Source organism: Streptomyces sp. NPDC102441, from assembly GCF_044765585.1.
Classification (GTDB): domain Bacteria; phylum Actinomycetota; class Actinomycetes; order Streptomycetales; family Streptomycetaceae; genus Streptomyces.
In genome coordinates this window covers 281792-336997 of sequence record NZ_JBIWKH010000003.1, presented here as the reverse complement: position 1 = coordinate 336997, position 55206 = coordinate 281792, and the positions used below count along the sequence as shown (strand labels likewise).

Here is a 55206-nt window from a genome sequence, read left to right as displayed (position 1 = left end):
CGCCGAGTGCAGCGGCGGATGGTCGTGCAGCCGCAGGTCGGACGTGAACAGGACGATCGCCACGGTCATCGCGGACCACCGGCCGCTCCCCGGACCGCCGCACGTGCGATGTTGCGAGCCATCCCGCCGAAGACCAGCGCGTGGAAGGGCGACACGCTCCACCAGTACATGTGGCCGAGCAGCCCGGACGGATGGAAGAGGGCCCGCTGCCGGTAGCGCGACCGGCCGTCCTCGCCCTTCTCCGCGTACATCTCCAGCCAGGCCAGGCCGGGCAGCCGCATCTCCGCGCGCAGTCGGAGCAGCCGGCCCGGTTCGATCTCCTCGACCCGCCAGAAGTCCAGCGAGTCGCCGACCCTCAGCCGCTCGGCGTCCCGTCTGCCGCGGCGCAGGCCCACCCCGCCGACGAGCCGGTCCAGCCATCCCCTGACCGCCCAGGCCGCCGGGAACGAGTACCAGCCGTTCGCGCCGCCGATCCCCTCGACGACCCGCCACAGCGCCTCGGGGGAGGCGTCCACATCGCGCTCCCGCACATCGGTGTAGAGGCTCCCGCCCGCCCAGTCCGGGTCGGTGGGGAGCGGATCACTCGGAATGCCCGGGGTGGACGCGGAGGACCACCGTGTCGTCACCCGCGCCTCGCGGACCCTCTGCAGCGCGAGCGAGAGTGCCGTGGCGAAGGAGAAGGGCTGCCCGGGGCCGTCGGGGACATGGTCCGCGATGTCGTGTTCGTGGCACACGACTTCGTAGCGCAGGGACTCGGCGAGCGGGCGGGCGATCGACGCGGGCACGGGAGTGACCAGCCCGACCCAGTGACTGGACAGGCCCGGAGACAGCATCGGCACCGGCAGGATCAGCCGCCGCGGCAGCTCGGCGACCCGCGCGTACCTCTGCATCATGTCGCGGTACGTCATGACGTCGGGTCCGCCGATGTCGAAGGTGCGGTTCACCTCGGCGGGCATGTGCGCACTGCCCACGAGATAACGCAGTACGTCCCGCACGGCGATCGGCTGGATCCGCGTCGAGACCCAGCTGGGTGTGACCATGACCGGCAGCCGCTCGGTGAGATAGCGCAGCATCTCGAAGGAAGCCGAACCCGAACCGATGATGACCGCGGCGCGCAGCGCGGTCGTCGGTACGCCCGAACCGAGCAGGACGCGTCCGACCTCGGCGCGCGAGCGGAGATGCGGGGACAGCTCCTGCGTGGGGACGTCGGCGGGTGTGAGCCCGCCCAGATAGACGATGCGCCGGACGCCGGCTGCCATCGCCTGCTCGCCGAAGATCCGTGCCGCGTCGCGGTCGGTCCTCTCGAAGCCGGGCCCGGCGGCCAGCGCGTGGACCAGGTAGTACGCGATGTCGATGTCGCGCATCGCCGCGCTCAGGGACCCGGCGTCGGTCACGTCCCCCTTGACCACCTCCGCCTCGCCCGCCCACGGGTAGTCGCGCAGCTTCTCCGGGGTCCGCGCCAGGCAGCGGACCCGGTGGCCGGCCGCCAGCAGCTCGGGCACGAGGCGGCCCCCGATGTAGCCCGTCGCGCCCGTCACCAGACACCGCAGACCGCCGCTGTCGTCGTTGCTCGCCATTACGCCTCGCTCCGGCTCGTGTCTCCTTCGTCCACGGTGTCCCCGTGCGTGGGATTCCGCCCGCCGACGGGGTCCGGACACGCCGAAGCCCACCCCACCGGGTGGCGGAGGGGACAGGACTCAGCGGGGACCGGGCTTCTCGGTGGCCGTGCCCTTGATGACGCGCGGGTCGTGCGCTGCGTCGGCCGGCGGTTCCGCCGGGACGGTGGGGGAGATACCGTCGGTCTTCAGGGCCCGCGCCTCGCTCTTCAGGATCCGGGCCGACTTGCCCAGGGAGCGGGCGAGTTCGGGGAGCTTCCTGGCGCCGAATATCAGGACGGCGATGACGAGGAAGATCGCGATCTCGCTGATTCCGAACATGACGGCTGTCTTCTCCCCTGTGGGTGTGAGGCACTCTCCCGGCGGCCCGCGCTTCCCGGGCCGCAGTGGCGCGCCAAATCTACAACACTGTAGAAGGCTGCGGCAGGGCGTCTTCCGTCCTGGCCCCAGGTGCCCGTCGCCCGGCGGGGCGTGCGCCCTAGTATGGGGCGGTGGACAGAGCAGACGACCCTCGCATCGGATCGGGCGCGGAGACCGCGGGGCTGTCGGAGCTTCAGAACCTCGCCGTGGAACTGCGCCGGATGAACAGCGAGATCAACAGGCTGGTCCACGCCTTCGCGCATGCGCAGGGCCTGCACGCGACGGATGTACAGGCGCTCGGTGCGATCCTCGACGCGGATGCGCCCCTGACGCCCGGACGGCTGCGTGAGCACCTCGGTCTGACGTCCGGTGCGGTCACCGCGTGTCTGGACCGTCTCGAACGGTCGGGTCACATCAGGCGCGCGCGGGAGAGCTCCGACCGTCGTGTCGTGCATCTGTACTACGAGCCCGGGGCCAAGGCGGCCGCGAGATCGTTCTTCATGCCCCTCGCGGAAGCGGCGGCCGGTGCACGCTCCACCTCCGGGCCACAGGAGCTGGAGGCCACGCTGCGCTTCCTCGGCCGGATGAACGGCGAACTCGCGCGGATGCAGGTTCCTCGGCGCTGAACCGCCGTGCCGGTGGGAGAGTAAGCCGTGCGGCAATGTAATCTCAATGATTGAGATACATCATGATTGAGAGATCGCGGCCGACCCAGGAGTGCCATGTCCACCGCATCGAGGCCGGTCCGCCGGCTGATTCTTGTCCCAGTGTTCTTCGTTCTCGCCTGGCTCGTCGTCGGTGGCGCTTTCGGCTCGTACGCCGGGAAGCTCGGGGAAGTAGCCACCAACGACCAGGCCGCGTTCCTTCCGCAGAGCGCCGAGTCCACCCAGGTCGTCGAGGCCCAGAAGGCGTTCAGCCGGCAGGAGGCCGTGCCGGCCATCGTGGTCTGGACGTCGGCCGAGGACGGGAAGAAGCTCGGTCCGGAACAGCAGAAGGCGGCGACGGCCGCCCTCGCCTCGGCCGAGGGCGGGCCGGGAGTGGCCGGCCAGGTGAGTCCCGCACTGCCGTCCGAGGACCGCGAGGCGCTGGAAGGCGTCGTCCAGCTGAGGCCGGACCTGGGGGACGAACTCCCTGACGCCCTGGCCCATCTGCGCACCTCCGCGGAGAAGGTCCCGGGAACCGTGGTCGGGCTCGCGGGCCCCGCGGCCTCCCAGGCCGACCTGTCCGACGCCTTCGCCGGAATCGACGGGCTGCTGCTGGGCGTCGCCCTGGTGACCGTGCTCGTCATCCTGCTCCTGGTCTACCGGAGCGTCCTGCTCCCCCTGATCATCATCATCGGCGCGGTCTTCGCGCTCGGCGTCGCCTGCGCGATCGTCTACGTACTGGCGGACCACGACATCGTCCGGGTCGACGGCCAGGTCCAGGGCATCCTGTCGATCCTGGTCATCGGAGCCGCCACCGACTACGCGCTGCTGCTCACCGCGCGGTTCCGCGAGGAACTCGGGCGCAAGCCCGACAAGTGGACCGCGATGCGTGCCGCGCTCCGTGAGTCCGCCGGGCCCATCACGGCCAGCGCCGCCACCGTGGCCCTCGGGCTGCTCGCCCTCCTGCTCAGCGACCTGACCAACAACCGCGCCCTCGGGCCCGTGGGCGCCATCGGCATCGTGTGCTCGGTCCTGAGCGCCCTCACCTTCCTGCCCGCCGTCCTGGTCCTGCTCGGGAGGGCCGCGTACTGGCCGTCCGGGCCGAAGAAGGGCGAGACCGAGTCCGAGTCCGGGTCGAGGGGAATCTGGTCGAGGATCGCCGGACTGGTCGACCGCTCCCCGCGCAAGGTGTGGGCCGTCACGCTGATCGGCCTCCTGGCCTGTGCGGCCTTCATGCCGACGCTGAACTCCAAGGGAGTGCCCCTCCAGGAGATCTTCGTCAACGACGCGCCGTCCGTCGCCGCTCAGGAGACACTGGGCCGCCACTTCCCCGGCGGATCGGGCAACCCCGCCGTCGTGATCGCCGACGGGGACCGGTCGAAGCAGGTCGTCGCAGCCGCCCGGGAAGTCCCCGGTGTCGCGGGCGTCTCCGTGATGACGGCCTCCGGGCGCCCCGGCGGTGGGGACCCCCTCGTCGTGGACGGACGCGTCCGCATCGATGCCACCCTGGCCGACGCGGCGGACAGCGACGCCGCCAAGGAGGCGGTCACCCGGCTGCGCGACGCGGTGCACGCGGTGCCCGGAGCGCAGGCACTCGTCGGCGGCTACACCGCGCAGCAGTACGACACCCAGAGGACCGCCGAGCACGACCGCAACATCATCGTGCCGGTGGTGCTGGTCATCATTCTCGTCATCCTGATCGGCCTGCTCCGCTCGCTGCTGATGCCCCTGCTCCTCGTGGCCACGGTGGCGCTCAACTTCCTTGCCACCTTGGGTGTCTCGTCGCTGGTCTTCCAGCACGTCTTCGGCTTCAGCGGCACGGACTCCTCCGTGCCGCTGTACGGTTTCGTCTTCCTGGTCGCCCTCGGTGTGGACTACAACATCTTCCTGATGTCCCGGGTCCGCGAGGAGTCCCTGGTCCACGGCACCCGGCAGGGGGTACTGCGTGGGCTGACCACCACGGGTGGGGTCATCACATCGGCGGGGGTCGTCCTGGCGGCCACCTTCGCGGCGCTGGGCGTCATCCCCCTCGCCTTCCTCGTCCAGATCGCGTTCATCGTCGCGTTCGGCGTCCTGCTGGACACCCTGGTCGTGCGCTCGCTCCTGGTGCCCGCCCTGGTCAGGGACATCGGGCCCACCGCCTGGTGGCCGGGTGCGCTGAGCCGCGGCCGGCGGGAGGCGCCCGAGGGGGCGAAGTCCCTGTCGTAATCCGGCCATGTCCCGTCGGGACAGATGTCCCACTGGGACATTTAAAGGTGTACGATGCAGCTATGCATGACACAGGGAACGCCCCGGAACGGCGCAGCCGCAAGGCGCGCAGGACCCGGGACACGCTGGCGCAGAGCGCGTTCGATCTTGTACTCGAACGCGGTCTGCGGGGTGTGACGGTCGAGGAGATCGCGCAGGCGGCCGACGTCGACCGCCGCACCTTCAGCCGGTACTTCCCGAACAAGGAGGCCGCCGTCCTCGACGCAGTGCGGGGCGACGGCGACCGGATCAACCGAGCGCTCCGCGAGCGCCCCCTGGCCGAGCCACCGCTCACCGCCTACCGCCGGGCCGTCCTCGACTGGCTCGACGACACGGAGGCACAGCCCTGGCATCTTCGGCCGCGCATCTTCGACCTGCTGCTCATGGCCGAGGAGGAGCCCACTCTGTACGCGGCGTACCACCACATCCGTGTGGACGCCCAGGAGGAGTCGGTGGCGATTCTCGCGGAGCGCCTCGATGTCGACCCACGACAGGACCTTCGTCCCGCCGTGGCCGTCGCCGCGGGAGCCGGAGCGCTCCTGGCGGCCCAGGCGGCATGGGTACGGGGTGGCCGGCCGGCCGCCCTGCCCGAGTTCGTCGTACACGCCTTCGACGCCCTCTCCACGAACCTGCTGGAATCCCGGCAGGACGGGCCGGCGCCCCACAGCACCACGCAAGGAAGCACATCATGAGCACCAACCTCCCCACCGCCTACGAGGCGGAGTTCGCCGGCAAGGTCGCCCTCGTCACCGGCGGCGCGTCCGGCATCGGCCTCGCCCTCTCCCAGCGGCTCGCCGCGAGCGGCGCGACCGTCGTCGTCGCCGACTACAACGAGCAGAGCGCCCACAAGGCCGTCGACGACCTGAAGGCCACCGGCGCCAGTGCCGCCGCGGTAGCCCTCGACGTCACCGACCCCGCCTCCGTCGAGGCCGGCGTGCGGTTCGCCGTCGACACCTTCGGCGCCCTGCACCTCGCCGTGAACAACGCCGGTATCGGCGGTCCCGCGCAGCCCACCGGCGAGTACGGGATCGACGACTGGAACAGGGTCGTCGCCACCAACCTCAGCGGCGTCTTCTACTCGATGCGTTACGAGCTCCCGGCCATCCTCGCCTCGGGCGGCGGCGCCGTCGTCAACATGTCGTCGATCCTCGGCACCAACGGCTTCGCCGGCTCCCCGGCCTATGTCGCGGCCAAGCACGGCGTCGTCGGCCTCACCAAGACCGCCGCACTCGAATACGCCGCACAGAACGTGCGAATCAACGCGGTCGGCCCCGGCTTCATCGACACCCCGCTGCTCCGTGACACCGACAGTCCGGCACGCGACCACCTGATCTCCCTGCATCCGGCCGGCCGACTCGGCACGTCGGAAGAGGTCGCGGAGCTCACCGCCTTCCTGCTCTCCGACCGCGCCTCCTTCATCCACGGCAGCTACCACCTGGTGGACGGCGGCTACTCCGCTTCCTGATCCCCCGAGTGGCACACCGCCACCACGAGGGTCACAAAGGAAGTACGGAGAACGAAGGAGTGCCATGAAAGCCGTCCAGTACCGCACCGTCGGCGCCGCCCCCGAGGTCGTCGAGATACCCGAACCCGTGGCGGGGCCCGGGCAGATCCTGCTGAAGGTCAGCGCCGCAGGTGTCTGCCACTCGGACATCGCCGTGATGAGCTGGCCCGCCGAGGGATTCCCCTACGAGCTGCCACTCACACTCGGTCACGAGGGTGTCGGAACGGTCGCCGCCCTCGGCGAGGGCGCCGTCGGTGTCTCGGTGGGAGACGCGGTCGCCGTCTACGGCCCGTGGGGCTGCGGCACCTGCGTGAACTGCGCGGAGGGCCGGGAGAACTACTGCCTGCGCGCCGCCGACCTCGGCATCAACCCGCCCGGGCTGGGCAACCCCGGCGCCATGGCCGAGTACATGATCGTCGACGACGCGCGCCATCTGACGCCCATCGGCGACCTGGACCCGGTCAAGACCGTCTCGCTGACCGACGCGGGCCTCACCCCGTACCACGCGATCAAGCGCTCGCTGCCGAAGCTGCGGCCCGGCGCCACCGCCGTGGTCATCGGCACCGGCGGCCTCGGTCACGTCGCCATCCAGCTCCTGCGTGCCATGACCGCCGTACGGGTCATCGCGCTGGACGTCACCGAGGAGAAGCTGGCACTCGCCCGGACCGTGGGAGCCCACGAGGCCGTGCTCTCCGACGAGAACGCCGCCGCCAAGGTCCGTGAACTCACCGGTGGCGTCGGTGCCGAGGTCGTCCTCGACTTCGTCGGCGCCGAGCCGACCGTGAAGACGGCCGGTGCGGTCGCCTCCATCGACAGCGACATCACCATCGTCGGCATCGGCGGCGGACTGCTGCCCGTCGGATTCGGTGTCCTGCCGTTCTCCACGTCGGTCTCCGCGCCGTACTGGGGTACGCGCCGGGAGCTCGCCGAAGTCATCGAGCTCGCCCACGCCGGTTCCGTCGACGTCCACGTCGAGACGTACTCCATCGACGAGGCCCCACTGGCCTACGAGCGGCTGCACGCGGGCAGGATCAACGGCCGCGCGGTCATCCTGCCCAACGGCTGACCGCCGGACGACCCGCCGGGACGCCCGTGGAGGGCGCCCGGCGGGTCGTCCGTGGAGGGCGCCCGGCGGGTCGTCCGTGCTCTCAGGGAGCGGCCGTCACCACCTCGTCCGTCCGGGTGAGCCGCACAGGTTCGGTCCCGGACGAGCTGTGCCGCTCGGCCCAGTTCTCCAGAGCCGTACGACAGGCGTGGTCCAGATGGTGCAGGCCGGAGAGATCCAGCGAGATGGGCCGGTCCTCGGGCAGGGCCTCCAGGCTGTCGAGTATCTTCGGCAGCCGCAGGAAGGTCGCGTTGCCCGACAGCCGGGCCCGGACACCGTCGGCATCACTGCCGACGACCTCCAGCCTGATGTGTGAGGCGTCCCAGGCCGCCTTGGCCACCGACAGGGCCAGACCGGTCAGAACCCCCTCGAACATGTTCACCGTCACGATCGCCACGGCCGTGACGACCAGGATCAGCGCCTCCCCGCGGTGCTCGCGCCACAGCGCCACGAGGGCGCGCAGCGGGATCAGCTTCCAGCCGGCGTGGATGAGGATGCCGGCGAGCGCGGGCAGAGGGATGAGGCCCAGCGTGGACGGGAGGAGCGCCGCGAACAGGAGCAGCCACACACCGTGCAGCACCCGGGAGGCCCGCGTCCGCGCGCCTGCCTGCACGTTGGCCGAACTGCGTACGATGACCGCGGTCATCGGCAGTGCGCCGAGGAGTCCGCACACGGTGTTGCCCGTCCCCTGGGCCATCAGTTCCTTGTCGTACTGCGTGCGCGGGCCGTTGTGCAGCCGGTCCACCGCTGCCGCGCTGAACAGGCTCTCCGCGGAGGCGATCAAGGTGAAGGCGGCCACGGTCCCGAGCAGGCTCATGGTCGCGAGCCCGCCGAACTCGGACAACGCGGGTACCTGGACGGCGTCGAGGAGTCCCTGGACCTGGACCGTCCCGACCGGCAGGTCGAACGCCGGAACGGCGAGGGTGGCCAGTGCGACCGCGGCGAGTGCGCCAGGAACGGCCCGCACCCGCTTCGGCATCCTGTTCCATCCCACCATCAGGGCGATGGTCGCGGCGCCGACCGCGAGTGAGGCGAGAGCCGCGGAACTGGACACGCTGTCGGCCAGCAGGCCCGGAATGCCGGTCATCTTGCCCGTACCGGTGAGCGGTGCCTCGACGCCGGCGGCCGCGTAGAGCTGGCCCGCGATCAGGACGAGGCCGATGCCCGCGAGCATGCCCTCGACGACCGAGATCGAGATGGCCCGGAACCAGCGGCCCAGCCGCAGCGCGCCCATGGCCAGCTGAAGCAGCCCCGCCGTCAGCACGATCACCCCGAGCGCGGGCAGTCCGAAGGACTGGACGGCCTCGAAGACCAGCACGGTGAGACCTGCGGCCGGCCCCGACACCTGGAGACTGCTGCCGCGCATGAAGCCGGTGACGAGACCGCCCACGATGCCCGTGATCAGGCCCAGTTCTGCCGGGACCCCCGACGCGACGGCGACGCCCACGCACAGGGGCAGAGCGACGAGGAAGACAACGAGTGACGCGGCGAAATCCTGCCGCAGGTGAGGAAGCGCGGTGATCCGGCCCATGGCGGCCCTCATCCCGTGCGGAAGGGGGCCGAGCGCACGTCGCCGGGCGGGGGAGCCCAGGCGGCGCTGTCGCTGATGTGTGGGAGTTCTGCCGGGGAGTGTCCGACGAGAGATTGCATACCAGTGGTTCCTCCTGGCGCGCCGCAGGACGGCGCGTCGGCATACGTACGAGAACTGAGGGCCTGGAAGGCAGCGCGACATGGCCCCACGCCGATGGCCCCGCAGGATCGCGGGCAGGGGTGCGGCTCGTCGAGCGCCGGGGTCAGCTCAGCAGCGGAACACCTGGAGCACGGGGGAGGAGTGCGTGGCCGAGGATCTGGAGGCGTGATGCGCGCTGCCCATCGCCGCGACAGCCGCCGGTACGAGCATGCCGCCGATGTCACCGGTCACCGCGGAACGCGACGGTGCCTCAGGGCTGGGAACGGTCGCGGAGCGATGCCGGTCGCGCTGGCGCAGAAGGCCGTTCGACTCTCCCCCGCGCTCGGGCGTTCCGCAGGTGCGGTACTCCCCGGGTGTCTCTCCCGCGGTCGTCATCGGGAGGCCGGCCGCCCGGATTACGGGGGAGACGGTACGGGTATCCGCCGACGGGGTACCGGAGTGCGGGGCCAACAGGAAGCCCATCAGGAACGCGAGTACGAACCGGACCACCACTGCTCGCACCCTTCACCTCCTCCTGGATCACACCCGTCCTTCGGGACGCTAACAGGCCGGAACGCTTATGGAGTTAACCCTTTGTGAAGAGTCCGAAAGTCGATGCCCGACGACACGAACTGCGTGACGGAGGCCCCTGGCCTGGGGATGTACCCCGCGAATAGTTCTCAGCATTTGAGATCATCCGGGTCTGCGTGGCCGTCGTATATGCCGGGCGAGCGTAAATCAGCATATTCGCACAGCGGTTCGCCATATGTCGGTGCCGGGCATTGCGGCCTCTGGGCCACTTCTTGCCGTACGCGGGTGAAATCGAGCCGACACCGGGTCGGCATAATGTGGGCTGCGGGCCCGTCGGCTCCATAACCCTTCGGCCCCCGGGCAGGGTTCTCGGGCAGGGAGATGGCGATGGGCGGTCCGGCTGCTCCAGGCCGGCGCCTTTCCGGGCGGCCGCGGCAAAGATCACCGAGCTGAACACGGCAGGAAAAGCACTCGGGGTGGACGCGAGCGTCGTACAGGCCAGGCTCTGAGCGGCGGGAGACACGCCCTGGACCGGCCGTCGTGTCTGTGGGGAACCACGACGGGCTCCGGCGCCGGTTATGGGCGGCGTCCCCAGGCTGAGACCATCGGGGCCGTCGCCAGGTCGAGTTGTCCCGTGGCGACGTTCGACAGATGGCGGTCGATGTCCTCGTCGGTCGCGATCCCCGCCGCCACGAGACGGCCACGGATCTGCCGGACGGTCGCCGCCTCGAGAACGGTGCAGGCCGGCGACGTGATCGGGAAGTAGGCATCCGCCTGTACGTCGCCCAGGCCTGCTTCGCGCAGCAGCCGCGGCAGGGTCCGGCCGTACGAGAGGTCGGCACCGCGCGAGGCCATGAGCTCACGGAACCCGGACCGCAGACGGTTGGCCAGCCCCTGCTCGGGGCCCGACTCGTCCGGGCACAGCAAGGGCTGCAGCCCCGGATCGGCATCCTCCAGGAGCAGCACACCGCCGGGTCGCAGCGCCTGGACCATGCGGCGCAGCGCCTCGGCACGGTCGACGACGTGCACCAGGACCAGCCGGGCGTGCACCAGGTCGAAACCACCCGGCGGCGGAGGATCGGCCGCGACGTCGTGGCGCAGGACCTCGACGACGTCGGAGGCGGCGTCCCGGGCCCAGGACACGTCGATGTCGGTGCAGACCACCTGTCCCGCCGCGCCGACCCGCTCGGCGAGACCCGCAGGGACCGAGGGGCCGCCCGCTCCGACCTCCCAGCACCGCATGCCCCGGGTGACACCGATCCGGTCGATGTGCCGGAACGTCACCGGATCGAACAGTTCGGCCAGCGCACCGAACCGGATGCCTGCCTCCGACTGCTGGTTGTCCAGCAGATACCCGTGGTCCGTGCCGTGCTCGGCCATGCCCTGTGCCACCGTCGCTCTCCGTCCGCCGGACTCGAAGTCCACCACGGGGCACCCACTCCTCGCCAACCGGTCTCCGGGGCCGGGGTTCACAGGAGCCGCTTGCGGCCCCAGAGGATGACGAAGGTGGCGACGCCGGCGGCGAGGGCGAGCATGATGCCGGCTCCGAGCAACTGCATCGTCTGCATCTGGGACACGGGGAGGTAGTCGATGGACCAGCCGATGACGTGCTTCGACTCCAGGCAGGCGGTGTGCGCCCGGTCGTCCTCGATCTGATCGAGGCAGGTGGTCCAGTCCAGGCGGCCCCCGGAGCTGGTGAGGAAGTAGGTGCCCTGTCCCAGCTGCTCCGCCTCGGTGGGCAGCTCCGGCCGTACGGCGCCGGGGCCGACGCCCTTGTCGGTGCTGACCGACATGACGTGCCCCAGGCTCCTCCAGAGTTCGCTCCAGAGGAATCCGATCGCCACGACGATGCCGAGCGTGACCACCATCGATACCAGCGTGCGGCGCAGGAGCAGGCCGACCGCCACGCCCACGGTGAACGTGAGCAGGGCGTAGGCCACCGGTACGACCCCTGTGACACTGAAGAAGGCGGTCCAGATGAGGCCGCTGGAAAGCCCCTTGACCGGGTGCCACCACCAGGTGAGGACAGCGGTGAGCACGCCGGTCGACAGGGCGAGCATCGCGGCGGGAACGGCGAGCTTCACGATGAGCCACCGCACTCGGCTGACGGACTGCGAGGTGACCAGCTTGGCGGTGCCGGTTTCCAGGTCACCCGCGATGAGCGGAGCCCCGAGGAGGACACCGGCGAGGATGGGGATGTAGCTGAGGTAGCTGCCGATGCTGAACAGGGGGTCGACGTACGTCTCGAACTCGGGCGGCAGGCCGCCGGGCCTCCGCGAGGTCGGGGCCTGGGTGGCCAGGTAGTCCATCATCTGCCCGCGCAGGTAGACCATGACGGCCACGCCGATGAGGGTGACGCCGATGAGCGTCCAGAACGCGGCGCGGTGCTGGCGCCAGACGAGCCAGACCGGACCGCCGAGCCGGGGGATCCAGTGGTTCCGTGCGGGTCCGGCGGGCGCCGGGCGGGCCGGTTCGCGAGTGAGCGTGGTCATGCCGTCACAGCCTTCGTACGGTCGTGGGTGATGATGTCGTGGATGTCGCCGACGCGGGCGCTGGGGGAGATCAGCGCAGGCGCGTCGGGTGACCGCAGGTAGGCGAGCAGGAGCTCCTCCAGAGTGGGAGGTTCGGCCTGCCGGCCGTATTCGACCGGTCCGCCGAGGCGCACCAGGACGCCCGGCCGGCCCTCGTTGTGGGAGTCGATGACCCTGTGCGGCGCGAGTGCGGGGGACGAGCCGCCCCCGGGAACGGCGAGCAGCGCGTGTGCGGCGCGCAGCTCGTCCACCTCGCCCGCGAGGCGCAGACCGCCGTTCGCGATGACGAGGAGGTAGTCGCAGATGTGCTCCAGTTCGGCGAGCATGTGCGAGGAGACCAGCACCGTGGTGCCGTGCTGGGCGGCCTCCGCCGTCAGGGTGGCCATGAGCTCGCGGCGGACAAGCGGGTCCAGATCCGCCATCGGCTCGTCGAGGATGAGCAGGTCGGGGCGCTTCCCGAAAGCCAGGGCGAAGGCGACGCGGGTGCGCTGCCCCCCGGACAGTGTGCCGACCTTCGCCTTCAGCGGTACCTGGCCCGCCCGGACGATGCCCTCGGCGACCTCTTGGTCCCAGTGAGGGTTGAACTCGCGTCCCAGCCGCAGGGTTTCCGCGACGGTGAAGCGCCGGAACAGCGGCTTCTCCTGGGTCAGGAACGCGGTCCGCAGGACGGCCTCCGTCGACCCCGGCGCCGCGCCGAACACCCGCAGCGCGCCGGTCGTCGGCCGGATCATGTTGGTGGCCAGGCCCATCAGGGTGCTCTTGCCGGCTCCGTTCGGGCCGACGAGGCCGCACACCCGTCCGGCAGGCAGCCGGAAGGAGACGTCCCGGAGCGCCCAGCCGCGCCGGTACTGCTTGCCGAGCCCATGGGCCTCGATCGCAGCCGGGCCGACGGGGCGCCCGAGCCCCGGCCCGCTGCCGTGGTGCACCTCTGCGTGGTTCATGTGACTCCTGTGCGTGTGGGAGGGTCGGCTATGACGCGCCGCCCGGGGTGGACACCACTCTTCTCCGCCCTGGCCTGCGGCGGATCGGGCAAAAGACAGATCATGCGCGGCCGACTCCGACTTTCGGCCGGTCGGCGGGAGGACGGTGAGAGAGATGCTGGAGAGGTTGGCCGCATCCACAGCCACACGAGGCAAGGACCATACGCAGCTACTTGTCGCGGTCCGGCTGCTGCTGCTCGTCGGCCTGGCCGGCCTCGTCGTGCTGGACTGGGTGGGCGGCGATTTCTACCGGATCGGGGACGGCTCCGCGCTGGGCCCCGCCAAGCTGGGTGGCGCCCTGCTGGCCGTCGCTCTCGTCGTCGCTTCGTCCCGGCTCGGCAGCCGGGCGCTGCCGGCAGCCGGCTGCACGCTGGCGGTCGTGTCGCTGTGTCTCTCGGTGGTGCTGCACATGGAGATGTCGGTCGGCGCGCAGGCACTGGGATACGCCGAACCAGCGGCTCTGGTGTGGCTCCTCCTGGTCGTCGCCCGGCGGGGGAAGCCGTCGTGGGCGGCGGTGGCTGTTCCCCTGCTGTACCTGGCGATCGTGCTGCGACCGGTGTCGGTCCAGGTCAAGCAGTCCACGACCATCTTCGCGTTGATCTTCGCCCTGGCAGCGCTCACGGTGCTGAGCATCGGCCTCGGGATGCGTCTGCTCCTGGTGGACCGGCGGCGCCAGGCGGCGGCTCTCAAACTGGAGCAGCGGACGGAGTTCGCCAGGGATCTGCACGACTTCGTCGCCCACCACGTGACCGGCATCGTCGTACAGGCGCAGGGAGCCCACGCGATCGCGGACCGGCGGCCCGAACTGGTGCCGCCCGCGCTGCGGCGGATCGAGCAGGCGGGCTCGGAGGCGCTCACCTCCATGCGGCACATGGTGGGGATGCTCCGCGACGCCGACGGGGAAGTGGCCCTGACGCCGCTGTCGGGCATCGGCGAAGTGCGTTCCCTCGTGGAGGAGTTCTCGGCCGTCGGAGGCGCCCGGGCCCGGCTCGATCTGGAAGGAACCTTCGACGACCTGCCGGTGGAGGTGACCACCACCGCACACCGGGTGGTGATGGAGGCCCTCACCAACGTACGCAAGCACGCCCACGGTTGCACCGAGGTGCGGGTGCGCGTGGACCGTTCGGGAGACCGGCTCACCGTACGGGTCAGCGACGACGGGCGGCCGCGCCATGTCTCCCACAGCGGCTTCGGGCTGAAGGGCCTGGCCGAGCGGGTGGCCCTGATCGGTGGGAGCGTCCAGGCGGGCCCCGTGACGGCCGGCGGCTGGGGCGTCGAGGCGACGCTCCCCGTGTCCACGGCAGGGGTGGCGGTCCGATGACGATCCGAGTGCTGATCGCCGACGACCAGGCGATGGTCCGAGCCGGGTTCGCGATGATCCTCGCCGCGGAGGACGACATCGACGTCGTGGGGGAGGCCACGGACGGTGTGCACGCCGTGGAACTCGCCGAGCGCCACAGGCCCGACGTGGTGCTGATGGACATCCGTATGCCCCGCATGGACGGCCTGGAGGCACTGCGCAGACTGACCCGCCCCGGCACGGTGAACCCGCCGAAGGTCGTCGTGGTCACGACGTTCGACGACGACGAGTACGTCCAGCGCGCCCTGGGCGAAGGCGCCTCCGGCTTCCTGATCAAGGACTCCGGCCCTGCGCTGCTCGTCGAGGCCATCAGGGCGGCCGCCTCCGGCGAGGCACTGGTCAGTCCTGCCATCACCGTACGGTTGCTGCGGCGTCTCAACAGCGCCGTGCCCGCCGCCCGGGAACCGCACACCGCGCTCTCCGCACGGGAGATGGACCTGGTGCGTCTGGTGGCCAGAGGGCTGACCAACGCAGAGATCGCCACCGAGCTCTCCATCTCGGTGGGCACGGTCAAGACTCATCTCGCCAATGTCCAGATCAAGCTGTCCGCGCGTAACCGTGTGGAGATCGCCGCCTGGGCCTGGGAATCCGGCCTGGTCGACGGGCGGGGCTAGGAACCAGGGGCAGCGCACCGGCGGCTCCCGGGCGAGGGCAGACGGGAAACCGCTGGAAGCGCGGACCTTGCCGTGCTTGCATGAGCTTCATGGTGTCCACCGACCGTTTGCTCGCCTTCGCCGCCATGTCGTTCCTGCTGATCATCATCCCCGGGCCCAGCGTCCTGTTCGTGATCGGGCGGGCGCTGGCGCAGGGGCGCCGCGCCGCGCTGACCACGGTGCTGGGAAACACGCTCGGCGCCTACGTGCTCATCGTGGCCGTGGCGTTGGGCATCGGGTCCGTCGTGGAACGCTCCGTGCTCGTCTTCACCGTGCTCAAGCTGGTGGGCGCCGCCTACCTGGTGTATCTCGGCGTCAAGGCCTGGCGGGAACGCGGTTCGCTGCAGGCCTCGTTCGCCGGCGGGGCGGCTGGGCAGGGCGGCCTGCGCACGTTCTGGGAGGGGTTCGCGGTCGGTGTGTCGAACCCCAAGACCATCGTGTTCTTCGCGGCCGTCCTGCCGCAGTTCGTCGACCGCGGTCAGGGGCATGTCGCGGTTCAGATGCTCGTGCTCGGCCTGGTCTTCAACGCCATCGCGGTCGCCTCTGACTGCGCGTGGGGACTGGTCGCGTCCACCGCCCGGGACTGGTTCGCTCGCTCGCCCCAGCGGCTCTCCCTGGTCGGCGGAGTCGGTGGGCTCGCGATGATCGGCCTCGGCGTCACCGTGGCCGCGACCGGGCGCAAGGAATGAATGCCACCGCCTTCCAGAAGATCTGCGCCCGGACCACCGTCTCTTCAGTCCAGGTCGGACATGTCGAGCACGAAGCGGTAGCGGACGTCGTTCCGCCGGAGGCGGGCGAGTGCCGTGTCCACCTGTGACGACGGGAGTACTTCGACGTCGGCGGCGATGCTGTTGTCGGCGCAGAACTGGAGCATCTCGGCTGTCGCCACGCGGCCTCCGCTGCCCGCGGAACTGAGTTTCTTGCGGCCGATGAGCAGGTCCATGGCCTCGACGGTGACGGGGCCCAGGTAGCCGAGGAGGCTGAGGGTGCCGTCCATCGCCACCAGCTTCAGATACGGGGCGAGGTCGTGAGGGGCGGAGATGGTGTCGATGACGACGTCGAAGGTGTCGCGTGCCGTGGCCATCTGCTGGGTGTCGGTGGACGCGATGAGGTCGTGAGCGCCGAGCTTGCGGGCGTCGTCGCGCTTGTCCTGGGTGCGGCTGATGACGGTCGTGGTGGCGCCGAGTGCCACGGCCATCTTGACCGCGAGGTGGCCCAGGCCGCCGAGGCCGGCCACGGCGACGCGAGTGCCGGGGCCCACGCCGAGGGAGCGCAGGGGTTCCCAGACGGTGACGCCGGCGCACATCAGCGGGGCGGCCGCGGCCGGGTCGAGGCCGGAGGGGAGCGGGTAGGCGAAGGTGTCGCGCACGACGTACTCGCGGGAGTAGCCGCCCAGGGTGGTCGACCCGTCCTGCCGGTCGGTGCCGCCGTAGGTCAGGGTCGGGAAGGAGTGGCAGAAATTCTCCTGTCCCGCTTCACACATGGCGCACACGCCGCAGGAGTCGACGATGTTGCCCACCGCGACGTGGTCGCCGGCCGAGAAGGCGGTCACCTCGGCCCCGGTCCCGGTCACCACGCCGGTGAATTCGTGGCCGGGTGTCAGGGGCGCTTCCGTGCGCGGGTCGTGGGCATGCAGGGCGTGCAGGTCGGTGTGGCACACGCCGCAGTAGTCGACCCGCACCGCGATGTCGTCCGGGCGCAGGTCACGGCGCTCCAGCGAGGTACGCCGCAGCGCCGTCGGGCCTACGGCCTGCCATCCGGTGGTGGTTCGCATAACCGACTCCTTAAACAGACTGTTCTGTCTGTTGCAGCGTAAAGGCGTTCGCACCCCAAGGCAAACCAACTGTTCTGTTTGGTAGGATGCGGGCATGCCGGAACAGCCCCAGACCTCGCGAGGCGCCGCGACCTACCAGCGCATCCTGGACGCCGCGACCGAAGAGTTCGCCCAGCACGGCATCGCCGGGGCGCGCATCGAACGCATCGTGACGGCAGCGCGCACCAACAAGGCGCAGCTCTACGCCTACTTCGGCGACAAGGAGCGACTCTTCGACGCGATCTTCCTCAGCTCGCTGGAACGCATCACCGACGTCGTGCCCATCGACGCCGAGGATCTCGCGGAGTGGGCCGTTCGTCTCTACGACGAATACCTGCGCCGCCCCGACCTCATCCGGCTGGCGACCTGGACACGACTGGAGCGCCGGCCTGCCGGGCACCTCGTCGAGACGCACCAGCACTACGACGACCGCAAGCTCACGGCCATCGCCGAGGCCCAGGCCGCCGGGCGGGTCCGCGCAGGTGATCCGTTCGACATCATGGCCGTGGTCATCGCCATGTCCATGGCCTGGTCGCCGGTCAGCAACGTATACGCGGCCAGCAGCCGAGAACCCGATGACGTACATGACCAGCGCCGCGCCCTGCTCCGCGAGTGCGTCCGAAGCGCCACCGCGGCCGGCCCGGACGACGTATCCCCCTCATGACTGCCGGCCGCACCCCCGGTGACACCCACGCACGTCGACCGGGCTCCGGTCGGGACCGGAGCCCGGATCTCACGCCGGAACCACAGGGCCTACTTCGGGTCGCGGCCGAACTGCGCCTTGGACCAGCTGAAGCCGAGGGCGGTGAGCGCCAGGCACCATGCGAGCGCGAGCCACCCGTCGTGGCCGATCTCAGTACCGAGGAGCAGCCCGCGCAGGGTCTCGATCACGGGCGTGAACGGCTGGTACTCGGCGATGGGCTGGAACCACCCCGGCATGGCGTCGACCGGGACGAAGGTGCTGGAGATGAGCGGCAGGAAGATGAGCGGCATCGCGTTGTTGCTGGCCGCCTCGGCATTCGGGCTGACCAGGCCCATGCCGACCGCGATCCAGGTGAGCGCAAGGGCGAACAGCGCGAGCAGCCCGAACGCGGCGATCCATTCGAGGACCGTGGCATCCGTGGACCGGAACCCGATGGCCACGCCGATGGTCCCGACGAGGACCACGCTCATCACGCACTGCAGCACACTGCCGACGACGTGCCCGATGAGGACCGACTGGCGGTGGATCGCCATCGTGCGGAAGCGGGCGATGATGCCCTCGGTCATATCCGTGGAGACGGACACCGCGGTGCCGATCGTGGTGCCGCCGATGGTCATGATGAGGATGCCGGGGACGAGATACGCGATGTACCCGGACCGGCCTTCCCCGCCGTCCCCGATGCCGGCGCTCATGACATCGCCGAAGATGTAGACGAAGAGAAGCAGCAGCATGACCGGCGTGAGCAGCAGATTGAGTGTCATGGACGGGTAGCGCCGGGCGTGCAGCAGATTCCGCCGCAGCATCGTGGACGAGTCGCGCACGGTGAGGGAGAAGGCGCTCATCGGACGGTCTCCTTGGGCTGGTCGGGGATGTCGGTACCGCCGGTCAGGGCGAAGAAGACGTCGTCGAGGTCGGGGGTGTGCACGGTGAGCTCGTCCGCCTCGATGCCGGCCGAGTCCAGCCAGTCGAGGATGGAGCGCAACTCGCGCTGGCTGCCGTCGCTGGGGATCTGCAGCGCGAGTGCCTCGTCGATGGGGGTGCCCCCTGTTCGAGCGAAGCCGAGAGCCTGCGGGATGGTGGCCTCGCGTAGGAGAGCGGCGGCGGACCGGTACGTGGCCGGGTCGGAGAAGCGGAGTTTGACGTGTCCGCCGGGGACGATCCGTTTGAGTTCCTCGGCGGTCCCGTGAGCGGCGATCCTGCCGTCGTGGAGTACGGCGATGCGGTCGGCGAGTTCGTCGGCCTCGTCCAGGTACTGGGTGGTGAGGAAGACGGTGACGCCGCTGGTGACGAGTTCGCGGATGATGCCCCACATGGTGTGGCGGCTGCGCGGGTCGAGGCCGGTGGTGGGCTCGTCGAGGAAGATGATCCGCGGGTTGCCGACCAGGGTCATGGCGATGTCCAGACGGCGCTTCATGCCGCCGGAGTACGTGGAAGCGGGCTTCGTCGCGGCATCGGTGAGGCCGAAGCGCTCCAGCAGTCCGGCGGTGACCTGGCGTCCCTCGCTCCTGGGGAGGTGGTGCAGGTCCGCCATGAGGAGCATGTTCTCCTCGCCGGTGATCAGGCCGTCGACGGCGGAGAACTGGCCGGTGACACCGATCGCGGCCCGCACCCCGTGCGGTGACGTGGCGAGGTCGTGGCCCGCTACATGGGTCTGCCCGCCGTCTGCGGTGATGAGCGTGGAAAGGATCTTCACCGCAGTGGTCTTGCCGGCGCCGTTCGGGCCGAGCAGGGCGAAGACGGATCCGGCCGGGACATGCAGATCGATGCCGTCGAGGACGGTCCTGTCGCCGTAGGACTTGCGTAGACCGACGGCGGAGATGGCGGCGTGAGGCTGTGGACCGGCCCCCTGTTTAGGCGTGGGCATGACAGATGAAGGCATGGAGCCCTCCCTTTCGAAGGCTGAGGTGACAGTGAAGTGACGGGGGAAGCAGGTGATCGGCGGGGCGGCGTTCAGGCCTTGGCGCGGCGGATGTCGATGTTTCCGTGCCGGGTGCGGGCGCGGATCTTGACGGTGTCCTCGGCCCCGTCCGGGGCTTCGGACGCGGTCAGTGAGTTGCGCACCTGACCGGAGCCCGAGTTGACGTCGAGCCAGGCGGCCGTGCCCTCACGGACGCCCACATCGATGGCGCCGTAGCTGGTCTCCAGCTGGGCGTTGCCGCGCGCTACTTCGCCGACCCGCAGAGTGCCGTGGGCGGTGGTGGCGGTGACCGAGTCCTCGGCGTGCCGGATCTCGATGTCGCCGTTGGCGCCGCTCACCCGCAGTTCGCCGGTCGCGGTGTCGACGGTCGTGGTGCCGTGCGAGTTCTTCAGGACGGCGGGGCCGTCGACGAGGCCGACGCGCAGGCTGCCGGAGCTGGTGGTGATCTCGGCAGAGCCCTCGACGCGGTCCACGCTGATGGAGCCGTGGGAGGCCTTGAGCCACAGCGGGCCGGTCGTGTCGAGGCGGACGTCTCCGGACGAGGTCTTCACCCGGACCTCGCCGAGCCGGCCCTCGCCGAGCACCTGCGCCCACGCGCCGGTCATGTCGATGTGCGAGCCCGTGGGCAGTTCGACCGTCACGTCCACGGTGCCGGTGCGGCCGAGCAGATTGGACTTGGGTGTCCTGACCGTCAGCGAGCCGCTCGCGTACGTGATCTCGGTCTGCTCCGCCGTCCGCGCGTCCAGGTCCTTCTTCGGGTCACGGGGCCCCACCGCGACGACCGTTTCGTGGCGGTCGCCCGCGGTGAACTGGATGGAACCGGCCTCCACGTGCGCGGTGACCGAGATCGGTTCGGGAGTGTCGAAAGAAGGCATGGCTGTCCCGTCCTCTTGGGTCTTCAGGGCGTCCCCGCTGGTGGGACGTGGTGTGGGTGAAGTGGTGCGGGCCGGGTGCGCTCAGCGCACCCAGCCCGTGAAGCTCTGTCCGACGGTCCGGGTCTTCTCCGTCGTGCGCGGCCGGGTGTCGCTGTCGGCCGCGGCCGACACGGCGCGGACCACCCACGCGTTGACCGACAGGCCCTCGCGGGCCGCGGCCTCCTCGGCGCGGGTCTTGAGGTGGGCCGGCAGGCGGAGATTGACGCGGGCGGTGCCGCCCTCGTCGCTGTCGGCCGGGCTGCCGGGAGATTCGACGGGCGCGGCCGGCCCCGTGTGGGCGCCGCCGTCGGCGGGCGGCGGTGTCACCACGAAATCGGGGTCGAGTCCGCGCAGCCGTACGTCGACCGAGCCGGGGGCGAGTTCGCGGGTGATCTCGTCCATCGCGGCGGAGAGCACGTTGAGCATGGTCAGCCGGGTCGCCGACTCCAGGGGAGCGGTGAGCCTCTCTGCCAGCTCGCGGGCTTCGTCGCCGCCGGCTTCGGCGGCCACCGCCAGTTCGCGGCGGATGGTGTCGACGTACGGGGTGAGGTCCATTGCGCCATCATGGCACCACGATGGCGCCAAGTGCAAGAGTGTGGCGCCACCTCAGGGTCGGGTCGCCACGGGTACCCCGCTTGACCTGGTGAAATGCCCTGGCATTCATCGAGGCGTCTATGGCGCCAAGAGGGCGAGTGTGCTTCTGGTGGCGCGGAATGGCGCCAGGTGGCGCCGCATGGTGCCAAGCCGAACGGCAGCGCGGCGGTGCCTCCGTGTCCGTAGAGGCATCACCGCGCTGCCGTGTGTCGCCTGCACCCGGGCCGCAGGCCCGGCGGGTCCCCGTCAGCCGAGGGGTTCGAACGGGCCGGGGGTCTCGCCCGTCCAGCGGTGCAGACGGATCTCGCCCTCCTGCCCGACGACGCCGTCCTCCTCGACGGCCCGGCCCTCCGCCACGTAATAGCGTCCGTCGCCCAGCGCGTCGAACCCGTAACTGCCGTGGAACTCCCAGCCGCGGATGCCTGTCGCGTCGTCGCGCAGACCGGCCTCGCGAAGGGTGAGGAGACTGCCGGTCTCCGGCGCGGGCTGCCCCTCGATCTCGCCGCGTACCGGCTCGGCGGAGCCGTCGACGGTGAAGAAGGAGTAGTTGGGGAAGCCCTCCTTGCTGCCCTTGTAGACCGCCATGATCCAGTTCCTGGTGTACGGGTCGTACTGGAGGTTCTGCACGCCGTAGGTGGTGTTGCCCGTGCGGACGAAGAACTTGCCGTCGTGGTGCTCGGGGCCGCTGTGGTGCGGTGCGTCCTGGGAGAGCGGTCGCGCGTACCTGTCCCAGGTGCTGATGTCGTACTCAAGGATCACCTGGTGGTCGTTGTCGGTCCGGCCGGTGTGGGAGTAGACGCCGTACGCGACCTTCAGCGTCTGCCTGCCACCCCGCTCGCCGAACTCGGGGCCGAACGACACGCCGTCGATACCGCTGCATCCGTAGCGGTGATCGGCGGTGTCGGCGGTGTCGCCGTCGAAGACGCCGTCGCCGTCCATGTCGGCGGTGAAGTCCTCGGCCACCTCGTCGAGATGGACCGCGGTCATGACGCCGTCCCGCTCGGCGTTCATCCCCACCCGGTCGATCGCGCGGGCGTCGAAGACCGCGATGTAGAACGACTCCGCCGACTTGTACTCGAGCGATCCGTACACCCTGCCGTCCCGGTCGTCGACGTCGATGTCACCGAGGTGTCCGGTGAGGCCCTCGACGGTCCCGATGACCTTCCCGCCGAGATCGGTCTTGACCAGCTGCTGGGTGAACGACCAGTAGACGAACCCGCGTCTGCGGTCCACGGTCACCCCCTGCAGATGGCTGGTCGGCCAGGCGCCGCCGTACACATAGGAAGGCAGTTCGTGCTGCCGGCCGCCACGGTCGCCGTCGGCTGCGAGGCCGGGGGCGGCGGCGGCGAGGAGGAGGGCCGGGACACTGATCCCGGCGACGAGAACGGATCGGAACGTCCGGAGCTTGCAGCGCACGCGGTTTCCCTTCCACGAGATCGTGAGCCGTTCGGTGAGGGCCCGAACGGGAGGCCCTAGGTCCGCAGCACCTCCGGGTTCGCGCAGTGGGCCGGGGCGCCGCCGGCCAGGAACCGGGCGACCTCACCGGCCACGAGGGCGGACGCGTTGTGCGCGGTCTGCTTGCTGGCGCCGGCCAGATGCGGGGTCATGACGACGTTGGGGGTACGCCGCAGCCGGGAGGCGGCCGGGACCGGCTCCTCGGGAAAGACGTCGAAGGCGGCACCGAAGAGCCGGCCCTCGTCCAGGGCGTCGCAGACGGCGTCGTAGTCGAGCAGAGAGCCACGCGCGCAGTTGACGACCACCCCGCCCGGAGGCATGAGCCCGATCAGCTCGCGGGAGAGCAGCCCCTCGGTCTCCGGGGTGGCCCGGGCGTGCACGGTGACGAAGGAGGAGCGGCGCATCAGTTCGGGAAGCTCCACCCGGTCCGCCGGGCCCAGGGCGGCCTCGTCCGCGTACGGGTCGGCGACCAGGACGCGGGCGCCGAATCCATGGACGATGCGGGCCACCCGGGAGCCGACGGCGCCGTATCCCACGATGCCGACCGTGCTGCCCTCCAGCTCCGGGCCGACGCTGTCGTAACGGTAGTAGTCGCCCCGCCAGACACCCGCGGTGAGGTCCTGGTGGGTGGCGGGCACACGGCGGGTGGCCGCCAGCATCAGGGCGACCGTGTGCTCGGCGGTGGCGGTGGCGTTGCGGCCGGGAGCGAAGGTGACCGCGACACCGTGCCGGGTGGCCGCCGCCAGATTGGCGTTGACCGGGCCGCCCCGGCCGACGCAGAACAGGCGGAGCCCCGGACTCGCGTCCAGGACCCGCTCCGTGAGCGGTGCCATCTGGGTGACGCAGATGTCCACACCGTCCAGCGCCTCGATGAGCTGGTCCTCGGTACCCGACGCCTCATGGACCTCCGCCACCGTGCCGAACGGCTCGACGGGCCAGGGCAGGGTGAGTTCGCGGAAGGTGGCCCCGGGTGCGACCGGCCGGAGGTGGTCGGTGAACAGGGAGTTGCGGACGAAGTGGTCGCCGGCCACGAGGATCGTGGTCACTCGGGTGCTCCTGGGGTCACGTGCTGGTTCAGCGCCAGCAGCGAGGATGTGCCGTCTCGGAGGATCAGTTCGTTCAACGCGCAGTTGGCCAGGTGGGGGAAGACACGGCGGTAGTCCCGCAGCGGGACACCGAGCAGTCGGCACAGTGTGAGCCGGATCGCGGTGGAGTGGGCCACGACGAGCACCCGCCCGTCCTGATGTCCGGCCCGCAGGCCGGACAGGACGTCGGCGTAGCGTTCACCGACGGCGGAGGGATCCTCCCCCTCCGGGAAGTGGCTGCCGACCGGGTCGGCCTCGAAGGCCTTGAGCGCGCCGGGCAGCCGCTCCCGCATCTCGGCCCGGGTCATCCCCTCGGCGACACCGAAGTCGACTTCGCGCAGCCGTGGTTCCAGGACCAGCGGCAGACCGGCGCTGGCCGCACTCCCCTCCGCGGTCTGCCGGCAGCGTCGCATCGGGGAGGACCACACCGCCGTGAGCTCCGCCCGCCCCGCCCAGGAGGCGAGTTGGGCGGCCTGGGCACGGCCGCGCTCGGAGAGATCGATGTCGGAGACCCCGGCGTAGCGGTTCTCGGCATGCCAGACGCTCTCCCCATGGCGGACGAGCATGACATGGAGGCTCATCGTGAGATCCCTTCTCGTGCGTGGGCCGCGACGGTCCCGGGCAGCCAGCCACGCCCGGCCAGCAGATCGAGCAGCCGTGCGTACCCCTCGTCATGGGCGGACCGGTGCGAGGCCCGCGGCTCCAGCACCCGGTCCGGCCGCACCATCGCGGCGGCGGCACGGTCCAGACCGCCCGGATCCCCGCAGGCGGAGGCGGCGAGTACGGCCATGCCCAGCGCGGGCTGGGCATGCCGGGGCAGGGAGACGGGCCGGCCAAGCACATCGGCGCGCAGCTGGTTCCACACCGGGTTACGGGTCGCGCCGCCGGTGAGGACGACGGGCCCGTCGGTGGGGGCGCCGAGCAGGGCGACGTAGTCGAAGCAGAGGCGTTCGACGTACGCGACGCCCTGCATCAGCGCGGCGAAGTCCTCGGCAGGGCCCGCCGGTTCCCGGCTGCCGAACGCGACGGCCTCGGGGGCGACGAAAGGGAACCGCTCCCCGGGCGAGACCAGCGGATAGCGCAGCAGCCCGGTGGGCAGCAGGGGCGCCGCCTCGGCGGTCAGCCGGTCCAGGCCGGCGTCGGCGAACTCCCGCGTGACCAGGCCGGCACCGACACTGGAGGCACCGCCGGGAAGCCAGTGACCGGAGGGAGAGCGGTGGGAGTAGACGACACCGTCCGGGTCGTGCAGAAGGTCCTCCGTGACTCCCTTGAGGACGAGCGTGGTGCCCAGGACCGAGTTCCAGCTGCCGACCGAGGTCGCCCCGGAGCCCAGTTGGGCCGCGCAGCCGTCGGTCATCCCGGCGACCACGGGAATGCCGGGGACGAGCCCGCACTCCGCCGCGGCGCCGGCACAGACCTCGCCGATGACGGTGCCGGGCCTCACCAGGCCGGGCAGGACCCCGGCGGGGATCCCCAGCGCGGCGAAGACCTGTTCGGGCCAGGTCACCGTCGCGGCGTCGGCCCCCGACTTGAGGGCGTTGCTGGTGTCGGTGGGCACCTCGTGTCCGACGAGCCTGCGGTTGATGACGTCGTTCTGATGGGCGAGGCGCCAGCCGTCCGCCACCGTGTGCGGGTACCGGCCGAGCAGCCAGCGGAGCTTGGGAAGCCCCCAGGAGCGCTGCATCCGCCGGTAGCCGGCCCTGGCCCACTGCTGTTCGCCGAGCGCGTTGACCTGTTCCGCCTCCACGGTGGCGCGCCCGTCGTCGTACATGAGGCCGGGGACGACGCATCTGCCGTGCCGGTCGGTCAGGGTGAGGGTCCCGGAGGTCGCGTCGACGGCCAGGGCCCGGATGCGACGCGGGTCCGCGCCCGTGGCACAGACCTGTCCGACGGCCGAGCAGACCGCACGCCACCACTGTGCCGGGTCCTGTTCATGGCGTTCGGCCCGCCGGTTACTGGTCAGCGGCGACGACCCCGTGCCGAGCAGACGGCCGTCCGAGGTCACGGCGACCGCACGGACCCCCTGAGTGCCGAGGTCGATGCCCAGCCACAGGTCCGGGCCGGCGCCGGTCATACGCCGGCTCCGCCCGTGAGGCCCGCGCCGTCGCGGCCGAGTGCCCAGATCGGCCGGTGCAGCTCCCGCAGCCGCAGGAACTCCGTATAGCGGTCGCCCACGGCCCGGCCCTTCGCGGGGTCCGGCTCATAGGTGCCGGAGATCCGGACGTGCCGTGCCACCGCGGTGGGGAAGTCCGGCTCGCGGCCGGTCGCGACCATGCCGGTCAGCCAGGCGCCGCGTGCCCCGGTCTCCGTGTCGGCGGGGATCGCCACCGGCAGCCCGACGACATCCGCGATCAGCCGCGTCCAGTACGCGCTCCGGGAACCGCCGCCGCTGAGGGTCAGCAGCTCGGGGGTGGCCGCGGAGGCGGCGAGGCAGTCGCGGATGGCCATGGTGACGCCCTCCACCACGGCGCGCGCCACGTCCTCCCGGCCGCTGTCCAGGGACAGACCCGACAGTGAGCCGCGGGCCCCCGGGTCGAAGAACGGCGCCCGTTCCCCGGACGAGGAGACATAGGGCAGGAACCGCACCCCGGCCGTGTTCTCGGCGCCCCGCTCTGCCAGGGCCATCAGGTCGGCGACCGAGGCGAGCCCGAGAAGCCGTGCGCCCCAGTGCAGCATGTCTCCGCCGCTCATGGTGGGGAAGGCGCGCAGGTAGTGACCGGGGACGCCCAGCGTGACGGTGATGCCCACGGGGTCGTCGGTGAGCACCGAGCCGGGTGAGTCGGTGACGGTCTCGGTGGACAGCGTGGTGCCGAGTACGGTGCATGCCCGGCCGGTGCTGACCGCGCCGGAGCCGATGGCGGTGGAGCAGATGTCGTAGGGCGCCAGCACCACCGGGATGCCCGCGGGCAGTCCTGTCCCGGCGGCCGCGGTGGCGCTGAGCGCGGTCACACGGTGGTCGTCGTCCCGGAGCTCGGGCAGCAGGCCTCGGGCCCACTCCAGTCCGTACAGCTCGAACAGCCGGTCGGACCAGGTGCGTCGCGCGATGTCCAGGAACGGGGCCGACGCCTCGGACTCGTCCACGGCAGCCTCTCCGGTGAGCTGCAGGAAGAGCCAGCCGCCGCAGGTCAGCAGGTGGCGGGAACGGTGCGTCCGGTCCGGGTCGTGCTCCCGCATCCAGGCGAGTACGGCGTTGGGCATGCCGGTGGACAGCCGGGAGCCGCAGATCCTGAAGGCCTGCTCCAGGGTGCCGTCGCGCTCCCACCGGCTGACCAGGCCGGCCGCCCGGCCGTCGTTCCAGAGCACGGCGGGTCCGGTGGGGTGGCCCCGCTCGTCGACGAGCCATGCCCCGTCGCCCTGCCCGGTGACGGCTACCAGCTCGGGCGGCTCGGGCAGCGCGGCCACGACCTCGCGGGTGGCTGAGGCGACCGCCTCCCAGACCTCGCCCATGTCCTGCTCCGCCAGGCCCGGCCGGGGCCGCAGCACCCGGGTCGGCCGGTGGCCGGCCGTCAGTTCCGTGCCGTCGGATCCGTATCCGACGACCTTGACCGTGGTGGTGCCGGCGTCGATGGCCAGCGACGTCATGCCCTCAGCCCCTTCCGTGTGCCTGGCGTGAACGGCGGGCGGCGGAGTCCAGGGCCACGGCGACCAGCAGCACGCAGCCCGTGATGATGAAGCGGTACGAGGAGTCGAGACTGAGCAGGGTGAGCCCGCTGGAGATCGACTGGATGACGAGGACGCCGAGCAGGGCGGCGAAGGCGGAACCCCGGCCGCCGAAGAGGCTGGTCCCGCCGATCACGGCGGCGGCGATGGCGTTGAGGTTCACGTCCGCGGTGCCGGTGCTCTGATTCGCGGCCGCGAGCCGGGCGGCGGCCAGGACCCCGCCGGTGGCGGCGAGTGTGGAGCACATGACGAACGCGGCGGTGTACACGGCGCGTACGTTGATTCCGGCCCTGCGGGCAGCCTCCGGGTTGCCGCCCACCGCGTACAGGGACCGGCCGAATCCGGTCCGGGTGAGGACGTAGTGCAGGATCAGCACCAGGCAGACGAAGAGCATGAACATCCACGGCACACCGCGGGTGCGGTTCAGGTAGTACGCCGCGAACAGCAGGGCCGCCGCCAGCACGGCCGACCGCACCACCAGCCAGCGCGGCGACAGGGACGACAGTCCGGCACGGCGGCGACTGCGTGCACGGGCCCAGCCGACGGCGAGGAAGCCACCGGCCGCCAGGACCATCAGGGCGTAGGAGAGCGCCTCGGGGACGAACCACACCTGGGCGAACTTCACGAGGGAGGAGTCGTACGGCAGGTTGATGGCGTTCTGGCCGCGCAGGATCCACAACTGGGTTCCGAGGAAGGCCAGGAGACCGCCCAGGGTCGCGACGAAGCTGGGCACGCCGAAGCGGTTGAGCGCCTGCCCGTAGAGCCAGCCGATCAGGGCGCCCACACCGGCCGCCACCAGGATCGCGAGCCACATCGACTGCTCGTGGCGGACCATCACCACGCCCGTCGTCGCGGCGGCGACACCGCTCACGGAACCCACCGACAGATCGATCTGGCCGACCAGCAGCACGCACACGATGCCCAGCGCGATCACACCGAGGGACACCATGTCGAAGGCGAGGTTCACCAGGTTGGTGCTGGACAGGAACGTCGGATTCAGCGACTGGAAGATCGTCCAGGTCACCACGACACCGGCGACGACAGGCAGCATTCCCAGGTCGCCGTCCCGGGCCCGGCGGACCGTGACGCGGACGCTGTCGCGGAAGCCGTGCTGTGCCCCCGGAAGCTCGTCCTGCCGGTCGGTGGCCGCAGCCACCGAAGAACCGAGAGAGGTCACGGCTGTCCCTCCTCTTCCCGAGAGAGGGCCGCGCGGCGCGCGGCCCGCTGCGAAACGGCGTTGTCCGTGGCCCCTGTGATCGCGGCGACCACCTCTTCGGACGAGACCTGCCGGGCGTCGAACACGCCGTTGTTGCGGCCGAGCCGGAGCACCGCCACCCGGTCGGCGACGGCCCGGACGTCCTCCATGTTGTGGCTGATCATGACGACGCCGAGCCTGTTGCCCTTCAGCCGCTCGATGAGGTTGAGCACCTCGGCGGTCTGCGCGACACCGAGGGCGGCCGTCGGCTCGTCGAGCAGGACGATCTCCGGCCGGCCGAGCAGGGCCCGGGCGATCGCCACCGTCTGCCGCTGGCCGCCCGAGAGAGCGGCCACCGGGACGTCGAGGGTGGGGATCCGGGCAGACAGCTCGCGCAGCAGCTCCCAGGACCGCTTCTCCATGGCGACGTCGTCCAGCATCCAGGGCCGGATCTCCTGGCCCAGAAAGAGGTTCGCCTTGACGTCGAGGTTCTCGCACAGTGCCAGGTCCTGGTAGACGGTCGCGATACCCAGCGCGTGTGCCGCGCCCGGGGAGTCGAACGAGACCTCCCGGCCGTGGAAGGAGACCGTTCCCTCGTCGGGCGCGTACACCCCTGAAAGGATCTTCACGAGGGTGGACTTGCCGGCGCCGTTGTCCCCGACCACGGCGACCACCTCACCGGCCGCGACATCGAGGTCGATCCCGGTGAGCGCGGCGACCGCGCCGAACCGCTTGCTCACGCCCCTCAGCGACAGCACAGCGGTCCCGTCGATTCCGGGGTCCGCTCCTGCGGCCGGTCCGGGGATCGCGGAGCTTGTCATGGGCACCCTCCCTAAGGCCTCTCGCTCTGGCGGCACCGCTAGCCGATGCCCAGCCGCCGGCAGTCGTCGGCGTACACGCGGGTGCAGACCTCCTCGGTCTTGAACACCCCGTCGGGGCCGAAGACGACCTCCTCGAAGTTCTCCTGCGTCACCACCGTCGGTTCGAACAGCTGTGAGGGTGTGTCGAAGAGCGTCGACCCGGCCTTGGGCTTCTCGCCCTCCATCAGCTGGTGGGCGGCCTCCGCGGCCGCCTCCGCGACGGTCTTGATGGGCTTGGAGACGGTGTTGTACTGGTCGCCCGAGACGACGCGCTGGACCGCCGCCAGCTCGGCGTCGTTGCCGGTGACCGGCGGGACCTTCAGCTCGGCGCCCTTGAAGGCCGCGATCGCTCCGCCCCCGGTGCCGTCGTTGGCGGCCACCACGCCGGCGATGCGGCCGGGGTACTGCGCGATCTGCCCGCTCGTCCACTGCTGGGCCTTCTCCGGTGACCAGTCCGGGGTGTCGTACTCGGCGAGCAGCTCGAACCCGCTGTCGTCGATCGCCGTGTGGATGCCCTTCTTGATCAGCCCGGCGGCGGCGTCGGTCGGAGAGCCGTTGACCTGGAGCAGGCCGCCCTTCGCTCCCGACTTCTCAAGACGGCCGACCAGCGACCGGCCGATGGATTCGCCGATCGCCTCGTTGTCGAACGAGACATAGAAATCCGCGGGGTTCTTGGAAACCGGGCGGTCGTAGGCGATCACCTTGACGCCCTGGGAATGCGCCGTCTGCACGATGGTGGACGCCGAGTCGGAGTCGACCGGGTCCAGCACGATGACCTTCGCGCCCTGCGCCATCGCGGAGTTGGCCTGCTGCTGTTGCAACGACGCGTCGCTGTCGGCGTTCTGGTAGATGACCTTGCATTCCTCGCAGAGCGCACCCATGCGCTTCTTGAAGAGTGGGGCGTCGTACTGCTCGTACCTCGTGGAGGCGAGGTCAGGCATCAGGAAGGCGACCGCGCCACTGCCGCCGCCGGAACCGCTGGTGGCCGGTTCCTCCGCGCACGATACGAGCGCGCCCATGGCGAGGATGCCGGTGAGAACAAGACGTGCCGGTCTTCTCATGTTCCACTCCCTGCTCATGGACAGTGAAGGCAACGTTCAGGAAACTCAGATGTTTCATTTGTGTCAACGGACCGCAGTAATTGAACAATTGCTGTACTGCTTCCCCGGTCTTCGATGTTCGTTCGGCGTACGGAGACGCACAGGCCGTCCGCCGGAAGGAGTGGACGAACGAGGCGAACGGGGTCAGGTCCGAGGATGTTCACTTCACAGAAAATGAACAGGAGCACTTATGGGACCGGAGGACCGGCAGCCTGCCGACATGAGCGGCAGGAATCCCCGCGAACGCAGGGAGCGGATCAGGGGACGCGTCGTCGACAGGGGGTTCGTCCGGATCGAGCAGCTGGCCGACGAGCTCGGCGTGACCGCCATGACCATCCGCCGGGACCTCGACCACCTGCAGGACCGGGGCTGGCTGCGAAAGGTACGCGGCGGCGCGACCGCTCAGCCGTCGACCGCCTTCCACGGCGACGTCCGCCACCGCGCCCGCGCCATGACGGCGGCGAAGGACGCCATCGCCCGCGCCGCCCTGCCTCTGGTCAGGCCCGGGCAAGCGGTCGTCATCGACGACAGCACGACGGCTCTGGCACTGACGCGTCTCCTGGGCCGGCGCGCCCCGCTGACCGTCATCACCAACTTCGGCCCCGTCACCCAGACGCTGGCCGGCAGCCCGGGCATCGAGCTCATCTCCCTGGGCGGCACCTACTACCCCGCCTACGACGCCTTCCTCGGCCTGCGCACCGTGGACGCCGTGACCAGTCTCAGCGCCGACACGCTCTTCGCCTCCACGACCGCCATCACCCGTGGCCACTGCTACCACCAGTCGCAGGAGACGGTGGCGGTGAAACGGGCCCTCATGGATGCCTGTGCGCGCAAGATCCTTCTGGTCGACCATACGAAGTTCCGCCGCCGCGGCCTCTACCAGCTGGCCCCCGTGACCGCCTTCGACCTCGTCATCGTCGACTCCGGTATCCCTGCCTTCGACCTCGACGCCCTTCAGGCGGAGGGGGCCGAGGTCCTCGTGGCCCGCCCGGAGCAGCCATGGCCGTAGCCGTAGCCGTAGCCGTCGCCGGACGGCGGGCTAACATCAGCCCGGGCCCGCCGACGACGTCTCTCCGTACGCGAGTTCGCTCGCCAGCAGTGCGGCGCCCACGACTCCGGCGCGAGGGCCGAGTTCGGACATGACGATGGGCAGATTGCCGGTGGCGAGGGGGAGCGAGCGTTTGTACACGACGCTGCGGATCTCCGCGAGGAGGGGATAGCCGAGCCCGGCCAGGCCGCCACCGATCACGATCATCGACGGGTTCATGAAGCTGACGAGAGTGGCGAGGACCTGCCCGACCCGGTGGCCGCCCGCACGGACCAGGCCGACGCTCGTGCTGTCCCCGCCGTCCGCACACTCCGCGACGTCCAACGCGGTCAACTCACCCCGCGCCAGTCGTTCGGCAAGAGCGGGCGACCGGCCGGACCTCGCGGCCTCGGTCGCGTCCCTGGCCAGTGCCACCCCTCCGAAGTACGCCTCCAGACAGCCGGTGTTCCCGCATGAGCAGACCGGACCGCCCGCCTCGGCGTCGACCTGGACATGACCGATGTCGCCGGCGCAGCCCTCCGCGCCCCGGTAGATCCGGCCGTGGTGCTGCATGCCGGAGCCGATACCGCTGCCGATCTTCACGAACAGCAGATGGTCGACGGTCCTCGCGACCCCGCTGTGCTGTTCCCCGAGGGACATGACGTTGACGTCGTTGTCGACCACGACGGGGCAGCCGTGCGCGCGGGCGAGTGTGTCGCGTACGGGGAAGCGGTTCCAGCCCACCATGATCGGCGGCGAGACGGGCACGCCCTCCCGGAAACTGACCGGCCCCGGAAGCCCGATGCCGATCGCGTCGAGCTGTGTGTAATGCCCCGGCCCGGCCATCGTGCGCAGAAGTTCGCTGACGCGCCCGAGCACGACGGCGGGCCCGGACCGGATGTCCGCCGGTTCGGAGCAGGAGGCCACCGGTGCGAGCGAACCGTCGGTGATCTCGATGTCGATGGAGCTGGCGCCCAGATCGACGGCGGCGAACCGCACACCGGGGTCGAGCTGGACGAGGGTCGAGCGCCGCCCGCCGCGCGACGCGGCGGGGCCTGCCTCACGGACCCGCCCGGCGTCGAGCATGCGGTCGAGTTCGCCCAGCAGCCGCGGGCGCGGAACCTCCAGCCGGTCCGCGAGCTGAGCGCGCGAGAGCGGGCCGTTGTCACGCAGCAGACTCAACACGCGGTACTGGATGTTCACGGACTCACTTCCTCTGGACGCCCACTGACAGTCCTCAGGAGCTGTCGAGAGGGCGGTTTCCGTCAACTTTGCACAGACCTCCGGAAGTTGTCGCCTCGTTCACGAAACTTCCCCCGGAGCCGCAGTCCGGGTACGGAGCTGCCCCGCCGGTGACAGCGGGGCAGCTCGTACGTCTCGGCGTCAGCCGGTGGAGCCTCCCTTCAGCGCCCGCGCACTCCGTGCCAGCGCCGCGCCCGCCGCACTGTCCGGCACCAGAGCGGTGTCGGATGTGTAGCCGGCGAACGACTCCAGTACGGCCGTGGCCTGGCCGGTGCGGCCCGCGTCGGCGTGCGCCTCGGCCTGGGCGAGCCGGACGGTCAGCCGCTGTTCTCCCCGGGCCGTGATCAGGTCGTCGGCCCGCAGCTGGGTGATCAGCGCCCGGATGTCCGCGTAGGAGGTACGGGTGGTGAAGGCCACCGTTCTCGTGGTGGTGTTGCCGGCCTTGTCCCGGGCCCTGACCGTGAGCTCATGGTTCCCGAGCGGCAGCCGCCACAGCTCCAGCACCTGACCGGAGGTGACGGCCTCGCCGTCCAGTGCGGCCGTCGCGGTCGCCCCGCCGGACACCGCGTCCTGAGCCGAGAAGACCGGCGTCGGACGCTCGGAGTCCCCGTACTCACCGTCGGCGTCGACACCGTTCACCGCCACCGTGGGACCTGTGCGGTCGATCCGGACGGTGAGCGAACCCACCTCGGAGACGTTGCCCCCGTTGTCGGTCGCCCGGTACCGGACGGTCGTGGCACCCTCAGCGGACAGGGTGACGGCCGCGTCGGCCGACCGCCACGTCGTTCCGCCGTCGACCGAGTACTGACGGCCGGCGACCGTCCCGTTGTCGGTCGCCGAGACAGCGAGCGACACGTTGCGGGTGTACCAGCCGTCGTCACCGTCGGGCCGGGGCGGGTCGAGCGTGGCGGTGACCTTGGGCGCGGTCTTGTCCGCGACGCCCGCGCCCTGGAAGGTCAGCGAGTCCAGCTCGACACCGCCGGAGCTGGTGACGAAGACCTCACCGCTCCCCGGAGGGGCGTCGGCGAGCGCGGTGGTGACGGTCTGCCAGCCCTCGCCGGCGGGAACCTGCACCGTGGCGAACGGCTCCGCGTCGGCCGCGCCCCAGCGCAGCGCCAGGGTGCCGGCACCACTGGCACGGGTCTGCACCCCGGTGATCCCGGCGAACGACACCGGGTCGTACGCGATCCAGTCGCCCGCGTCGAACGAGGTCAGCTTGCGCTGTCCGGAAGCCGTCGTGTCGTCCGTGATCGTGACACCCTCCGCGGAGTCGTGGTGTTCGGCCTGCATGAGCGCCGGATTGAGCACCACCTGGGCGTCGCCGGTCGCCGCCGGGACCCCGCCCGCGCCCTTGTCGGTGTAGGTGATCCCGAGGACACCGAAGACGTTCTCGGTGTCGCCGTGACCCGCGTCGGCAGGGGTCGCGACGCCACCCGTGCAGCCGGTGCCGCTGTTGACTGGGTGCCCGTGCTCGTTGTGCCCCAGACCGAAGGTCCAGGCGGCCTTGGCGCAGTCCGGCGTGGCGCCGTCCTCAGGGTCCTCGACGGCTATGCCGTACGGCACGGCGTCGCCCCAGTTGAAGAACCCGCCGTCGGGTGGCGAGGTGATGCGTACGGTCGGGGCCGTGTTCCCCACGGTGATCTGGCGGCTCGACAGACCGGACTTGCCCTGCGGGTCGGAGACCTTCAGACGGGCCTGGAACTGCCCGTTCTCCGGATACGTACGGGTGGCCGTGGGCCCGGTGGCGTCGAAGGTGCCGTCGCCGTCGAGGTCCCACTGGTAGGTGAGTCCGGCGTTCTCCGGGTCACTGGAGCCGGTGGCGTCGAACGAGACCTCCAGAGGCGCCTGGCCGGACGTCCGGTCGGCCTTGATCACGGCAGTGGGTGCCTTGTTGCCCTCGGCGTAGTCGATCCGGTACAGGCCCGCGTCGGGATTCTGCCGGAAGAAGCCGTCGCCGTAGTCGAGGACGTAGAGCGCGCCGTCGGGTCCGAACTCCAGGTCCATCGGGTTGTCCCACGCCGGGATGCCGTTCTGCGAGCGCTCGCTGTTGGGCAGGAGGTTCTCCAGCTTGCTCACGGGTCCGTCAGGCCCGTCGAGGGTGAGCGCGGCGACGTAGTCCTGGGAGAACTCGCCGAAGAACGCCTTGCCGTCCCAGTACTCGGGGAACTTGCCCGGTGACGTGTTGTCCGCGTCGTAGTGGTAGACCGGACCGCCCATCGGGGCCTGGCCACCGGGCCCGCCGGGGCCACGGAACGCGGTCAGCTCGGGCCAGGGCTGGTCGGTGTCCCGGTCGCCGTACCAGAGGGTGGCCGGTACGGACGGGGGCAGCTCGGTCAGGCCGGTGTTCCAGCGGGAGTCGTTGACCGGCGCCGCGCAGTCGAAGGCGGCGCCGGGTGTGAGGGTGGCGAAGTCGAAGTCCCGGTAGGGCTTGCTGTTGTCACCCGTGCAGTACGGCCAGCCGCTGTTCATGGCCTTGGTCGTGGTCTGCCACTCGACGTATCCCATCGGACCGCGGTTCGGGTCGGCGGTGCCGGCGTCCGGGCCGTAGTCGCCCCACATCACGGCGTCGGTCTCCGGGTCCACCGCAAGCCGGAAGGGGTTGCGCAGGCCCATCACGAAGATCTCGGGACGGGTCCGGTCCGTCCCGGGCTCGAAGAGGTTCCCCTCCGGGATGGTGTAACTCCCGTCCTCCTGGACATCGATCCGGAGGATCTTGCCCCGGAGGTCGTTGGTGTTGCCGGAGCCGCGGCGCTCGTCGAGCCCCGGGTTGGAGCCGGCCGCGTCGTTGATCGGGGTGTAGCCGTTGACATTCGGGCCCGACGCCGGGGTGTTGCCCCCCGTCGCGAGGTAGAGGTTCCCCTCCCCGTCGAAGTCCACGTCACCGGCGACGTGACAGCACTGACCGCGGTTGGTGTCGACCCGGATGATCTCCTGCCCGGTGGCGAGGTCGAGCTTGTCGCCGGTCCACTTGAAGCGGGTCAGGGTGTCGTACCCCTCCCACTGCTTCCAGTACGAGTCGTCCTGCCCGGCGGGCAGCCGCTCCGGCGCCGACCCGGCCGGGGTGTTCAGCGGCGGCGAGTAGTACAGGTACACCCAGTTGTTGGTGGCGAAGTCCGGGTCGAGCGTGACCGTCTGCAACCCCATCTCGGAGTTCTGGTACACGTCGACGTGGTTGATGACCCTGGTGACCCCGGTGCCTGGGTCGGTGAGCCGTACGTCGCCGTTGCGGGCCGTGTGAAGGACACGGCTGTCGGGCAGCACGGCGAGGTCGATCGGCTCGCCGGTGTCCTTCGTCAGGGTGACCTTCTCGTAGTTGGACCAGTCCAGGGCGTGTTCATGGCCCGGGTGCGCCTGGGCGGCGGGCGCGAGGGCCACACCGCCCAGCGCGGGCAGTGCCATGAGCAGGACCCCCGTTATCAGGCGTCTCAGGGTGCGGTGCACGGTGATATGTCTCCTCGGTCGCTGGCGGTAAGGAGCGGACATGCGGCGCTCGCGCGGGGGCGCCTGCCGGTTCTGTGGCTCCTTCAGGCGAGGAGTCCCTCGAGCGCCGTGAAGCTGCGCTCGGCCGCGCCGAGCGAACCCGGCGGGTCGGGCTGGGTGTTGGGTGCGGTGTCCTGCTCCCAGATGCCGAGGTGCGAGGCGCGCGGCCCGATGTCGCGGACGAACCTCTCGTACGGAAGGTCACCGGCGCCGAACTCGACGATGTCGAAGCCGTTGGCGCTCGCCGCGTTGGCGTCGCCGTCCTTCATGTGGAACAGCGGATAGCGGTAGGGCTGGTTCCGCACGTACGCGGCGGGGTCGAATCCGGGCCAGCGGTACTGGCCCACGTACGCCCAGTAGATGTCCAGTTCCAGATAGACATGGCGCGGGTCGGTGTTCTTGAGGAACACGTCGTACAGCCGGACCGACGGCTGGTCGGTGGCGAAGGCGAACTCGCCCGCGTGGTTGTGCTGGTAGAGCTTCAGGCCACGGGCGGTCGCCGCCGCACCCCAGACGTTGAACTCGTCGGCGGCGGCGCGGTAGCCCGCGACCGTGTTGACGTTCGAGGGTGCGTTGGCGGTGCCCACGTGCGGCATCCCGAGGATCTGCGCGGCGTCCAGCTCGGCCTGGAGACCGGTGCGCAGGTTGCCTATGCCGACGTGGCTCCCGACGGCGCGCAGACCGTGGTCGTCGAGCAGTTCGCGGATCTCCGGGAGAGTGATCTGCCGGCCCAGGATGGAGGTGGACTGGGTGTACCCGGCGAACTCGATCTCCTTGTAGCCGATCCGGGCCAGCTCGGGTAGGACGACGGCGAAGCCCAGCGAGCTGACCTTGTCGCGGATGCTGTAGAGCTGGATACCGATGCGGTCCTTGGGGATGGACAGACTGCTCGGTGTGGCGACCGCGGAGGTCGCGGCGGCCCCGGTGACGGAGGCTGCGGCGAGGGCCACGGTGGTGCCGATGGTGGCGCGCAGGAAGTCTCTGCGGTCGAAGGACTTGTGAATGTGGCTCACGGTCACTCCTGGAGAATGGGAGAGAGAGGGTTCGGATCGGAGCGCGCGCTGCCGGGGCTGCTGCCCGGCGGCGCACGCCGCTGCCTGTGCCTGTGGCCCTTGTCTGTGCCCGCTGCCTGTGCCGCCCGGTGTCAGAGGCGGGACGTGCCGGCGCTGTGGGCGTCGGCACGCGCCTCGGCGGCGCGGGCGGCGGCCTTCTCGGCGAGGCCGGCACCACGGTCCTGGGGCGCCGCCCTGTTCGCCGAGCGCGAGGACGACGCGGCGGCGGTCTCTCCCGTGACGGCGCCACGGATTCGCGCCAGCTCGCCCACGACCAGGACGGGGTCGTTGCCGGTCGCGGTGAGCCCGCCGCGCACGATCGCGTTGTCCAGCACGGCCTTCGCGGTGTTGTCGGTGACCGTCAGACTGCCGCCGAAGTACGAGGCGCCCGCGCAGGATCCGAGCGGGCCCTCGCCGCCGATCTGAAGGGTGTCTGCGTTGCCCGCGTACGTCGCGGCCCCGTACACCTCGCCGGCGCAGAACACGCCGCCGAGGGTGTTCCCGCTGACGTCGAGCGCGCCCTTGACCGTGCTGTCGTACACGTCGCTGTACTGGTTGCCGCTCCCCGTCAGCGAGCCGCTGAGCGTGCTGCCGGAGACGTACAGCTCGCCGCTCTCCGTGCTGACGTCGCCGCCGAGGGTCGAGTCGACCGCGTAGACGAATCCCCCGGTGGCCTCGACGCCCTTGAGCTTGCTCTTCTCCAGGTGCGCACCGAACGCGGAATTGCTGCTCAGCGCGCCTTTGACGGTGGTGTCGGTGAGGTCGAGATAGGCGTTCTCCTCGACGGTGACCGCGCCGTTGAACGTGGCACCCGACGCCACGAGGTCGGCTCCGGCCTCGACCGTCACCGTGCCCTTGACTCTCGTGCCGGTGAGGGTGCAGGACTTCCCGGCCGGTACGACCAGGTCGTTGCTGACGGTAACGGCCCCGCCGTCACCGACACAGGTGGTGTAGAGCGCGGCCTGGGCGGAGCCGGAGAAGGCCACCAGGCTCCCGGATGCCACCAGTGAGGCCGTGGCGATGAACGTACGGATCTTCATGTCGCTTCCCTTCCGCTGCGGTCACGGCGGGGTCGGTGACCCGGCCGGGTTCCCCGTCTCTCGACGGGGTGCTGAACGGTGCGTGAGCGACGACCGCCGCAGGGCGGTCGCGCACTGCCTCGTGTCGGGCGACGGCCCGGCCGTGGGGGGAGAGACCTGGAAAGACTCGTGAGGTGGAGAACGTGCGAGTGAACGCCGATCGGCTGCGGTGCTACCGGGACGAAACGCATGTCTCGATGAGCCGAGAGATTAGGACGCGGGGTGAAGGCTGTCCAGAGGTTCGGTGCGAATCGCCTGAACTTTCTGATGATTCATCAAAAGATATGACCCTGCGGTGAAGACCCGCGGCCGCCCTCCGTCGGCACCTCGACCGGGAGCATTCTGGCCTTTGGGAAGTTGCGGACGGCAGAACTGGGACGAATCCCCCTCTTGCTTGTCCTCGGCCTCCCACTGACTGTGGGGCCGCTACAGTCCGACGGACGAGGTCCGGTCGCCACGACGTACCTGAACGTGATCCCCGACCTGACCTTCGGGTACCTGGCCGCCTGCCACGCGGCCCGAAGCCGTCCACGCCCCGACCGACCGTCGCCGCTCCCGGTGATGAGACACCGGGCATGGTCTTGGGACGCACGCCGGACCACCGGGTGGACATCTACACCGCTGAGTCAGGAACGCCCGGCCATGACGCCTCCTTCGCCTCGGGGCGGGACTCGGGGTCGTACCGGCGCAGGCCCACCAGGACGAGTGAGCAGGCAGCGACCACCATGGCGGCACCGGCATAGAGCTGCGTCGCGGACGCTCCCGCGTCCTTGAGCATGCCGGCGATGGTCGGGGACAGGATGGCGCCGATGCGTCCCATCCCGAGCGCCCAGCCCATGCCGACGCTGCGGACGTTGGCCGGGTAGAGCGGCGGGCCGACGGTGTACGCGCCTGCGATGCAGCCGTTGATCAGGGCACCGACGACGACACCGATGCCGAAACCGAGCCACAGAGTCGAGGTGCTCAGGATGAAGACGATCATCATCGCGGCCGAAAGCAAGGAGAACCCGATCAGCACCACCCGCGGCGTACGTACCCGGGCGGCGACGCCGTAGAGGACCGAGCCGACCGTGCCTCCGATCGAGATCGCCATTCCGGCGGTCACCGCCGCGCTCTCGGAGAGGCCCTCATCGACCAGGAGTGTGGGGGTCCAGCTGTTGACGAAGTAGAAACCGAACATGATCGTGATGAAGGTGAGCCAGAGCAGGATCGTCGGGGTCAGCAGCTGCTTGAGCCATCCCGAGCCGGCCCGCGCGGCCTCCGCCCGGGTGGCGGCCGCCCGGTCGAGGTCGGTGTCGGTGACGGCGTCCATCCGCATCCGGGCCAGCGTCCGGTTGATCCGCTCCAGCGCGCCGCTCGGACGGCGCTGCTCGAGGAATACGACCGACTCGGGGAGGACGACGCCGATCACCACCAGAGCGAGCAGGGTCCCGACGCCGCCGGCGTAGAAGACGGTCCGCCAGTCGCCGCCCAGGGTGGCCTTCGCCACCAGGCTCGCCGCCGTGGCACCGAGCCCGTACCCGGCGGTGTAGATGCCGATGGCGAGACCACGGTTCCTGGCGTTGGAGAACTCGCTGGCGATCACGTTGGTGCTGGCCAGGATTCCGCCGACACCGAGGCCGGTGACGAGGCGGAGGCTGCCCATCACCGTGGCCGACGGCGCCATCGCCGCGCCGAACATGCCGATCGTGCAGAGAGTGAGGCTGATGAGGATCAGCGGGCGTCGGCCGATGACATCGGCGAAGGGCGCGAGCAGCATCGAACCGATCGCCATCCCGATGAGGCCGACCGAGACCAGCAGCCCGAACTGTGAGCCGCTGAGCGCGAACTCCTCGGTGACCGAGGGCCCGGTGAAGGCGACCGCCATGACGTCGAAGCCGTCCAGGCAGTTCATGAAGGTGCAGAGCCCGACGATCAGCCATTGGTAGCCGCTCATCGGTGTCTGCGATATGCGTGCAGCGATGTTCATGGGTGTCCAGGTGGTCAGGGATCCGGCCGTGCGCGACGGTGCACCGGGTCAGGTGAGGTGGAGGGTGAGGACGGCGGGACCGTCCGAGCCGCTGCCGGCTGCCACCGCTCGGGAGACGCAGAGGCACAGTTGGCTCGAGCGTTCCTTCTGGGACTCGCTCAGGAAGACGTCGCGATGGTCGATGGTGCCGGCGGAGCCGACCACCTTCGCCAGACAAAGCCCGCACTCGCCCTTGCGGCAGTCCGAGAGCGTCTCGACACCGGCCGCGTCGAGGGCATCGAGGATCGACGTGTCGGCTGCGACAGGGATCTCCCGGTCGAGCTGGGGAAGACGTACCACGAACTCCTCGGCCGGGTGCCGGCCGCTGGAACCGAAGGTCTCGAAGCGCAGGTTGGTCGCCGGCAGGTCGTGCTCGGCCCAGCTCTGCGAGATGGCGTTCATGAGCCTGATCGGGCCGCACATGTAGAGCTCGGTGCTCGCGGCGGCGGGTGTCCGGGGGATCTCGGCGACGAGGTCGTCGACCGTCAGCGGGGTGCCCTCGTCGGTGACGTGGACACGGACTCGGTCGCCGTGCTCGGCGACCAGATCGTCGAGATACGCCATCACGGCACGGCTGCGGCCCGCGAACACCAGCGTGTAGTCGGCACCGCGTCGGCGTAGCGCGGAGGCCATCGCCACCAGCGCGGTGACGCCGATGCCGCCGGCGACGAGGACGTAGCGGGTGGCGCCGACCGCGAGTGGGAAGTTCCGCAGGGGACCGGTGACGGTCAGCTCGTCCCCGGCCCGCAGTCGGTGCATCGCCGCCGAGCCACCGGACGAGGCGGGGGAGAGCTGCACGCCGAGTGTCAGCCGGCAGCCGCCGTCCTCGGAGTGCGCCACGGAGTAGGAACGCACCCGTCGGGCGCCGTCCCCGATCTCGACGTCGATGTGCGTGCCGGGCGCGGCGTACTCGGGCCGCTCGGGGGCCAGGACGATACGGCGGACGCCGACTGCGGCGTCGGAGACCTCGACGACCCGGGCCCGCTGCCATCGAATCCGGGTCTGCACCGCCATCTCAGGCCCCCTGCCCGGCGGCCGGCACGGAGGAGGGGCGCCCCTCGGCCGCGATCATGCGTTCGAGTATCCGGCGTACCCACATCCCGCCGGCGTCGATGTTGAGGCTGTAGAACTCGTGGTCCGGGTTGGCGTCGATGGCGCGTTGCTGGGCACACAGCATGTCTTCGTCCTCACCGAAGACGCCGTGCACCGCTTGGCGCAGCTGGGTGGTGATGGTCTGACTGTCCAGGCGGTAGTCGCGCATGAACGCCCAGAAGTAGTGGGAGGTGCGGTCGGTCTCCGGAGTGATCGTGTTCATCACGTGTCCGTTGACGCCCTGGCTGCGATCGCCCTCGGGAGCACCGGTACCCGCCTTCGCCACACCGACGTCGATGCGGATCGTGCCGGGCGCCTCGTACGAGATGATCTGCCAGCGGTCGACCTTGCCGGAGAAGCCCGGAAACTTGTCGCGCATGTTCTTCAACCAGAACGGAGGGGCGTCGATGTCGCGCATCCACCGGGTGACGGTGACCGTGTCGCCCTCATGCGTCACGTCGAACTCGGCCTCTGACAGTTCCTCCTGGCCGATGCTCGAGGAGTGCACGAACTCCTCGTGGGTGAGGTCCATGAGGTTGTCGAGCACGAGCTGGTAGTTGCAGTCGGCGTGGATGGTCTGCCCGTCGCCGGCCCAGGCCGGGTCGTCCATCTGATGCATGTCGGGCACGCCGGCCGGATCGGCCAGGTCCGGATCGCCGACCCAGACCCAGACGTACCGGTAGCGTTCGACGACGGCGTAGGAGGGGACCACCGCGCTGGGGTTGATCGTCTCCTGCGCGGGCATCCCGGTGCAGCGGCCGGTCGAGTTGTAGCGCAGACCGTGGTACGGACACCGCAGCTCGTCGCCGAGGATCTTGCCCTTAGACAGCGGCGCGAGCCGGTGCCAGCAGGCGTCCGCGAGGGCGACCGCGCGGCCCTCGGTGTTGCGCCACAACGCCAGCGGTATGCCCGCGATCGTGCGGGCCAGCGGCTGCCGGCCGGTGACCTCGTGGTCCCAGGCAGCGACGTACCAGGCGTTGCGGGGGTAGTTGAAGATCTTCGCCGTTGCGGTGGCCGGTGCCGCGGTCTCCGGCGGGGGAGCGGTGGAGAGAGACATGAAAACTCCCTATGGAGAGAGGTATGTGTTGCGCGGATCACAAACTAGCTATGGATATAGTGAGTGGCAAGGGTGTGCACCTTGATCAATTCGGAAGAGTGGAGGCGCCTTGTCGTTGCGCTACGCGCTGACCGCGCTGCTCACCGGTCGCCCGATGACGGGGTACGACATCTCGAAGAGCTTCAGTCGCTCGGTGGCCCATGTCTGGCACGCCCCGGACTCGCAGATCTATCCCGAGCTCAACCGGATGGAACGCGACGGGCTGCTCACCTCGGTCGAGGTGCCCTGGGGCAGGAAGGGGACGAAGAAGGAGTACCACGTCACCGCCGCCGGCCTCGCCGACTTCCGGGAGTGGATGAGGTCCCCGCTGACGCCTCAGCGACAGCGCGACCCGGCGTTCCTGAAGGCGGCCTACTTCGACTTCGCCGACCCCGCGTCGGTGCGTGAGCAGCTCACGCAACAACAGGTGTACTGGGAGGAGCAGTTGAGCATGCTCGAGGGCACCCGGGCCGCGCTTGTCGACCGCACCCACCCCACGCTGGCCGCCCGCCTGTCCAAGCTGACCGAGCGCGAGGCCGAGCTCGCGGTGCGCTACAAGGTGTACGCCTACGACGGCCTCATCGCCCGCGCGCGCACCGAACTGGCCTGGATCGCGGACGGTTTCGCGCTCGTCGACGAGCTGCACGGCTCGTGAGCTGCTGTGGCTCTCTCCCGCACTGTTTCACCGAGGCTGGTGCGGCTTCCGCAGTGAAGACCCCTGGCCCTGGCGGACCGGTTCGGACGGGCTGCTGCACATGAACTGGATGCCTCTGGTCTCCACACTGGCCGGCGCCGTCATCGGCATCTCGGCCACTCTGATCGCGGACCGTAACCGGTGGCAGCGGGAGCAGACCGGCCCCTCGGGATCGAGTGAGCATTCCCCGGCGGACGGGGTGGTCAGGGCGCGGTGATCCTGGCTCTTCGTACGGGGGCACGTTCGACCACGCCTTGCCGCCGGAGTGAACCGATCTTCCTCACCATCTTCGAGTCCAAGGCGTGCCGGTGTAGAGTGAAGGACGCCCTTGACCTGCAGAAAGCAGGCAGGGAGCCGCCTTATAGGAGTGCTAAATGCTGCGCACCATGCACAAGTCCAAGATCCACCGAGCCACCGTGACCCAGGCCGACCTGCACTATGTGGGCTCCGTGACGGTCGACGCCGACCTCATGGACGCCGCGGACCTGCTGCCCGGCGAGCTCGTGCACATCGTGGACATCGACAACGGCGCCCGCCTCGAGACGTACGTCATCGAAGGGGAGCGCGGCTCCGGTGTCATCGGGATCAACGGCGCCGCCGCCCACCTCGTGCACCCTGGTGACCTGGTCATTCTCATCAGCTACGCCCAGGTCGACGACGCCGAGGCGCGTGCCCTCGTTCCGCGCGTCGTGCATGTCGACGCGGAGAACCGCATCGTCGCCCTGGGATCCGACGCATCGGCCCCCGTACCTGGGACGCGTACCGAGCGCAGCCCGCAGGCGGTCCCCGCCCGGGGCTGATCCAACGGTGTGTACGTGTGGACTCGGCAGGCGAGGGAAGCCGCACGGGGAGACGGTGGAGAGGAGATCCACTCGTCCCGTCCGTCGCACCTGGAGGACCGAGATGACGCACCCCAGTCCCGACCCCGTACCCGTGCCGACGCCCCCGCCCGTGCCGGGGCCGCCGACACCGGTGCCCTCCCCGCCGCCCGCTCCGCCGGGCCCTGTGCCGCCCGGACCCGCGCCCGACCCGATTCCGCAGCCGCCGAGCCCGGACCCCGAACCTGTACCCGAGCCGGAGCCCTCGCCGCAGCCGGCGGGGTGAGCCGGAGTTCCCTACGGCCCCTCGCAAAGCCCCGTCAGGGCGTCGGCGTGGCGCAGCCCGCTCTCCGCCGCCACCGAGTCCAGGGACTGTGCCTCGCGCACCGGGGCGAACTGCAGGCCGCCGGATTCCCCCGCGAAGCCGTAGACGGCCGGCCGGGGCAGGCTGTTGTAGGCCCAGGGGGTGGAGAAGTAGTAGGCCCCCGTGTCGTACAGAGCGACGAAGTCGCCCTCCCGCAGCTCGGGCAGCTCCCGGGCGTGAGCCACGACGTCCCCGGCGAAGCAGCACGGCCCCGCGATGTCCTGGACCATCGGCGGCCCGCTCCGGGGGCGGCCCTCCCCGTCGAACGCGCCGACCCGGAGCGGCCAGGCATCGGGCATGAAGACGGTGCGGGTGGCTATCTGGGCCCCCGCGTGGGTGAGTGCGATGCGGCGCCCGCCCGCGTCCTTCGTGTACTCCACACGTGCCCCGATGAATCCGTTCTTGGCGAGCAGGGACCTGCCGAACTCGGTGACCAGGTCGTAGCGCCCGTCGAAGATGCCCGGAGCCGCCGCCCGGAGCGCGGCCACGTACTCCGCGAAGGCCGGGCGGGTCTCGTCGTCGTCGAAGTTGACCGGCAGTCCGCCGCCGATGTCGATCCCGGTGACCCGGCGTGTGCCCAGCAGCTCGTTGATCTCCTCGGCGAGGTGATACGTCTCGGCGATGCCGGCGGCGATGAGTTCCAGCGAGCAGCCCTGCGAGCCGACGTGGGCGTGCAGCCGGGTCAGCCAGGGACGTTCGGCGAAGGTCCGGACGACCCGCTCGCGGGCGCCTGGGTCACGCAGGGCGACGCCGAACTTGGAGGTGGCCGTCGCCGTGCTCATCGCACCGATGGACCCGCCCCCCACCTGCGGATTCACCCGCAGCCCCAGGACGGACGCCGAGCCGGGCGAGCGGAGCTCCTCGATCCGGCGGATCTCGCCGAAGCTGTCCGCGTTCACGGCGATACCGAGCGCCAGCGCCAGCCGGAGCTCGTCGCGGGTCTTGGCGGGTGAGTCCAGGACGATCTGCGCCGGGGCGAAACCGGCCTCGACCGCGAGCCTCAGCTCGCCCGGGCCGGCCACCTCGCAGCCCATGCCGCAGTCGGCGAGCAGCCGGAGCACCGGGATCAGTGACGCGGCCTTCACGGCGAAGGTGTGCTGCACCCGTACGCCCGGCTCGGCGGCGAAGGCCTCCCGCAGCGCTTCGACGGAGTCACGTATCCCGTCCGCGTCCAGGAAGCCCGCGAGGGGCCGCTCCTCGCCCAGCAGCCCGTCCGCCACCGCGAGGCGCAGCGCCTCGGAGAATCTGGCGGAGCGCGGTGGAGGCGGGGGAAGCCCGGGCGCTGCGGAATCCGGCGTCGGCGTACGGCTGGTGTCGTTGATGGGAGCCTCGCAGGTCGGTGCCTTCATGCGATGAGCGGTACCACTGCCTCGGGTGTCAGCATCCGGAAGGTGAACGCCTGATGGAAGTAGAGCCGGATACTCGTCGCGTCGTGGTCCAGATACCCGATCGACAGGTCCTGACCCAGGCACAGCTCGAAGTCGCCGCCGCGGGTGGACAGCAGGACCCCGCCGGTGACCGCGGGCGCCCACAGAATCGGTTCGTCGAGCTGCCGCGCCAGATGGGTGGCCACCGGGTAGCCGTGGTCCGAGGTCTCGGTGGCCTCCGTGAACGCGTCGGCGCCGAGCAGCAGCCGGTACGGCCCGTCGACACCCGCGAGCCGCAGCCGGGTCAGGGCCTGGCTCACCGCCGTCGGATAGTCCCGCGCGTCCGCGGGCAGCGGCAGCGGGGTGTGCGAGGAACCGTCCCGGAGACCTGTGATGCCGGCCGCCGCGTACCCGTCGATGACCGCCATGTCCTCCGCGAACGCACAGGTGCGGGCCGCGTCCTTGACGGGCTGCCAGTCGCTGTCCTCGGATCCGCGTTCCACGTCGTCGACGGCCGCCCTTGCCACGGTGAACGGCACCCGCCACTCGACGACCGGTGTGGCCGTGCGCGCCCGGGCGATCACATCGGGGGTGGGCGGATCGATGTCACGCAGATGCCCGTCGCCGATCGCCGACAGGCCCGGCCCCTGCGGCTCGCTGACGTCCACGACCCGGCGGCCCGCCACATGACGGCTGAAGGTGCGCTTGGCCTCTTCCTCGATCTGGCCCCAGGCGGAGTCGGTGACCGGGGCGAGTTCACGGTGCAGATTGTTCATCACTGGACGCTTTCTTGCAGGCTGCCGATGTGCAGCGAACCGTCGCGGACCACCGGTGTGGCCGGGGAACGCCGCTCCGAGGGCTGCGGCTCCGGGACGGCTGTGGGTCCGGCGGGGGAGGGCGGCGGCGGAGGAGCGTCGAGGAAGTCGGCGCTGGGGGCGTGGAAGAGGGTGCCGGTGACCGCCGTGGAGAAGTCGAGGATGCGGTCGTGGGTGCCGGGCGGGCTGCCCAGGAACATGTTGCGGAGCATCTGCTCGGTGACCCCGGGATCGGCCGCGTACCCGATGAAGTACGTCCCGAACGCGCCCTGTTCGAAGCTGCCGAAGGGCATGTTGGCGCGCAGGATGTCGCGTTCGGTGCCGTCGTCCTCGGTGATGGTGTTCAGGGCGACATGCGAATCCGCCGGCTTGACGTCGTCGGCGAGCTCCATGTCCGTGAACTTCGTACGGCCGATGACTCGTTCCTGCTCCTCGGTGCTCAGCCCGTTCCAGCCGGCCAGGTCGTGCAGATACTTCTGCACGACGACGTAGCTGCCGCCCTCGAAATCCGGGTCCTCCGGGCCGACGACGGCCGCGGCCCTCGCGTCGTCGCCCACCGGGTTCTCCGTGCCGTCGACGAATCCGAGCAGATCCCGGTGGTCGAAGTAGCGGAAGGCCTGCACCTCGTCGACGACCCTGACCGCGTCGCCGAGCCGTCCCAGGAGCTGGGAGGCCCACTCATAGCAGACGTCCATCTGCTCGGCGCGCACGTGGAACAGAAGATCGCCCGGTGTGGCGGGAGCACGGTGGACGGGGCCGCGCAGCTCCTGGAAGGGGTGGAGGAAGGCCGGCCGGGGGCCGCCGAACAGCCGGTCCCAGGCGTCGGAGCCGAAGCCCGTCACGCACGCGAGTCCGGCACTCGGCACCCGGAAGCCGATCGACCGCGCGAACGCCGCCAGATCGGGCAGCACATCGCGTACGGCGGATTCGCCACCGGGCTCGATCGTCGCGACCAGCACCACCGCGGAGCTGGTCAGCGGTGCCACGACGGGCTGGACCACAACGGGTTCCGGTACGGCGTCGGACATGCGCGCACTCCGTGGATGGTGGACAGGGCTCCCCGCCACTTACCCACACCGTGCTCCCCGTCGCACGCCGGACCGGACCGGCCGGGCGACGGACATATGCTTTGGTTGGTTCATGTCACGTGAGGAATTGCTTTCCGAACGGCTGCGTCAGGCGGGATACGCCGCGAGGCATGTGGAGAGGGGCCGCCGGGGGCTCGTTCCTGTTCATGAAGGCCGGCGGCGACCCACTGCACGAACTCACTCCCCTCATCGACGCCGGGAAAATCGGCCGGCCTGTTCAGAGGCAGATCACGATCTTTCCTCGGGTGCGTCCGCGCTCGGCGTGCGCGTGGGCGTCGGCGATCCGCTCCAGGGAGTAGGCCTGTTCGATACGGGGTGTGTAGCGGCCTTGCCGGCCCAGTTCCGCCGCCGCGGAGAGCAGGGTGGAATCGTTCTCCGCGTTGACCACATGCGTGCCCAGGCGCTGCCCGCCTGCATGGTCGGCGACCGTCGCGACGCGCTTCGGGTCACCTGTGATCGCGACGAGGTCGTCCAGCGATCCGGAGGCCGCGGTGTCGAGCGCTGTGTCGACTCCGCGCGGGGCGAGAGCGGACAGACGCTGCGCGAGGCCGGGGCCGTAGGTGGTGGGAACGGCGCCGAGTGCGGTGAGGAACTCGTGGTTGCGTTCACTGGCTGTCCCGATCACAGTGGCACCTTGCGCTACCGCGATCTCGACCGCCGCGCTGCCCACGCCTCCGGCGGCGCCCTCGACGAGAAGGGTGCGCCCCGCGAGGGAGCCGAGCGCGTTTAGTCCACCCATCGCGGTCACTGACGCGAGACCGGCACCGGCGGCCTGCTCGTCGTTCCACGTGTCTGGGGCGTGCGCCCAGGCCGAGAGGACGACCAGCTCTGCGGTCGCCCCGGTGACGCCGCCCAGTCCGAAGACGCGGTCGCCGATGCCCACCCCCTGCACTCCGTCACCGATCTCGTCGACCACCCCGGCGGCGTCGCGCCCGGGAATGGCGGGTAGCTCCAGGGGGATCAGCTGCTGCAGGGCGCCGGTGCGCAGCTTCCAGTCGATGGGATTGACGCTGGCCGCCGCGACGCGGACACGGATCTCACCAACTCCGGGGTGGGGGGCGGGGGCCTGCTCGATCATCAGGCTCTCCGCTCCGCCGTATTCGTGGAACCGGGCTGCGCGCATAATGGTCTGCCTTACTTCGACGGGCCGGAATGACGTGTTCATCCGACGCTCGTCACTCTAGAACCTGACGTTGACGTGAGGTGCAAGCCGCAACTGTCGGGGGCCTGCGCCACCAGGAGGGATCACGCCGCCCGCCACGGTCGACATGAACGCCCTCGGGTCCGCCATCGGGTCGTGATCAATCTCGGTGCCGGCAAACGGCTCGATCGGCCCCCAGGGCTGCCCCCTGGGCCGGGTATTGCTAATCTGAACCTGACGTCAATGTGAGGTATGAGCGGGAAGGGAGGGGCCGGCGGCATGCGCATCGGACAGCTCGCCAGGCGGTCAGGGGTCAGCGTGCGGGCCCTGCGTTACTACGAGGAACAGCGGCTCCTGGAATCGTCGCGGACAACCGGCGGCCAGCGTGACTATCCCGACGAAGCCCTGGAGCGGGTCCAGCTCATCCAGGACCTCTTCGCGGCCGGCCTCTCCAGCCGTACCGTCGTCGAACTCCTGCCGTGCGTGAGCACCGGCGTCGCGACCCCAGCGATGCTCGACCAGCTCATCATCGAACGCGACCGCATCGCCGCACGCATCCAGGACCTGTCCCGGGCCAAGACCAAACTCGGCCACGTGATCGAGAATGTGACCGCGGCGAACGTGGCGCAGGACTGATCAACCCGTCGCGAAGCGAGGGGTGGGGCCCCGGCCTGTCCGGCATCTACCGGGCAATGGCCGGCCACGGGAAGCCCCAGGCGTTCCGGAGGCCGTCGGCCCCACCGACCTCTTCGGTGTCCCACCGTTAACCGTGAACGAGTTCGTTAGGATCGGGCCATGAGTAGGACCGACCGCGCCAGCCGGGTCATCGCGGCACCACCTGTGGCTGTCTACGGCGCCCTCCTTGACCGGGAGTCGATCGAGGCCTGGCTGCCGCCTGACGGCATGCACGGGCGGGTCGAGCGGTGGGATCCCCGGCCTGGTGGCGGATTCCGGATAGTCCTCACCTATCTCGACCCCACCGACAGCCCCGGCAAGACCTCGGATGCGACGGATGTCGTAGACGTCGGGTTCGCCGACCTCGTGCCACCCGAACGCGTGGTGCAGCGGGCGGTGTTCGAGGCCGACGACCCGTCGTACGCGGGCACCATGACGATGACGTGGTACCTCGCAGCCGCCGGTGACGGGACCGAGGTGACCGTCACCGCCACGGACGTGCCACCCGGCATTGACCAAGCGGTCCATGAGGCCGGGATCGCCTCTTCGCTGGCCAACCTGGCGTCGTATGTCGAAGCGGTCGGCTGACGGGGCCGCCCGGGGCATCGTTGCCCTGGTCTCTTCCCATCGGCCCCCGCCCGGACCATAGTTGGATCATGAACCGTTCACCGGATGCGCCGCCCGTCCCGCTTGAGGGAACGGCACCACAACGTACGCAATCATTCGGATCGCACGAGGTCGCCGCCGCATTGCTCACCGCGACCGTCGCACTCCTCGTCGCTCTCGTCGCCTTCGGCAACATCACGGACTTCGGCACGAACCGGGACTTCGTGCGTCATGTGCTGGCGATGGACACCACGTTCCAGGACGAGGACCTGATGTGGCGGGCGGTCACCTCGCGCGCCCTGCAGGACGCGGCGTACGTCGCGATCATCGCCTGGGAGACCGTGGCCGCCCTCGTCCTGCTCGCCGGCACCTGGCTCTGGGCTCGCCGGAGTCCGCGGGCCCGGCAGATCTCCACCGCCGGCCTGGTGATGGTGCTGCTCCTGTTCGGTATGGGGTTCCTCGCGATCGGCGGCGAGTGGTTCGCGATGTGGCAGTCGGACGACTGGAACGGCCTGGACGCCGCCACGCGCAACGTGGTCCTCAGCGGAGTCGCTCTGCTGGTGGTGCTGGGGGCCGGCCAACGGGACCGTGGCGCCCCCGCTCCGTGACCTCCACCTCCATGGCGGGACCTTCGGGCATTCCGGCGGCGATGACGTTCCTTGCTCCTCGACCGCCCGGGTGGGGCTTCCTCGAAGCCCTCGTACGTTGCGGCGTGCGGCGTCTCCCGCGAACTGGGTGAGGCGGCCCCCGGGAACGTCGCTGTGGGAGACCACGCACGCGCGGCTGGGTCGGCATCACGACATCGCAACCGGGCGGGCGAAGGTGTCCTTCCCTCGGCCGATGGTGCCGGAAAGACGCGCGGTGTCCGCGTCTGCAGAGCCACGCCACTGTGTGCAGACCGGGCCACCCGGTCCCGTGATGCTCGGAGGCTTTGGGGCCGCCGAGCGCCGTCGTCGGGGCAGTTCGGGCAGTCAGACGAGTTCGAGACCGCCGTCGACGGTGAGCACCTGGCCCGTGAGCCAGGCCGCCCGGGCGTCAGCGAGGTGCAGGATCCACTCCGCGACCTCCTCGGGGCGGCCCCGGCGGCCGAGCGGGATGCGCGCGGCTTCCTCGTCCTTGACCTTCCCGATCTGTGCCTCGGAAAGACCTGCCCCTGCCAGTGCCTCGCTCTCGGTGGGTCCAGGTGCGACGGCATTGACCCGGATCCCTTCGGATGCCAGTTCCAGCGCCCAGCTGCGGGTGAGGTGCTCGATCGCGGCTTTCGACGCGCCGTAATGAGAGGCTTGGGCGATGGGGCGATGTCCGTAGGTGCTGCTCACGTTGACGACGGACCCACGTGATGCCCGGAGGTGGGGCATTGCTGCACTTGCCAGCAGGCTGGGCGCGGTGACATTCGTGGCGAACACGCGGCTGATCCCCTCCTCGGTGGCTTCGCCCAGGGGCATCATGGCCAGGATCCCGGCGTTGTTCACCACGACATCGATACGCCCCCACTGACTCACGGCGTGCCGGACGATCTCGGCGGCTGCGCCGTCGGCGCAGATGTCCGCCTCCAGAGTCTCGATGGAAGTGTGCAGTTTCGCGGTGTCGGCGAGGGCTTCCGCACGGCGGCCTACGCCGAGGACCTTGCCTCCGGCGTTCGCGAAGGCCACCGCCGTTGCTCGCCCGATGCCCGAACCCGCTCCGGTCAGGATGGCTACACGGTCGGTGAAGCGGCTGGTCGTATCCGTCATGTTCACTCCGCACTTCGATCGTCAGCATTCTCGGCCTGGGCCGACCGGTCAGAGGTTGGAGAAGCGGCCCGCCTGGGCAAGCAGTTGCTCCGCGTCATCCACCGGGGGGTAGATCCACAGCGTGTTGATGTCCTGCTTGAGGAGCTTGGCCTTCTGGCCCGTCAGCTGCACCGCGCGGTCCCAGCCCTGTGTGGAGACCGCGTCGTCCGGCCCGAGGTCCAGGGTGGTGGTGTAGGGATCCGGCGCGAAGGACAGGCGGTCGGTTCCCAGGAGGTCGGCGGCCACGTTGTGTCCGGCGAACTTCCCCATGGGCAGGGCGTGCTGGCAGCTCTGCAGCGTCGAATGCCCTTCCTCTACGGGTGCGGCAGCCGTGTCGCCGGCCGCGTACACGTCCGGAACTCCGGTCACTCGCAGATACGCGTCCACACTCAGCCGTCCCAGCCGGTCGCGTTCCCCCGGCACCTGCGAGGTCAGAGGGCTGGCGGCCATGCCGGCCGTCCACACGACGGTCGCGGCGGGGATCACTTCGCCGTCCGAGAGCGTGACCGCCTCAGGACTCGTGGAAGCGACAGTGCGCCCCGTACGCCGCTCGATCTGCAACTTCTCGACCGCCGCCTCGATCCGGGCGCGGGGACCTGGCCCGAGCTCGGGCCCCAGAACGTCGGCCCGCTCGACCAGGACGACCCGCACGTCCTCGCCCGCGCCCTGCGCGTCGGCGATCGTGGGCAGTCGGCTCCCGAGGCCGGTGGCGATTTCCAGGCCGGTGAAGCCGGCGCCCACCACGACGGCCGTGTACCGGCCTTCGGAGGGTGAACGCCCGGGCAGTCGCCGCAGGTGGTGATCGAGCGCTGCCGCCGTCGGCATGGTGTCGATGTCGAACACGTTCTGCGCGCCTGGGAAGTCGGGGCGTACGAGTTGGCTGCCGGTGGCCAGCACGAGCTTGTCGTACGACAGGGTCAGTTCTCCGCCCGCCCGTTCGACGGCCCGGACGGTACGGGCCCGGGTGTCGATGCCGGTCACGGTGGCCGTGAGCCGGTGCACGCCGATCGGGCCGAGGATGCGGTCCAGTGATACCCGCATGCTTTCGGGGGTGTCCTCGTAGAGACGGGGACGCACCACCAGGTCGTCGCCGCCGCTGATGAGAGTCACCCGCAGTTCCTCACCGGCGCTCCCGGCTTCACGGGCCGCTCGTACGACTCCGGCTGCGCTCCATACGCCGGCGAAGCCCCCGCCGACCACCACAACGTTCTTCATCGTTTCTCCTCTTTGAGTGCGGGCCGTGGCCTGCTTCATTAATCCTGGACCTTAGACATCCTGGATATGGGATGTCAAGATTTGCAGGCTCCGCCTTCGTCGCATCAAGCGAGGCTGCCGCCGACCGCTTCTCGCTCAAGGGGAGTCCAGGACATATAATGTCCGCATTATGCGAATGAGTAAGGGCGTCGAGTGGGCCATCCACACACTGCTCAACCTGGACGCGGTCGGGGGCGGGCCCGTAGGCAGTGGTCAGCTCGCCGACGCCCACGGCTTGCCCGCCCCGTACCTCAACAAGCAGTTGCAGCAGCTCGCGAAAGCCGGTCTTCTGACCTCCACACCGGGCCCCCGCGGAGGTTTCCGGCTCGCCAGACCGCTCGGCGACGTCACACTTCTCGACGTCGTGGAGGCGATCGAGGGTGATACCGAGCTCTTCCACTGCGCGGAGATCAGGTGCAGTGGAAGAATCGGCGAACTCTCCCCGCCGCCCACGGCGGCGTGCGCCGTCAAGGCGGCCATGCACCGTGCCGACCGGGCCTGGCGGCAAGCACTGGCAGAGCAGAGCCTCTCGGATCTCAGGACCGAGCTCAACCGCACCCCCTTGTTCGGGAACATCGTCCGGGCCGTACTGAACTGAGAGCTGGGCAGGAGGCTCGGCAACGGGACGGTTGCCGGTGGGGCCCGGTGCGGCGGTGAGCTGCTCGTACGCCCGACCTCGTCAGGTCTGGCAGTGCGGGCACCGGACCGTGCGGCGGCCGGCGATACGGTCCGATTCCAGGGGCTGGTCGCAACGAGGGCAGGACGGCTCCGATGCGTCTCTCCGGCCGGTCAGCCATGAGGGCCTGGGTGGTACACGCTCGGCCCGCACGGACGTACGCAGGACGCGTCTCATCGTCCCGTGGATGCGCCGGAGGGCTGCGGCATCCAGATCACGGGCCGGTGTACGCGGGTCGACACGCGCCTGCCAGAGGATTTCGTCGCAGAGAAGGTTTCCGAGGCCCGCGACGACTGACTGGTTCATGAGCGCGTTCTTGAGCGAGGTCCGTCTCCGGGACAGCGCCTCCTCGAGTTCCGTCGGCGTCACGGTCAAGGCGTCCGGACCGAGCGTGTGGAGAAGGCGGTCCAGGGCGGGGTCCCGCATCCATGAGACCCCCTTCAGCTTGCGTTGGTCCCGGTAGCGCAGTTGAGGCCCGTAGTCGAGCGTCAACACCAGACGGTCGTGCCGGTGGATCTGTTCCTGCGGGGAGCAGTACGTCAGTGAGCCCGTCATACCGAAGTGCCAGGCGAGCGTCGAACCGTTGTCCACGGGGGCGAACAGCCACTTTCCGTGGCGCCACGGTGCGCCGAGCTGCACTCCCGTCAATTCCCTGCGGAGTCGTTGCTCGGAGACTCCCTCGAGGACTCCGCTGTCGAGTACATCGACATCGGTGACACGCCGTCGTCCACCGCAGGAAGCCAGTTGCCGGCGGAATCCTTCGACGTCAGGCAGTTCGGGCATGGGCCCTCTCCTCCCGTAGTCCTACCGTGGACGGGCCGCAGGTGTTCGATGAGGGTCTGCTCGATGAACTCGCCGGTCTCGATGAGGGGGCGTTCTGCTGTGGGGCGTTGCGGCAGGCGGCCACCGGCAAGGTGGCGGTCATGCCGGCGGCGACGTCGTGGCCCATGGCGTCGAAAAGCCCGAGACGGACTACGTCATCGGCCACCGCGTAGTCGAAGGCGCCCCCGCCGACCTGATGAGCGGGTTCAAGCGCGGCGCCGCTGGTCATGTGTCCGTTTGTGAAGGCGCGCGGCGGCATGAGATTCCACTGCGGCTCGGCCGCCACGTTCATCAGCTCGGTGCGCACCAGTCGGGCGTGGGAGCCGCTGTGGCGCCTCACTGCAACGATCACGCCGCATCTCGACGAGTTCTTCCAGGCTGTGCCGCATAGGGCGAGAGGTTATGCCGTCATGAGGTTTCCCGGCCGACGCCGCGCGCCTGCGCAGGGCCGATCGGGGCCATTCCGGTGCTGGAGCGGCGCCACCAAACCCGAGGCCTGAGCAGACTGGCTGGCTCGTGGGTGCCCACCCCCCTACCAGCC

General features: G+C 70.2%; 53 protein-coding genes (1 of these 53 running past the window's edge). 17 read left to right on the top strand and 36 right to left on the bottom strand.

The window, feature by feature from the left end:
• The 3 genes from ACIREO_RS07785 to ACIREO_RS07775 form a co-directional block, all read right to left on the bottom strand.
• Nucleotides 1–69: the start of a cryptochrome/photolyase family protein gene (locus ACIREO_RS07785; RefSeq protein ID WP_404106431.1), read on the bottom strand. It extends 1311 nt beyond the left edge of the window; only the first 69 of its 1380 coding nucleotides appear in the window; the start codon lies at nucleotides 67–69; its stop codon lies beyond the left edge, outside the window.
• A complete protein-coding gene (locus tag ACIREO_RS07780; RefSeq protein ID WP_404106430.1) occupies nucleotides 66–1577 on the bottom strand; it encodes an SDR family oxidoreductase in 1512 nt (503 codons plus the stop codon). Before ACIREO_RS07780 ends, ACIREO_RS07785 begins: the two co-directional genes overlap by 4 nt.
• Before the next feature lie 120 nt (nucleotides 1578–1697).
• Entirely contained in the window at nucleotides 1698–1937 is a 240-nt protein-coding gene (locus ACIREO_RS07775; RefSeq protein WP_404106429.1) for a twin-arginine translocase TatA/TatE family subunit, read from the bottom strand.
• Between the two features lie 170 nt (nucleotides 1938–2107).
• On the opposite strand from ACIREO_RS07775, the gene ACIREO_RS07770 reads away from it, so the two are divergent.
• From ACIREO_RS07770 to ACIREO_RS07750, 5 genes are all read left to right on the top strand, one after another.
• Complete coding sequence (locus tag ACIREO_RS07770) at nucleotides 2108–2602, top strand: MarR family winged helix-turn-helix transcriptional regulator (protein WP_404106427.1); 495 nt, start codon at nucleotides 2108–2110, stop codon at nucleotides 2600–2602.
• Between the two features lie 96 nt (nucleotides 2603–2698).
• The gene (locus ACIREO_RS07765; protein ID WP_404106425.1) at nucleotides 2699–4828 is read left to right on the top strand and encodes an MMPL family transporter; all 2130 of its coding nucleotides are present in this window, start codon (nucleotides 2699–2701) and stop codon (nucleotides 4826–4828) included.
• Between the two features lie 62 nt (nucleotides 4829–4890).
• Complete coding sequence (locus ACIREO_RS07760; RefSeq protein ID WP_404106424.1) at nucleotides 4891–5559, top strand: TetR family transcriptional regulator; 669 nt, start codon at nucleotides 4891–4893, stop codon at nucleotides 5557–5559.
• Nucleotides 5556–6332, top strand: a complete 777-nt coding sequence (locus tag ACIREO_RS07755) for an SDR family NAD(P)-dependent oxidoreductase (protein ID WP_404106422.1) — start codon at nucleotides 5556–5558, stop codon at nucleotides 6330–6332. The genes ACIREO_RS07760 and ACIREO_RS07755 overlap by 4 nt, the downstream gene beginning before the upstream one ends.
• 64 nt (nucleotides 6333–6396) lie before the next feature.
• Nucleotides 6397–7437, top strand: a complete 1041-nt coding sequence (locus ACIREO_RS07750) for an NAD(P)-dependent alcohol dehydrogenase (protein WP_404106420.1) — start codon at nucleotides 6397–6399, stop codon at nucleotides 7435–7437.
• An 82-nt stretch (nucleotides 7438–7519) separates the two neighbouring features.
• On the opposite strand, the gene ACIREO_RS07745 is transcribed toward ACIREO_RS07750, so the two are convergent.
• From ACIREO_RS07745 to ACIREO_RS07725, 5 genes are all read right to left on the bottom strand, one after another.
• On the bottom strand, nucleotides 7520–9007 hold the full coding sequence (locus tag ACIREO_RS07745) for a SulP family inorganic anion transporter (protein WP_404106418.1): 1488 nt from the start codon (nucleotides 9005–9007) through the stop codon (nucleotides 7520–7522).
• Between the two features lie 267 nt (nucleotides 9008–9274).
• Nucleotides 9275–9667, bottom strand: a complete 393-nt coding sequence (locus tag ACIREO_RS07740) for a hypothetical protein (RefSeq protein WP_404106417.1) — start codon at nucleotides 9665–9667, stop codon at nucleotides 9275–9277.
• Nucleotides 9668–10252: 585 nt separating this feature from the next.
• Nucleotides 10253–11056, bottom strand: a complete 804-nt coding sequence (locus ACIREO_RS07735) for a methyltransferase domain-containing protein (RefSeq protein WP_404106767.1) — start codon at nucleotides 11054–11056, stop codon at nucleotides 10253–10255.
• An 89-nt stretch (nucleotides 11057–11145) separates the two neighbouring features.
• A complete protein-coding gene (locus ACIREO_RS07730) occupies nucleotides 11146–12168 on the bottom strand; it encodes an ABC transporter permease (RefSeq protein WP_404106415.1) in 1023 nt (340 codons plus the stop codon).
• On the bottom strand, nucleotides 12165–13148 hold the full coding sequence (locus tag ACIREO_RS07725; protein WP_404106414.1) for an ABC transporter ATP-binding protein: 984 nt from the start codon (nucleotides 13146–13148) through the stop codon (nucleotides 12165–12167). Before ACIREO_RS07725 ends, ACIREO_RS07730 begins: the two co-directional genes overlap by 4 nt.
• A 166-nt stretch (nucleotides 13149–13314) precedes the next feature.
• On the opposite strand from ACIREO_RS07725, the gene ACIREO_RS07720 reads away from it, so the two are divergent.
• From ACIREO_RS07720 to ACIREO_RS07710, 3 genes are all read left to right on the top strand, one after another.
• Nucleotides 13315–14508, top strand: coding sequence for a sensor histidine kinase (locus ACIREO_RS07720; protein ID WP_404106412.1), 1194 nt, complete (start codon nucleotides 13315–13317; stop codon nucleotides 14506–14508).
• Nucleotides 14505–15161 (top strand): response regulator, encoded by a 657-nt coding sequence (locus tag ACIREO_RS07715; protein ID WP_404106410.1) that lies wholly within the window; start codon nucleotides 14505–14507, stop codon nucleotides 15159–15161. The genes ACIREO_RS07720 and ACIREO_RS07715 overlap by 4 nt, the downstream gene beginning before the upstream one ends.
• Before the next feature lie 80 nt (nucleotides 15162–15241).
• A complete protein-coding gene (locus tag ACIREO_RS07710) occupies nucleotides 15242–15889 on the top strand; it encodes a LysE family translocator (RefSeq protein WP_404106409.1) in 648 nt (215 codons plus the stop codon).
• 44 nt (nucleotides 15890–15933) lie between these two features.
• Here the strand turns inward: ACIREO_RS07710 and ACIREO_RS07705 are convergent, their stop codons facing one another.
• The gene (locus ACIREO_RS07705) at nucleotides 15934–16974 is read right to left on the bottom strand and encodes an NAD(P)-dependent alcohol dehydrogenase (protein WP_404106407.1); all 1041 of its coding nucleotides are present in this window, start codon (nucleotides 16972–16974) and stop codon (nucleotides 15934–15936) included.
• Nucleotides 16975–17068: 94 nt separating this feature from the next.
• Between ACIREO_RS07705 and ACIREO_RS07700 the strand changes: the two genes are divergently transcribed.
• Nucleotides 17069–17677, top strand: a complete 609-nt coding sequence (locus ACIREO_RS07700; RefSeq protein ID WP_404106406.1) for a TetR family transcriptional regulator — start codon at nucleotides 17069–17071, stop codon at nucleotides 17675–17677.
• An 89-nt stretch (nucleotides 17678–17766) separates the two neighbouring features.
• On the opposite strand, the gene ACIREO_RS07695 is transcribed toward ACIREO_RS07700, so the two are convergent.
• The 12 genes from ACIREO_RS07695 to ACIREO_RS07640 all read right to left on the bottom strand — a co-directional run bounded on the left by ACIREO_RS07695 (nucleotide 17767) and on the right by ACIREO_RS07640 (nucleotide 30458).
• Complete coding sequence (locus tag ACIREO_RS07695; RefSeq protein WP_404106405.1) at nucleotides 17767–18558, bottom strand: ABC transporter permease; 792 nt, start codon at nucleotides 18556–18558, stop codon at nucleotides 17767–17769.
• Nucleotides 18555–19595: an ATP-binding cassette domain-containing protein gene (locus ACIREO_RS07690; protein WP_404106404.1), complete on the bottom strand. Its 1041-nt coding sequence runs from the start codon at nucleotides 19593–19595 to the stop codon at nucleotides 18555–18557. The genes ACIREO_RS07695 and ACIREO_RS07690 overlap by 4 nt, the downstream gene beginning before the upstream one ends.
• 71 nt (nucleotides 19596–19666) lie before the next feature.
• Nucleotides 19667–20509 (bottom strand): DUF4097 family beta strand repeat-containing protein, encoded by an 843-nt coding sequence (locus ACIREO_RS07685; protein ID WP_404106402.1) that lies wholly within the window; start codon nucleotides 20507–20509, stop codon nucleotides 19667–19669.
• Nucleotides 20510–20590: 81 nt separating this feature from the next.
• Nucleotides 20591–21103: a YlcI/YnfO family protein gene (locus ACIREO_RS07680; RefSeq protein WP_404106400.1), complete on the bottom strand. Its 513-nt coding sequence runs from the start codon at nucleotides 21101–21103 to the stop codon at nucleotides 20591–20593.
• A 285-nt stretch (nucleotides 21104–21388) separates the two neighbouring features.
• Entirely contained in the window at nucleotides 21389–22558 is a 1170-nt protein-coding gene (locus ACIREO_RS07675; protein WP_404106398.1) for a hypothetical protein, read from the bottom strand.
• A 56-nt stretch (nucleotides 22559–22614) separates the two neighbouring features.
• Nucleotides 22615–23643, bottom strand: coding sequence for a 2-hydroxyacid dehydrogenase (locus ACIREO_RS07670; RefSeq protein ID WP_404106396.1), 1029 nt, complete (start codon nucleotides 23641–23643; stop codon nucleotides 22615–22617).
• Complete coding sequence (locus tag ACIREO_RS07665) at nucleotides 23640–24263, bottom strand: histidine phosphatase family protein (protein WP_404106394.1); 624 nt, start codon at nucleotides 24261–24263, stop codon at nucleotides 23640–23642. The genes ACIREO_RS07670 and ACIREO_RS07665 overlap by 4 nt, the downstream gene beginning before the upstream one ends.
• A complete protein-coding gene (locus tag ACIREO_RS07660) occupies nucleotides 24260–25756 on the bottom strand; it encodes an FGGY-family carbohydrate kinase (protein ID WP_404106392.1) in 1497 nt (498 codons plus the stop codon). The genes ACIREO_RS07665 and ACIREO_RS07660 overlap by 4 nt, the downstream gene beginning before the upstream one ends.
• The gene (locus ACIREO_RS07655; RefSeq protein WP_404106390.1) at nucleotides 25753–27264 is read right to left on the bottom strand and encodes an FGGY family carbohydrate kinase; all 1512 of its coding nucleotides are present in this window, start codon (nucleotides 27262–27264) and stop codon (nucleotides 25753–25755) included. The genes ACIREO_RS07660 and ACIREO_RS07655 overlap by 4 nt, the downstream gene beginning before the upstream one ends.
• A 4-nt stretch (nucleotides 27265–27268) precedes the next feature.
• The gene (locus ACIREO_RS07650; RefSeq protein ID WP_404106766.1) at nucleotides 27269–28393 is read right to left on the bottom strand and encodes a sugar ABC transporter permease; all 1125 of its coding nucleotides are present in this window, start codon (nucleotides 28391–28393) and stop codon (nucleotides 27269–27271) included.
• Between the two features lie 122 nt (nucleotides 28394–28515).
• Nucleotides 28516–29358 carry an ATP-binding cassette domain-containing protein gene (locus ACIREO_RS07645; RefSeq protein WP_404106388.1) on the bottom strand — a complete coding sequence of 281 codons (843 nt, stop codon included), beginning with the start codon at nucleotides 29356–29358 and terminating at the stop codon, nucleotides 28516–28518.
• A 38-nt stretch (nucleotides 29359–29396) separates the two neighbouring features.
• Nucleotides 29397–30458: a sugar ABC transporter substrate-binding protein gene (locus tag ACIREO_RS07640; RefSeq protein ID WP_404106386.1), complete on the bottom strand. Its 1062-nt coding sequence runs from the start codon at nucleotides 30456–30458 to the stop codon at nucleotides 29397–29399.
• Nucleotides 30459–30717: 259 nt separating this feature from the next.
• Here ACIREO_RS07640 and ACIREO_RS07635 point away from each other — a divergent pair, with 259 nt between their 5' ends.
• Complete coding sequence (locus ACIREO_RS07635; RefSeq protein ID WP_404106384.1) at nucleotides 30718–31506, top strand: DeoR/GlpR family DNA-binding transcription regulator; 789 nt, start codon at nucleotides 30718–30720, stop codon at nucleotides 31504–31506.
• Nucleotides 31507–31542: 36 nt separating this feature from the next.
• On the opposite strand, the gene ACIREO_RS07630 is transcribed toward ACIREO_RS07635, so the two are convergent.
• From ACIREO_RS07630 to ACIREO_RS07600, 7 genes are all read right to left on the bottom strand, one after another.
• On the bottom strand, nucleotides 31543–32727 hold the full coding sequence (locus tag ACIREO_RS07630) for an ROK family protein (protein WP_404106383.1): 1185 nt from the start codon (nucleotides 32725–32727) through the stop codon (nucleotides 31543–31545).
• 180 nt (nucleotides 32728–32907) lie between these two features.
• Nucleotides 32908–36207: a PQQ-dependent sugar dehydrogenase gene (locus tag ACIREO_RS07625; protein ID WP_404106381.1), complete on the bottom strand. Its 3300-nt coding sequence runs from the start codon at nucleotides 36205–36207 to the stop codon at nucleotides 32908–32910.
• A gap of 83 nt (nucleotides 36208–36290) precedes the next feature.
• Nucleotides 36291–37259: a sugar phosphate isomerase/epimerase family protein gene (locus ACIREO_RS07620; protein WP_404106380.1), complete on the bottom strand. Its 969-nt coding sequence runs from the start codon at nucleotides 37257–37259 to the stop codon at nucleotides 36291–36293.
• Between the two features lie 131 nt (nucleotides 37260–37390).
• Complete coding sequence (locus ACIREO_RS07615) at nucleotides 37391–38338, bottom strand: hypothetical protein (protein WP_404106379.1); 948 nt, start codon at nucleotides 38336–38338, stop codon at nucleotides 37391–37393.
• Between the two features lie 652 nt (nucleotides 38339–38990).
• Complete coding sequence (locus ACIREO_RS07610; protein ID WP_404106377.1) at nucleotides 38991–40346, bottom strand: MFS transporter; 1356 nt, start codon at nucleotides 40344–40346, stop codon at nucleotides 38991–38993.
• Nucleotides 40347–40394: 48 nt separating this feature from the next.
• Complete coding sequence (locus tag ACIREO_RS07605; RefSeq protein WP_404106375.1) at nucleotides 40395–41399, bottom strand: PDR/VanB family oxidoreductase; 1005 nt, start codon at nucleotides 41397–41399, stop codon at nucleotides 40395–40397.
• A 1-nt stretch (nucleotide 41400) separates the two neighbouring features.
• Nucleotides 41401–42534 (bottom strand): Rieske 2Fe-2S domain-containing protein, encoded by a 1134-nt coding sequence (locus ACIREO_RS07600; RefSeq protein WP_404106373.1) that lies wholly within the window; start codon nucleotides 42532–42534, stop codon nucleotides 41401–41403.
• Nucleotides 42535–42643: 109 nt separating this feature from the next.
• Between ACIREO_RS07600 and ACIREO_RS07595 the strand changes: the two genes are divergently transcribed.
• From ACIREO_RS07595 to panD, 3 genes are all read left to right on the top strand, one after another.
• The gene (locus ACIREO_RS07595) at nucleotides 42644–43228 is read left to right on the top strand and encodes a PadR family transcriptional regulator (protein ID WP_404106371.1); all 585 of its coding nucleotides are present in this window, start codon (nucleotides 42644–42646) and stop codon (nucleotides 43226–43228) included.
• Between the two features lie 100 nt (nucleotides 43229–43328).
• Nucleotides 43329–43484: a hypothetical protein gene (locus ACIREO_RS07590; RefSeq protein ID WP_404106369.1), complete on the top strand. Its 156-nt coding sequence runs from the start codon at nucleotides 43329–43331 to the stop codon at nucleotides 43482–43484.
• 157 nt (nucleotides 43485–43641) lie between these two features.
• A complete protein-coding gene (panD, locus tag ACIREO_RS07585; protein WP_404106368.1) occupies nucleotides 43642–44067 on the top strand; it encodes an aspartate 1-decarboxylase in 426 nt (141 codons plus the stop codon).
• Nucleotides 44068–44382: 315 nt separating this feature from the next.
• Here the strand turns inward: panD and ACIREO_RS07580 are convergent, their stop codons facing one another.
• The 4 genes from ACIREO_RS07580 to ACIREO_RS07565 all read right to left on the bottom strand — a co-directional run bounded on the left by ACIREO_RS07580 (nucleotide 44383) and on the right by ACIREO_RS07565 (nucleotide 48842).
• Complete coding sequence (locus ACIREO_RS07580) at nucleotides 44383–45798, bottom strand: diaminopimelate decarboxylase (protein ID WP_404106366.1); 1416 nt, start codon at nucleotides 45796–45798, stop codon at nucleotides 44383–44385.
• Nucleotides 45795–46592, bottom strand: coding sequence for a family 1 encapsulin nanocompartment shell protein (locus ACIREO_RS07575; protein WP_404106364.1), 798 nt, complete (start codon nucleotides 46590–46592; stop codon nucleotides 45795–45797). Before ACIREO_RS07575 ends, ACIREO_RS07580 begins: the two co-directional genes overlap by 4 nt.
• A complete protein-coding gene (locus tag ACIREO_RS07570; RefSeq protein WP_404106362.1) occupies nucleotides 46592–47659 on the bottom strand; it encodes a Dyp-type peroxidase in 1068 nt (355 codons plus the stop codon). Before ACIREO_RS07570 ends, ACIREO_RS07575 begins: the two co-directional genes overlap by 1 nt.
• A 277-nt stretch (nucleotides 47660–47936) precedes the next feature.
• Nucleotides 47937–48842, bottom strand: a complete 906-nt coding sequence (locus tag ACIREO_RS07565) for an NADP-dependent oxidoreductase (RefSeq protein ID WP_404106360.1) — start codon at nucleotides 48840–48842, stop codon at nucleotides 47937–47939.
• A 297-nt stretch (nucleotides 48843–49139) separates the two neighbouring features.
• Here ACIREO_RS07565 and ACIREO_RS07560 point away from each other — a divergent pair, with 297 nt between their 5' ends.
• The 3 genes from ACIREO_RS07560 (at nucleotide 49140) to ACIREO_RS07550 (ending at nucleotide 50749) form a co-directional block, all read left to right on the top strand.
• Complete coding sequence (locus tag ACIREO_RS07560; protein WP_404106358.1) at nucleotides 49140–49496, top strand: MerR family transcriptional regulator; 357 nt, start codon at nucleotides 49140–49142, stop codon at nucleotides 49494–49496.
• A 159-nt stretch (nucleotides 49497–49655) separates the two neighbouring features.
• Complete coding sequence (locus ACIREO_RS07555) at nucleotides 49656–50123, top strand: SRPBCC family protein (protein WP_404106356.1); 468 nt, start codon at nucleotides 49656–49658, stop codon at nucleotides 50121–50123.
• Nucleotides 50124–50191: 68 nt separating this feature from the next.
• Nucleotides 50192–50749 carry a DUF2165 domain-containing protein gene (locus ACIREO_RS07550; protein WP_404106354.1) on the top strand — a complete coding sequence of 186 codons (558 nt, stop codon included), beginning with the start codon at nucleotides 50192–50194 and terminating at the stop codon, nucleotides 50747–50749.
• Nucleotides 50750–51112: 363 nt separating this feature from the next.
• Here ACIREO_RS07550 and ACIREO_RS07545 read toward each other — a convergent pair whose 3' ends face one another.
• Together ACIREO_RS07545 and ACIREO_RS07540 are read right to left on the bottom strand one after the other, a co-directional pair.
• Complete coding sequence (locus tag ACIREO_RS07545; protein WP_404106352.1) at nucleotides 51113–51874, bottom strand: SDR family NAD(P)-dependent oxidoreductase; 762 nt, start codon at nucleotides 51872–51874, stop codon at nucleotides 51113–51115.
• Between the two features lie 48 nt (nucleotides 51875–51922).
• A complete protein-coding gene (locus ACIREO_RS07540; protein ID WP_404106350.1) occupies nucleotides 51923–53128 on the bottom strand; it encodes an NAD(P)/FAD-dependent oxidoreductase in 1206 nt (401 codons plus the stop codon).
• Between the two features lie 169 nt (nucleotides 53129–53297).
• On the opposite strand from ACIREO_RS07540, the gene ACIREO_RS07535 reads away from it, so the two are divergent.
• Nucleotides 53298–53765 carry an RrF2 family transcriptional regulator gene (locus ACIREO_RS07535; protein WP_404106348.1) on the top strand — a complete coding sequence of 156 codons (468 nt, stop codon included), beginning with the start codon at nucleotides 53298–53300 and terminating at the stop codon, nucleotides 53763–53765.
• A gap of 81 nt (nucleotides 53766–53846) precedes the next feature.
• Here the strand turns inward: ACIREO_RS07535 and ACIREO_RS07530 are convergent, their stop codons facing one another.
• Together ACIREO_RS07530 and ACIREO_RS07525 are read right to left on the bottom strand one after the other, a co-directional pair.
• Nucleotides 53847–54626 carry an Fpg/Nei family DNA glycosylase gene (locus ACIREO_RS07530; protein ID WP_404106346.1) on the bottom strand — a complete coding sequence of 260 codons (780 nt, stop codon included), beginning with the start codon at nucleotides 54624–54626 and terminating at the stop codon, nucleotides 53847–53849.
• Nucleotides 54610–54972 (bottom strand): hypothetical protein, encoded by a 363-nt coding sequence (locus ACIREO_RS07525; protein WP_404106344.1) that lies wholly within the window; start codon nucleotides 54970–54972, stop codon nucleotides 54610–54612. The genes ACIREO_RS07530 and ACIREO_RS07525 overlap by 17 nt, the downstream gene beginning before the upstream one ends.
• Nucleotides 54973–55206: the final 234 nt, after the last annotated feature.

Excerpts from the sequence above, each read along its gene's own strand:
- ACIREO_RS07780 (WP_404106430.1), bottom strand. The coding sequence starts at position 1,577 with ATGGCGAGCAACGACGACAGCGGCGGTCTGCGGTGTCTGGTGACGGGC.
- ACIREO_RS07775 (WP_404106429.1), bottom strand. The coding sequence starts at position 1,937 with ATGTTCGGAATCAGCGAGATCGCGATCTTCCTCGTCATCGCCGTCCTG.
- ACIREO_RS07765 (WP_404106425.1), top strand. The coding sequence starts at position 2,699 with ATGTCCACCGCATCGAGGCCGGTCCGCCGGCTGATTCTTGTCCCAGTG.
- ACIREO_RS07760 (WP_404106424.1), top strand. The coding sequence starts at position 4,891 with ATGCATGACACAGGGAACGCCCCGGAACGGCGCAGCCGCAAGGCGCGC.
- ACIREO_RS07755 (WP_404106422.1), top strand. The coding sequence starts at position 5,556 with ATGAGCACCAACCTCCCCACCGCCTACGAGGCGGAGTTCGCCGGCAAG.
- ACIREO_RS07750 (WP_404106420.1), top strand. The coding sequence starts at position 6,397 with ATGAAAGCCGTCCAGTACCGCACCGTCGGCGCCGCCCCCGAGGTCGTC.
- ACIREO_RS07745 (WP_404106418.1), bottom strand. The coding sequence starts at position 9,007 with ATGGGCCGGATCACCGCGCTTCCTCACCTGCGGCAGGATTTCGCCGCG.
- ACIREO_RS07735 (WP_404106767.1), bottom strand. The coding sequence starts at position 11,056 with ATGGCCGAGCACGGCACGGACCACGGGTATCTGCTGGACAACCAGCAG.
- ACIREO_RS07730 (WP_404106415.1), bottom strand. The coding sequence starts at position 12,168 with ATGACCACGCTCACTCGCGAACCGGCCCGCCCGGCGCCCGCCGGACCC.
- ACIREO_RS07725 (WP_404106414.1), bottom strand. The coding sequence starts at position 13,148 with ATGAACCACGCAGAGGTGCACCACGGCAGCGGGCCGGGGCTCGGGCGC.
- ACIREO_RS07715 (WP_404106410.1), top strand. The coding sequence starts at position 14,505 with ATGACGATCCGAGTGCTGATCGCCGACGACCAGGCGATGGTCCGAGCC.
- ACIREO_RS07710 (WP_404106409.1), top strand. The coding sequence starts at position 15,242 with ATGAGCTTCATGGTGTCCACCGACCGTTTGCTCGCCTTCGCCGCCATG.
- ACIREO_RS07705 (WP_404106407.1), bottom strand. The coding sequence starts at position 16,974 with ATGCGAACCACCACCGGATGGCAGGCCGTAGGCCCGACGGCGCTGCGG.
- ACIREO_RS07700 (WP_404106406.1), top strand. The coding sequence starts at position 17,069 with ATGCCGGAACAGCCCCAGACCTCGCGAGGCGCCGCGACCTACCAGCGC.
- ACIREO_RS07695 (WP_404106405.1), bottom strand. The coding sequence starts at position 18,558 with ATGAGCGCCTTCTCCCTCACCGTGCGCGACTCGTCCACGATGCTGCGG.
- ACIREO_RS07690 (WP_404106404.1), bottom strand. The coding sequence starts at position 19,595 with ATGCCTTCATCTGTCATGCCCACGCCTAAACAGGGGGCCGGTCCACAG.
- ACIREO_RS07685 (WP_404106402.1), bottom strand. The coding sequence starts at position 20,509 with ATGCCTTCTTTCGACACTCCCGAACCGATCTCGGTCACCGCGCACGTG.
- ACIREO_RS07680 (WP_404106400.1), bottom strand. The coding sequence starts at position 21,103 with ATGGACCTCACCCCGTACGTCGACACCATCCGCCGCGAACTGGCGGTG.
- ACIREO_RS07665 (WP_404106394.1), bottom strand. The coding sequence starts at position 24,263 with ATGAGCCTCCATGTCATGCTCGTCCGCCATGGGGAGAGCGTCTGGCAT.
- ACIREO_RS07660 (WP_404106392.1), bottom strand. The coding sequence starts at position 25,756 with ATGACCGGCGCCGGCCCGGACCTGTGGCTGGGCATCGACCTCGGCACT.
- ACIREO_RS07655 (WP_404106390.1), bottom strand. The coding sequence starts at position 27,264 with ATGACGTCGCTGGCCATCGACGCCGGCACCACCACGGTCAAGGTCGTC.
- ACIREO_RS07650 (WP_404106766.1), bottom strand. The coding sequence starts at position 28,393 with ATGCTGCCTGTCGTCGCCGGTGTCGTGGTGACCTGGACGATCTTCCAG.
- ACIREO_RS07645 (WP_404106388.1), bottom strand. The coding sequence starts at position 29,358 with ATGACAAGCTCCGCGATCCCCGGACCGGCCGCAGGAGCGGACCCCGGA.
- ACIREO_RS07640 (WP_404106386.1), bottom strand. The coding sequence starts at position 30,458 with ATGAGAAGACCGGCACGTCTTGTTCTCACCGGCATCCTCGCCATGGGC.
- ACIREO_RS07635 (WP_404106384.1), top strand. The coding sequence starts at position 30,718 with ATGAGCGGCAGGAATCCCCGCGAACGCAGGGAGCGGATCAGGGGACGC.
- ACIREO_RS07615 (WP_404106379.1), bottom strand. The coding sequence starts at position 38,338 with ATGAAGATCCGTACGTTCATCGCCACGGCCTCACTGGTGGCATCCGGG.
- ACIREO_RS07610 (WP_404106377.1), bottom strand. The coding sequence starts at position 40,346 with ATGAACATCGCTGCACGCATATCGCAGACACCGATGAGCGGCTACCAA.
- ACIREO_RS07605 (WP_404106375.1), bottom strand. The coding sequence starts at position 41,399 with ATGGCGGTGCAGACCCGGATTCGATGGCAGCGGGCCCGGGTCGTCGAG.
- ACIREO_RS07600 (WP_404106373.1), bottom strand. The coding sequence starts at position 42,534 with ATGTCTCTCTCCACCGCTCCCCCGCCGGAGACCGCGGCACCGGCCACC.
- ACIREO_RS07590 (WP_404106369.1), top strand. The coding sequence starts at position 43,329 with ATGAACTGGATGCCTCTGGTCTCCACACTGGCCGGCGCCGTCATCGGC.
- panD (WP_404106368.1), top strand. The coding sequence starts at position 43,642 with ATGCTGCGCACCATGCACAAGTCCAAGATCCACCGAGCCACCGTGACC.
- ACIREO_RS07580 (WP_404106366.1), bottom strand. The coding sequence starts at position 45,798 with ATGAAGGCACCGACCTGCGAGGCTCCCATCAACGACACCAGCCGTACG.
- ACIREO_RS07575 (WP_404106364.1), bottom strand. The coding sequence starts at position 46,592 with ATGAACAATCTGCACCGTGAACTCGCCCCGGTCACCGACTCCGCCTGG.
- ACIREO_RS07570 (WP_404106362.1), bottom strand. The coding sequence starts at position 47,659 with ATGTCCGACGCCGTACCGGAACCCGTTGTGGTCCAGCCCGTCGTGGCA.
- ACIREO_RS07565 (WP_404106360.1), bottom strand. The coding sequence starts at position 48,842 with ATGCGCGCAGCCCGGTTCCACGAATACGGCGGAGCGGAGAGCCTGATG.
- ACIREO_RS07560 (WP_404106358.1), top strand. The coding sequence starts at position 49,140 with ATGCGCATCGGACAGCTCGCCAGGCGGTCAGGGGTCAGCGTGCGGGCC.
- ACIREO_RS07555 (WP_404106356.1), top strand. The coding sequence starts at position 49,656 with ATGAGTAGGACCGACCGCGCCAGCCGGGTCATCGCGGCACCACCTGTG.
- ACIREO_RS07550 (WP_404106354.1), top strand. The coding sequence starts at position 50,192 with ATGAACCGTTCACCGGATGCGCCGCCCGTCCCGCTTGAGGGAACGGCA.
- ACIREO_RS07545 (WP_404106352.1), bottom strand. The coding sequence starts at position 51,874 with ATGACGGATACGACCAGCCGCTTCACCGACCGTGTAGCCATCCTGACC.
- ACIREO_RS07540 (WP_404106350.1), bottom strand. The coding sequence starts at position 53,128 with ATGAAGAACGTTGTGGTGGTCGGCGGGGGCTTCGCCGGCGTATGGAGC.
- ACIREO_RS07535 (WP_404106348.1), top strand. The coding sequence starts at position 53,298 with ATGCGAATGAGTAAGGGCGTCGAGTGGGCCATCCACACACTGCTCAAC.
- ACIREO_RS07530 (WP_404106346.1), bottom strand. The coding sequence starts at position 54,626 with ATGCCCGAACTGCCTGACGTCGAAGGATTCCGCCGGCAACTGGCTTCC.